Here is a 57671-nt window from a genome sequence, read left to right as displayed (position 1 = left end):
AGCGATTACGAAGCCCTCCTGGTTCAAAGTGGTAGTAGTGGTTCGGTCTACGATGATCGCGCTCAACCTAATTTGATTTTTGTCGCCCTTTCGCCCAATGAGCGTAGTGAAAATGCGCGGATTGAGTTTGAGAAGATGCGTTTGCCTCACACCGAGATCCAATGGATTTATAACACATCCATTGATGTTCAGACTCAAGGCGCAAGTGCTCGTTATATTCGTAATTTTCACAGCCATAAGGTGGTTTCATGAGTTTACTCATTACAGACGCTGGCCTTGCCGCGTCCATTCGAGCGCAAGAGCTCGATGTACATTTTAAAATTACCCATGTTGCTATTGGGGCCTCGGGGTATACGCCTACGGCCAGTCAAACCGAATTACATTATGAATTGGTACGTAAGCCTGTGACTATCGGCTCGGTTCTGTCTCCAGGACGACTGCATTTTGAAGTGGCGTTTGATGATGATAGTGAATATGAAGCACGAGAGATTGGGTATTACCTAGAGGATGGCACCTTGTTCGCCGTTGATAGTCGCGATGGTGATGTGATCTCGATTAAGCGCAAAGATTCGATTGTTACTGAGATTTTTGAGCTGAATTTAGCAGGCTCTGAGATAACCCATATTACCGTTGATGTCATGGGGTTCATTTCCGCTACCGACAGAGATATTGATAATGAAACAACGGCCAAACGTGTTATTGAACTTCCTCAGTTATGGCGGGCATTCACTCGTAAAGTTCGGCCTGCCACGACGACAATTGCAGGCTTCGTCAAGCTTAACAACTCGGTGACCTCTAACTCAATCAGCGAAGCGTTAACGGCCAACATGGGGCGCTATCTTCATGAGAAGGTGAATACGGCTCTGAATGCGGCGAACGAAAAGTGGACGTATGTAACGGCCACCACCTCTCGTTCTGGCGCAGTAATGCTAAATGACACCGTGACATCAACATCTAAACTGCAAGCCTTAACCGCGAATATGGGTCGTTATCTTCATGAGAAAGTTAAGACCGCTCAAGATACGGCGAATGCAAAGTGGACGTATGTGACCGCCACCACTTCTCGCTATGGCGCGGTACTGCTTTCTAATTTATACAACGGTACCAGCCAAACGAAAGTGACCACGGAAAAAGCATTAAGTGACGGACTCAGAACGAAATCTAACGCCGTTCACCATCACTCGGCCAGTGATATTGTGTCGGGAACGTTCGCCAAAGAGCGCTTACCCAATGCGAGTACAGCGGCAAAAGGGGCATCACAACTTAATGATACGGTGACATCGACCTCTAAAACTCAATCGTTAACCGCGAACATGGGCCGTTATATTTGGGCGAAAGCCGTTGATGCGAAAACCTCTGCGGATGCAGCGATGACGGAAGCGCTAAAGGCAATAACAGAGTTAGAAGCAAATGCACTGTATTGGAAGCGTGGTGAAAAAGTGTCAAATGCGAGCCATTCGGATGATTCGCACACGTTGGACGGAAAAACGGTCGAAGAGATAATGGATACGATAAACGTCGGCTCTGGCGATGTTTTTGGTGTTGATTATATCCCTAAGCAATCTGGGTGTAATCACATCCTCGTCATGGGTAAGGATGGAAAACTGTACACATGGGGTTCTTATTCCTCCTCCAATATGCCATTAGGCGGTCAATCTCGGAATGTATCAAAACCACTTCAAGTGATGCTTGATTACAGTTCGGGCGTAAAAAAATTCACCACGACCCATTATGAAAATTATGTGTTGATGAATGATGGGCGGCTTTACCACTGGGGGCGAAATCAACATGGTCAGGCGGGCCTCGGTCATACTAATGAGGTGACAATACCCACAAAAATAAAAACAGGTGTCAGTGACTTCTCGGCGGTTGAGCAAAATCAATTCGATGCAAACAAGACGCCTTTTTATTATCAACGTGGCGGCGAGTGGTACGGGCAAGGGGGAAACACTGAAGGGCGCATGGGTGATGGCTCTACCGACAGTAAACTTAGCCCTATACGCTTATCCATAAGTGGGGAAACCATCACTCACATTTGGGCATTTGGTGGGGGGTATGGATGTACTTTTGCCAAATGTGCGAGTGGGAGAATTTATGCGTGCGGCCATAACAGCAGAGGGCAGCTAGGTGTCGGTAATAAATCCACGTGTCGATCGTGGAAGCTCGTTGTGGGTACGGGTTCGAGTTTAACGTTTACTCAAATGACGGGGGCGTGTGGCGGTAATGGTGGCAGTGGGAATAGCGGCGGAACCGTTGCAGGGCTAACGTCGGGCGGTAAGGTTTACGTGTGGGGTGAGAACGCCTTTGGGGGGTTGGGGCTTAATCTAGCTGATAAAGGTTTTGACCAAATAACACCGACTCCTGTCAGTATTAATTTTACCGTGACGGATTTTATTTTGTGTGGCGGTGGGGATTACCCAACATTTTTCGGTTGGAATTCAGCCTTAAATAAGGTGGTTAAATGGGGATGTAATAATTATGGTCAGTTATCGCAAGGAAACACCGAAGAAAGCATCAAGCCCATTTATGAATCCAGAACGGTGAGAGATATTATCACCAACAATGGGGGGCAAGTGAACTCACCGAATTGCCACGTTTCATTATTATCAGGAAATGGTGATATTTATTCGGCTGCGTCTAACTCCCAAGGTGCTGTAGGGAGTGGTGATACGGAAGAAAAGACGCGATGGACTAAAATGCATTTTTATGAAGGAAACGAAATAAAGCAGGTTTTCATTGCCCACGGCACAAGCGGAAATTCTGTAACGTTAATTGTGATGAATGACGGGCGATTATTTGGGTGTGGATACAATGGGAATCGAATTCTTGATGGTCTTTATCATGAATATTTTAGATATGCGAACACTGAGCCAGTAAGAATCAATTAAATCAACAAACCACCTTAAACCCAGTGAGCTCGCTGGGTTTTCTTTTGCTTAACCTCTATATCTCTTCACTAGAAAGCCAACCGCTACTCTTTAAAACTCAACGCTTTAAACTTGTCAATGGGGGCATTAATCACAAGCGACGAGAGAAAATTCATGAACGACACTGGAGTGAGAGCACTCGTATTATCACTGTTAGATGCCACCGGGCTTAAGAAAGCCATTACATCAATCATATCCACTATGCTGAGCTTTGGCGTAGATGACATTGCACAATTAGTCGCGGCGGCGGTTGGTATTGTTACGGGCATTATGGCCATTAAGCACTACGCCGTATCCATTCAACTGAACAAAGCGAAACTTGCTAAGTTGAATGAACAGGACGATGCCGCATGAGCCTAAAAACCAAAGCGATAAAAGGTGTCGTGTGCTCTATCGCCTCCGTTCTGGCCATCGTCTTCAATATTGACTCTGAACTAAGGACAAGTGAAAACGGTCTTCGTCATGTTGCTGGTGAAGAGGGTTGCCGTCTTAAACCCTATCAATGTAGTGCTGACGTTTGGACGGCTGGTCTTGGGCATACTCAAGGTGTAACCCCTGGCGTAAGACTGACCGAACGGCAAGTCGCGGAATATTTCGTTGAAGATATCGCCGCTGCTGAGCGTGTTGTGAGTAAATATATCACTCAAACGCCAAGCCAAGGCGAGTTCGACATGATGGTGAGCTTTGTCTATAACCTTGGCGCGGGTAACTTTGCAGCTTCCACGCTACTTAAAAAATTTAACCAGGGCGATGGTGAAGGCGCATGTAATGAGTATCGCCGATGGGTATTTGTGAACGGTAAAGATTGCCGATTAAAACAGAGTCATTGCGCCGGTATTCCTAAGCGCCGAGCTAAAGAACAAAGCGTCTGTTTGAGCGGTTGGTAAACAAAGGAGGGTCACGGTGATCACCAATTATCTCACGTTATTTAAAACTCTTGGTATGGTCGCTGCTTTTGGTGGGGTGGCCTATTACTCTTACGACTACGGTGTTACCTCAACTCAAGTCAAAGCCTTAAAATCACAAGATGCCCTGTTTGAAAAAATAGAGAAGAAACAAGATGAGGCGTTTCAGTTAGCGGTGAAACTTGCCAACCAAAAGCCAGATATACGCATTCAATATCGAGAGATTGAAAAAGAGGTAATTAAGTATGCTCAAAAGAACCATGATAAGCAGTGCGTTGCTAATGATGCTGAGTGGCTGCACATCCGCGCCGAATCAGTGCGAGCGCATAATCGAGCAATCGGTATTCAGCAACCCGCCACCCTCGTTAATGGTACCGCCTCAACCCCTGCATATAAGCGAAATGCCGAAGTCTTAGCGGAAGATGTGGCCAACCTACAAACTTGTGCTGAAAATGCTCAACAGCTATTAGCCTTACAAACTTGGATAAGATCACAACTACCACTTTGATCACATACCACTTTGATCACATACCACTTTGATCACAACCAAAGTCGCCTCTGGACAGAATTGCTTTAGAGTAATCAATCTAAAATGCTTTTATCCCTTCACGATCTAGAAAACTAAGTCACAAACATTCCCATTTATTAGCTTTATAAATTCACAATAATATTGATACGTATCAATATGTATTTATATATACATACATACATAACGCCAAAGCATCTATATTTAGTCTGGGAAAATAACTATCTAAGGAGTAATGCTATGAGTGCTGTAAATGGTGGTATTGCAGAAACAACGACCATGAATAATGGAGATGGTACGTCCACCCACATTGAGACGTTTAACGATGGTTCATCTACAGTTAGCCATACTGATAACAATACTGGTGAAGAACTAAGTGGTGGGAATAGTACATTCTCAGGCTCTGAAATCACACACGAAGATCTAGTAAATGAAAATGACCCTGACGGAATCAAGCAAAAAAGCAATAAAAAACACTAGTTAATGCTTCAATGTTGAGAGCCTCAGGTATAATTCTGTAGCTGTTTACAAAGCCATAGGCATTGCCTGTGGCTTTGTCGTGTCTAGGACTAAAAAACTGGTGCAGCAGTCTTACACACAAGTTAATCTATTGATAATTTCTTATGCTCTAAAAACGTTTAGGGGCAGAACCTTCTTAGCCGATCTTCTGACACAACTCGTCTTTGGACAAAAACGATTTAGACCTATAGCTCTAAATCGTTTATACAAGATTAGAAAAAGTATCTTGAAACCTTAAATACTTGTTAGCCCATGTCCCATTGTTTGCGACAAAACCTTTTTTTGCAACAGCCTCATAAAAAGCGCCTTTTGTTAAAGGTTTTTATTTTTAAGATGTCGTTCCCAAAAGCGGTGATCAGCAGTTAACTTTGATGCAAACTCTCTATCTTGTGCAGCTTTTTCAAAATGATTATTCATCATACTACTTTGAGTTTTCATGATATCAGATAAGTCAGAAGTGTTATCAGCTATACGAGATAACTTTGATTCTAGTTGAGACATTGCAGAGTCAAACCGCTTGACAAAATCCTTAAATTCGTTACTTTCCAAGTAACGAAGAGCCGCATCAGTGCTATTGAACTCTCTCTTTAACAAATCATTCATACGGTTAACAACAAGAATGTACCCAGCTTGCCCATCTCGATCAAGCCTAGTGGCTGATTGCTCAAGTATTTTTGATTGTACCAATAAACGTCGAGCTTCTTTTTCTTCATTGAGGAAATTTAACAGCCCTACATATTCGTCCTTTTCCAGTTCATATGCTATCGATGTAGCCTCTTTAACTTGCTTTGCTATTGGAAAGGCTATAATAAAATCATTATAAGCCTCAATGGTGTTGTAACTACTGGCAATATCAAAAGCTAAGGCATGTAGATTATCTACTGCTAACTTGGCGATTTTATAGCCTCCGTAGTTGTCAATGAACCAAGAGTATGCTGCTAAGTTGTTTTCCTCTTTTATTAGATTAAATATGTCATCAACTGCATCAGTAGCATTTTTGTGTGAAGGAAATTCCGATACAAACCATTTGAGTTTTCCTAGCTGAATTTCTGGGTCGCTATTTATTATCAACTTGTAAATGTTTGACTTTGCATCACTTATTTGGGGTGCCTGTGGATACTCTTCGATAAATTGTTCAAACATATCGATATTACTTTTTTCTATTGCAATTTGATACGCTAATTCGTAAATTTTGCTAGTAGCTGTTTCAACTAAAGAAGAACTATTAAACTCTTGAATAAACCGATTAAGTTTATCTATTTTACCGCTTAATAGAGCTTTTTCATATGCAATTAAAGCATCTCTCTTATATGCAATGCTTTTATCATTTTCAACAATCAATAATTTTTCATCTAAGTATTTATTTATTTCCTTTTTATTGCTCCATTCCCCTGAAGAAAAGTCGTTTTTTAAATTTCTTAAATCGATAATAAGCTTGTTAAATTCCAATGTTGAGTTGAGACTTTTTGCAGATAAGTACTTATTTTCAACGAGCTCTTTAAACATTTCTTTTGTATAGAAACTAGATGAAGAAAACACTAAATCCAAGTCGTTTAATGAAATGTACAGTGGAGTGTTGATTTTTTTTAGTTCATCTTTTTCTAATTTAAAATCAAATCTAGAGTATTCAACATGTCCTATATAGGTATTATCTAAAGGTTCAAACCTGACATATTTTTTGTTTTTAACTTCCTTGCCAACTATTTTTATTTGTGTTCCTTCTGATAAAGCATACCCATTACGGTTACCAGGTTTTCTACCTACCTTTAAGTCTTCATAATAAACATTACTCCCATCATCTTTTGTTATCCATGCTCCATATCTCTTTGAAACATTAGCTAAAACAGAAGCCTCTGCCGTTAGCACGAAGCCAAGAGCTAAAAAAATGATTATTGATCTAATGTGCATAAATAATTCCCTATATGGTATATAATATTTTATAACTATTGAGTATTAACCAAATTTTTCCCCAGTCAGACTGGGCACCACACTAAGTGGCATATTGTTTATTATCTAGTGCATTTTGAGTATTTTGCTCAACAATTCCATCCCAAATGCGCATTTAGACTCATAATCCACCATTAGGAAAAGTAGATCAAGAAATAATCAGATAAAATCGTCAATACTCTTTTTCTAGTTTGGTAAGGGGCAAAAACGATTTAAAGTCACCGTTCTAAATCGTGTAGTCTGTCAGTTCTGATCACATCACATCACATCACATCGTGGTTTGGGATCTGACAGATTGATTAATTCAAAATCAAGCCACATCTAGGCTCTTATATTCATTAGGGGCAATGACCTGTTGTCCCACAAACTCATTCAATTCCTGCAATCCATCAATCAGCGGCAACAGCTCATTTTTGTGAAATAGCCAATCCACTTTATTAAGATCCAGTGAAGTAATACTTTCACGACGAATACTCATCAACTCAATCGGCACTCGATGCAAAGCAAGCACATCATTCATGGTCTGGTTTTTTACATCTCTAAACGAGTCTTTTGCTTCAACTTGGCCGATGGGCTTAAGTTCTGGCGCTTTGGTGTCTTTGCCTTTGGCGTTCACAAACAAGTTCTTAAATGCCATGCCCTCTTTCGCTGAGAGTTTAGCTCGAATATCCTTTTCAGTATCTGCGGTCATGCTTGGCTCATTCATATACAGTAAGTAACCTGCATGTGAACCATTGCGATAATATTGGCGACGAAACAACGTCGCGTCCTCATTGAGCCAGATAGACGTGAGGCCACTCACATGAGAAGGCAGACCGTAAATCTCTTGAGCAATATCGTATTCAGCCAAATGGAATATTTGACCTCGTTTAAAGTCGATGCGTCCGTCATCGTCATACGCTTTAGGTTTGTAGGTGTAGTCTAGGTTTTCACGCCTGCGCATATACAGAGCAGGAATGTGTTTGATTTTAATTACAGGGCCAAGTCCACCCATGCTGCGAATGACTTGAAAATAGGCATTCCCAAAGGTGAGGTAATCTTGAATAAAGCGCTTTAAGTCTCTGCGAGATAAAATGCCTGCAACCGTTACAGCGTAAGCCAGCGTATTACGTTTAAATTCAATCGCACTGGCATGCATAGGGTTAACGCGCAAGGCTTTCGCCAGTGTGTCGAGCGCCACTGGCGGCTCATACAATCCATCAATCAACGCCACTTCTAAATAACTCAGAATGTCGCTGTTCATCACGCTTACTGGATTTGAAAATTCAATCTCAATCATTATTTTGACTCTCTCATTCTGTCGGTATTAGAAGAACGCGACTTGTGTGTCGGTTTCATTGTGAATATCAATCGGTTCCCAATGCATTACGTGCATCGCAGCCCAGGCTAAATCGGCATGTGAACCAATCTTGCTGCGGTTTGACATAAAGGTGACTTGGTTACTCGCCTTGGTCGTTTGCTGTCTTATCATCAAAAATGAATGAACCAAATCATCCCATTCACCATCAAATTGAAGTCGCCCATCGTTAATAATCTCTCGTGACTTGTAGACCATCATTCGCTTCACTTCCGGTGAGTAGTCTAGCTCGATAAGGGACGGATAAAATTTACGAACCAGTTCTGCGACGGCTGAACCTACACCACCCACATCCATGGCCATATAAACCACATTGTATTTTTCAGTAATGCCGCGAATGGCTTGCGCTTGCTGCTCATAACTCGAACCTTTCAGCCTGACCCGTTCAATTAAGCGAAAGACGCCACCTTTTCTTTTCGGTTTGAGCGCGACCACTAAACCAGCATCATCAGATCCTTCACCTGTGCCGCCTCCTCTTGGGTCATAACCCACTAACACTTCAGCATGACCAACCGGACGAGCTTTATCGTGATCGACGTCTTTCCAGTTTTCGATGTCAGATTTACAGGCCATCAATGCTTTGAGTGAGAAAATAGAGAACGAATCATCCAAGAACACACAGCGAAGCAAGTTATCGAAGACTTCTTTAACCGGATATTTGCGATGAAGCTTATCCATATTGAAGAAGGTCGCGCCTTTGGCTATCGCATCATCAACGGTGATCATTTGGCGGAATATGCCATCGTCACCGAGTGAGCCGTTCTTCAAGGTTGAATGGCTGATATCAATCTTGAACTCTTTCTTACCTTGCCATTTTGGATACGCTTCATGGGCGGTGGTTGATGGGGTCGATAAGTAAGTCGTTCGATAGTGAGATTGAATCGACATCCCACCTGCATAATCGTCTAGTTCTTGGAACTTAGGGATCCAAAACACTTCATCAAAGTAAACGTGGCCGTTAAAGCCTTGGCTAGTCGCAGCGTTGGTGGACATAAAGCCAAAGTTCGCGCCATTACTTAACTGAATATCGTCTTTGCCTTTCAGCTCTACATCACCAAGCTCTAAGGCAAAACGTCGAATGTAGTTTTTGAATATTTCAGATTGCTTGCGCGAAGCGGATAAGAAGATTTGGTTTTCACCGTTGAGCACCGCATCTTCAAAAGCTTCCCAGGCGAAGTAATACGTTAAGCCAATTTGACGAGATTTAAGGTAAAAACGGAATTCGTTGATCTCATCGTTGCACTTGTGAGAGTGGATCTCTTTTTGATACTCAAAGAACGTTTTCTCACGAAATTCAGCCAGCATTTCAGCGGTGATATGCGAAACATCATTTTTAACTTTGTTGGTTTTTCTGCCTCGTTTCTCACCGCCATCATGATGGCTGACTCGATGACGCTTGTTATCGGCATCATCTCGCTTGCGCTTTTGCTCAAGCAATACCTCTAACTCTCTGAGTTGAGAGTCGTGCTTCACATCAATCCACATTAAATATGCGATTCTTTGACGCAATAGCAATTCTACGGGTGCATCGTCCCGCATCTGTTTCCAACCAAATTTTGAGATCCATTGCTGAATCGTTCGGGTGGCTACCCCCACTTTCTCGGCAACCTCAGCAGGTTTTAACTGACGTAAGTACAGCCCAAACGCTTGGGTTTGGTCAGACGTGTAAAGCGGTTCATTCGTGGTATTCGTTTCCATATTTGCATAGTGCTACAAGCACCGTGATTACTCAGCTTTCAGGGTTTCTATATCCAATATCTAGAAACAGCATAAGTACAAAAAGAGAGGGGGATTGGTTAGATTGAAATCAGAGAATTTAGGAGAGAAAGTTCATGTTTAAGTCTGAGCCGATTTGTATTTTAAAGGCAGGTACAACAGTCGATGGTCGAGTCATTGAGCAAAAAATCATTGATGAGATAGCCGAGACTTATAGCCCTGAAACGTATACCGCTCGAATTAATGAAGAGCATTATAACTGGAGCTATAAATACGGTTCAGTACTGTCGGTTGAAAAGCGCGACGATAAGTTATTTGCCGTGATCAAACCCAATTCAATATTGCTTCGTGCGGTAGAGCAAGGGCAGTTACTGCATACGTCATGCGAATACTATGAGAAGTTTTCAGACACGGAAAAGGCTTATTTAACAGGCTTAGCGTTAACAGATAACCCTGCCTCGTTAGGAACCACTCAAATCCATCTTTCAAGCAAAGACGATGGCAAAGTACATGTCCATTCCAACTTCACTATCAATTCTGAACACTTTTCTTTAGATGGCGCTGACGACGAAGCGTCATTGTTTAAAAAATTCACATGCTGGCTCAAAGGTGCAAAACCAACTGAGCAGCTCTCGCAACCACAGGAAGAAGACGAAATGAGTAAAGAACTTGAAGAGCTACTCAAGCAAAGCATTGAGCAAGGCAAACAAAACCAACAGCAACTAAGCCAGTTAAATGAAAAAATTGAAAAGCTGAATGTAAATGGCGAAGAAGCAACCCCGCCAGAAGAAGGCGAAAACAAAGAAGTCACCGAGCTTAAAGGCCAAGTGGAAACACTATCCTCAACCGTTGGCGTACTCACTGACAAGCTAGAAAAACTGAGCAAGCTCACCGATGAAGATGAGCGCCAATTAGCAGGCCAAGACAGCGAAGAAGAACCGTATTTATAAGTTCTTGCTCAACCAATAACGAATTGAATTAGGTAATAACATGCAAAAACAGACCAAGAATAAATTGAATGCGTACGTGAAAGCCGTCGCAGCTCAAAACGATGTGGACGATGCAACAGAGAAGTTCAACGTGAGCCCAAACGGTACTCAACGCATCATCGCTGCTATCCGTGAAAGTAACTGGTTCCTTAAAAAAGTGAACATCATTTCTGTTAAAAACCAAAAAGGTGAGTCTATTGGCCTTGGTGTGACGGGGATGATTGCTAGCCGAACAGATACATCAGGTAATGGTAAGCGTACGCCTAAGGACCACTCAAGCATGGGGGCGATGCCTTACATGTGTGAGCAAACCAACTTTGACACGGCATTACGCTATGCCAAGTTAGATGCATGGTCGCACCATAAAAACTTCAACTCGCTTATTAGTAAAAGTAACCGTGAACAAATCGACGCTAATAAAATTACCATTGGTTGGTATGGCGAAAGTGTTGCGAAAAATACGGATGCTGTGGCCAACCCGAACGGTGAAGACGTCAATAAAGGCTGGTTCCAAGCCATGCGTGAGCATAATGTTGATCGCTTAATCACCGAAGGTAAAACGGCTGGTGAAGTTCGCATTGGTGAAGGTGGCGACTTTATCAACCTTGACCTAGCCGTTCTGAACACCAAAAACCTACTGCATGATGCGTGTGAAAACGATTCAAACCTTGTGGCGATTATTGGGTCTGATCTGCTTGCTTATGATAAAGCGAAGTTCTATGAAGCGCACGGCAATACGCCAAGTGAGAAAGGCAAAATTCAAGAGCTGCAAGTGATCGGTACTTATGGCGGTCTGCCTGCTGTGAAAGTACCAGGCTTCCCATCTACGGGCATCATGGTCACCAGTTACGACAACTTATCTATCTACATTCAAGAAGGTTCCGTTCGTCGTTCAACAGGCAAAAAGAACGATGAAAAAGACCAAATCGAAAACTTTGAATCCATGAACATGGCTTACGTGATTGAAGAAGTGGGCAAAGCTGCAGCCATTGAATTCAAGAACGTAAAAATTTTGATTGATGGTGCTTGGGTATAGTCCCAAACCTGTAAAACAAACACCCCCTCAATGCGGGCTCTCACACTCTAGCTGTCTGGTTTACTCCATAACATAAGCAGTATTCAGTGTTTGTCTGCCCGCATTACCTAACATTACGAATTGGTGTGATCGCAATGGAATTTGTTGGTGATAAAAATGAAGTGTTTGAATCGGAGTTGCCTGCTACCAGCAAGCACCCTGCGCTCAAGCTCTCAGAGTTTCAGTCTCTGTTTAATTTCCTGAGTAATGAAACAGAGCCAGGCATTCTGCAACAGGCCAAAGTATCTCGAATTAAAGTGCACCAAGAGCTTAAGGACACCCTTAAGCCTTACGCCCATTTAAACGAACTATCTCAAGATAAGTTTGGAGAGGATGAGGCAGGTGAAACGCTCTACAAACAAGCCGTTTTTTCACTGACGGCCAGTGAACTGATCGGTATTCAAATGAGCAGTGATGCCACGGCAGAAGCGGCTGATAGGCAAGCCGCGTTAAGCGAGAAAAAACAGCATTGTGAAGTGCAATATCGCCAGGCGGTGGACTTGCTTATCAATGGCAAAGAAACCTACTGCTTTGAGGTGGTGTAATGAAATCACTTCAAAGTTTAACGGATTTGTTTACCACCCATATTACCGATTCAAACAAGCTCGAAGTATGGGCTGAAGACGGTGGGCTGTTTTGTAGCCAAAGCAGTGAGGTCGATGGGTTTGATATCGAATATACCGCCATTGTGTTTATTCAAAACGCCACGCTTCAGCCTGAAATTTTGATGTTGCACTTAGTGAATTGGTTAAACAAATACGACCCCAACAGGCAAGAGAAAGGGTTAGCGATGCCAACCTTTGCTTTGGAAAATTTAGGCGGTGGTAAGTTCGACATAAAAATAAAACTCGACCTGCAAGAAGAGTTTTCAATGCAAGCAAATGACAACGGACGATGGCTGCAAGGTGGTGTGCGTTGTGAGTGTGTCAGTGAATTTGAAGCGGCGGTTGAGTATGACGATTTAGGCGAACTTAAATATGTCGCGGGTCATTTGGATGACTTGCCATGCAGCTAACTAGTCCTGAACAACTGACTCAAGTGGTGGAAAGTTTAATGATGACCACCTCTGAAAAATTCGATTTAAACAAGCGAATGGCAAACCGAGCACGGCAGTTCTTTAGGCAACAAATCAGAGCTCAAAGGGATATTGATAACAACCCGTATCAAGGCCGAACTCGAAGAAAGAGAACGGACTTAAAGAATAACGGTGTTGCTGAACACTCAATCAATAACAAAAACATGCTGCTTGGGTTCTCCAAAGCTATACGAACGCAAGTGACTGAAGGTGGTTTTTCGGTGGGGATAAAAGGTATCGCAGGAAAGATAGGCAGAGAACATAACGAAGGCTCACAACTCTCTTTTACTACCCGTATGAATGGACATTACAACAGTAAGACAGGGCAATGGGAAGGCGGGCTCTTGACCAAGCGTAACTACGAAATGCCACAACGTACCTTCATTGGTTGGACGCCTGAACTTGAACGTGAACTCATGGCAATGGCGGCAGAACATTTTGCACTAGAGGATGCAGCGTAATGCAAACATTTAAGATAAAACCCAAAACGAAAGGCTTACTCGTTAAAGATCCTGAAACCTTTAAACCCTTAAAGGCTACAGGTGAAGAAAAGCCACGAAACGCGTATTGGCTACGTCGCCTGAGTGCCGGTGATGTGGTTGAGATTAAACCCAACACCACACCAAAAAAGGAAACTAAATAATGAGTGTTAGTTTTGCTGAAGTTCCCAATAATGCCCGTATTCCAGGCATGTATGTCGAAATTGATAACAGCCTGGCAAACAGTGCGGAAGACCAACAACTGTGTTTAGTGATTGGTAATGCGGTCGCGGATTCAACCGTAGGCCCAAACATTGTCAAACTGTGCATGGATGACGCAGAAGCGACTAAGCATTTTGCAACCTCTGAAATTGCTCAAATGGTTAAGTTCTTCCGTAAGCAAGATGAGACGATGCCTGTTTATGCCATCAGCGTTGATAGTGGTGATATTGCTCCTGCATTGGCTGCGCTTGGTGATAAGCAATACCACCATATTATTTGCTCTCTTAATGATGACACCAGTATTCGAGAGTTAGGCGAGTTTTTAAATACTCGTTATGACGCGCTCAATCAGATCCCTGGCTTGGCTTACATTCCCAAAAAAGGGACCCACGCAGAGCTGGTGACCTTTGGAGCAAAAAGTAATTGTCCACTCATTAGCTTTATGTCGATTGATAGCTTGGGTGACTCTGCAGATAAGGCTCTCACCGATGCCGAAGCCGTTGCAGCATGGGCAGGACAAATCGCGCCATCACTTGCGAACGATCCATGTCGCCCACTGCAAACCTTAAAACTTAATGGCGTTTATTCAACGTCTGTCAGCGAGTTTGATTGGGCTGAGCGTAATTTATTGCTGCATGAAGGCATGGGCACCTACACGGTCACTGCCGCGAAAGAAGTGCTCGTTGAAAGGCCTGTCACCGCATACACCAAAAACGGTGCAAACATTGCGGATAACAGCTATTTAGACATCATGACGCCAGCCACCGCCATGTATTTCCGTCAGAAACAGCGTACCCGTATTTTAAGTAAGTATGCGCGTTATAAAGTTGCCAAAGACGGGACGAAATTCGCTGCAGGACAAGTCATCGTCACGCCAAGCATGTTTAAAACCGAGCTGCTCACACTTTATCGTGAGCTTGAACTTCAAGGCATCGTGCAAGATTTTGACGGCTATAAAAAGTCGCTGATTGTCGAGCTCGATAAAAACAATAAACAACGTATCAATTATCAAGATTCACCGCAGTTCGTGAACGGTTTGATCATCGTTGCAGGCAAAATTCAATTTAGGAAGTAAGCCATGGGCACAAAAATAACGAGTAGAGCGGTATTAAATGCAGGCTCTTTGGGGCGTTTGCCGATTAAGGAAGGCGCAGAGCTTAAATTTGGCAATCTCAAACGTGAACCTATCATGGGTGATGATGGCGTTTTGGGTTACAGCGAAACCTTTGATGAAGCGCCATCTATTAAATGCACCATCATCCATGCTCAAACGACCGATGAAGATGCGATTAAAGTTTTTACCGATGAAAACCTGACACTGGAAACCAACAGCGGCAAGACCTACACGCTGATGGATGCATGGGCAGGCGACCCACTGACATTAACCGTGAAAGACGGCCAGATGGAAGTCATGTTTTACGGGCATGAAATGATCCCACAATAGAAGGTAATGCCATGTTATCCATATTGATGAAGCGTAAAGCACAGGCAACCGTACAAACCGAGCCTGAAAGGGTGAGTGATGAACCAGGAGGCGTATTAAACACCCTTGTCCACTCAACGTTTATTGATAGATCGTGGGAAGACACGCAGGCCATGCTTAAGCAAGACTTAGCGCGAGTACGCACGCTTTCTGGCTCCAAAGAGAAAGACCCGTATAAGGAGTCTCTCATTGATAAGTACCGTCCTTTGGTCGAGCAATTACGCGACACCCATAAAGGGGATTACGGCAACCTTGATGTGATGTGGTGGTTCTATCTTTGGCATGTTGATCTCAATAAGTTTGAAGACATCCACGATGATTTTCGTGCTGCCATTGATGCAGGGCTAGAAACGCCGACTAATTGGAAGATGAACGGGCAAAGCGCTTATTGTGGCTACGTCTTTAAGTACGCCCATGACGCTCACACCAAGAAGGTCGCGTTTAAACCTGACTACTTATTGGCTGCGGTTCGTGACTTGTTGAAAGGCGACCTTGCCACCAATGCACCGCTTAAAGTGAAAATGTTCCGCTTGGTTGGGGATTGGCATTTTGAAGCGGGTGAAAAAGAACAAGCGCACAACCTGTTTGAACTGGTGATGAAACTCGACCCAGACAAAGGTGGGCGCAAAACCAAACTTAAAGACTTAAAAGAGGCACTTGGCTATGAGTAACCCTGTTCAAGACCAAAGTAAAATCAAACTAGCAAAGCTTGCGAACCCAATTGAAAAAGAGGGTAAAACGCTGACTGAAATTGAAATTAGCAAACCCAATTCAGGTCATTTGCGCGGTTTAAATTTAGTCGACGTATGTGAAATGGATTTTGGTGCGGGTGAAAAAATATTGCCACGTATTTCATGTCTTAATGAGCGTGATTTACTGAATTTAGATCCGGCTAATTGGGCTCCATTGCTTGTTACGGTGGCCTCTTTTTTCGTCAATACGGAAGCGTAATACAAAGCATTAAACGCGTTGAACCTTTATACGCTGATTTGGCCATTGTGTTTCACTGGCAGCCAAGCGAAATAGACCAGTTAACGTTTGATGAGCTATTAAACTTTCGTGCATTGGCGATAGAGCGGCATCAACAAGAAGAAAGCAAAGGGAGCTAAATTTAGCTCCCTTTGTTGTATCTGAAAAAGGATAGCAATATGAAAATGAATCTCTCTGTCGTGATGGGGATGAAAGATAAAACGGCCGCTCCACTTAAGAGCATGGCGAGTGGGGCCGATCATTACGCTAAAGCCATAAAAAAGATTCAGAAAGCTCAAGCAGATGACTCATCAGCACTTGGGATGATTGATGTATTCAAGAAAACAAAATCAACCATGGATAAAAATACCCTATCCATTGCCGCTGCAGGTGAAAAGTTAAAACAGCTTGAAGCGAAAGCAAAAGCCGCGCGCTCACCAAGTGCCGCTTTAACGGAACAAATTGCCAAACAGAAAAGCAAACTGACGGCTTTAAATCATACTCAAGATACAACCAAAGAACGCCTGGTCAAACTTGGCTCTCAATTGAAAAAAACAGGCGTGAGAATGTATGACTTAGACGGTGAAAGTGATCGGCTAAATCGACGTTATCAAAAACATGGTAAAGAAATTGGCAAGCTAAGTAAGAAGTACGCCATTTTAAGAACGGCCATGAAACCTATCCAGAAACTCAATGGCGCAATCTCATTACCAAAAGTCGGCACAGCTGCGGTTGGGAAAGGAGCGGCTTTACTGGGTGGGATCAGCTTAGCAGGGCTTTTTGCCGAGGTGAATGGCACTGCAGGGGAAATGGATAAATTGGCGAAAGCCTCTGCCACTTTAGAACTCCCAATTGGTGAGCTACAAGCCATGCAGTCCCAAGCCGAACATGCGGGTGTCGATGCCGATGCGCTCACCTCATCCATGACTCGTTTCACTAAGCGATTAGGCGTGCTGCAAAAAACAGGCAAAGGCGCGATGGGTTCATTCTTAGAGAAGAGTGGTAACCCGTTGTATGAAGAACTGAAAGGAGCAACTGATACTCAAGATGCTTATAAAAAGCTGCTTGAGTCCTTTTCAACCTTAAAAACCGCTCAAGAACAAATGGCGTTTGCTGATGCAGCCTTCGGTCAAGATGGTCGCAAAATGTTGATCATGTTACGTGAAGGAACGGAAGGGTTAGGCGCTGCCAGAAAAGAGTTGAATGCATTAGGCGGTGGAGCGAAAGCCGAAGATGCCGCAAAAGCAGAAGCCTATAATGATGCTTTGCAAAAAATCCAAGAAAGCGTCCGCTCTATGAAGTTTGCTGCTCTTGCTCCAATTATGGAAAAAGTGACCAAAGCGTTCACCGCATTCTCAGAGAAGTTCAAAAATGCCGATTGGAGAACCGACTTCATAGAAAAAATTATTCATGCCGTTGATGGTCTGTATCAGGGGTTAGCGTTTTTAGGAAAAGGGATCGTTTGGGTATCACAAAACTTCAAAGGCATTATTGCTGCTATCGCTATTTTTAAAGTGGCTCTGATTGGTTTAAACGCTGTGATAATGGTGAATCCTATTGGGATGATTGTTGCGGCTGTTGGCGCTGCGATTATTGCCATTACTTACTTAGTCGATAAGTTCATTGGCTTAGATAATGTCATTAAATGGATTAAAGACGGCATTAGCCAGCTATGGGAAAAGTTTAAAGTTTTAATTAATAAACTCCCCGATGTATTGATCCCTGACGGATGGAAAGTCGGTACTGAAGAAGCAGGTAAAGAGGTCGATAAACTCACCACCAAGCTCAATAATGTAAAAGACAAAAACGCTAAGTTAGGCATTACCACCAATGAAATTCAAAACCGAACTGAGCGAGTTTATACCGAACAACACAAAGACAAAAAACAAGCTCTAGGCTTGCCTCAATATGGTGCTTATAACCCATCCTTGGCGCGTAAGAATGTTCCGCTGTGGTCTGATGATGAACAATCAGACAAAATGAAAGAGCAATCGAAAGCCAGTAAAGAACTGCAAAGCAAAAACATCGAGCTAGGCATCACAACCAATGAAACCAACAACCGCACCGAGCGCGTCCATACCGAGCAAAGCTATGGTGAATATCAAGAGTATGAAACTGAGCAGCCTGCTATCTATAACCAGTATCAGTTGCACAATAATTATGATGAATCGCCACGCAACCAGTTTAATGAACAACAATCACAGCCAGGAACACCACCTAATCAACCGAACCAGTTTGATGATGGAAGACTAAAAGCAAACCCAAACGACAAGCCTTATGTCCCAATAACCAATCAAACCATTAATAGTAAGTCTGAAGTGTCATTGACCATCAAATCAGATAAACCCGTTGCCATTGACAAAGTGAAGAGTGAAAAGGGAACTGAGTTGAATCTAGATGTGGGCAATATGATGATGAGCTATTAGTGCCTGTTGGTAATTTAGGTCGAGTTCCCCCCGAACTCGACCTATTCCAACACACAAGCGAGGTGTTTAATCTTTTATACCTAATGGGACATTCTTATTGAAGGGATAAATAACTCAAGTTGTAGAACATGTGATGCTGTTGGCTCATTTTTGTAATTGATATCAATGTTAGTTTTGATACGTTAGCACGAGTGTTCGTCGCCACTTTTTACCTGTCGCCATTTTATCGCCAATTACATTTTAATACTCTTGTAAGGTATTGATTTTATGTAACTAGACTTTTAGCTAAAGATTATAGGTTAGATTGTTATTTCACATCTCTTCGTCTTTTGGATGTTAAAGGTAAAATACTACGCTCTTTTTGACTATTATTTTCTAAGGTAATCCTTCGAATACGATACAATTTATTTCATCAAAATAGCCTGATAGATAACCGATATCAAAACATTAAAAATAGAGAGTTTAAAAAGTGATTTGAGCTCTAATAGTACCTGACACAGCGCTGACAAAGTGGTGATTGCTGACTCTGAGGTTTAGTGATTTACTTGCACTTCCTAAGTAACAGAGGTACAAAAATTAATGGACGACCCCTTTAGTCGACTGAAAATTTCGCAATGCTTCCACTCCTCGGAGGCATCACTATGATTGAACTATTTCTACAGCCAGAGACATGGGCAATATTCGCAACCTTATTCGCACTTGAAGTCATTCTTGGTGTCGATAATGTCGTATTTATTTCGATACTCTGCGAACGATTACCCCAGCAGCAGCGCAAGTTAGCACGAAATTTGGGTATTGGTTTAGCCGTAATGGCTCGAATTGTACTCGTGTTTTCGATTTCTTGGTTAATGTCTCTCACCCAACCATTATTAAGTGTTTTAAGTATGTCGTTTACAGGCCGAGATCTAATTATGATTTTTGGTGGCGTATTCTTACTAGGCAAAAGCTTAAAAGAGTTATGGGGGTGGCTAATGCATACCGACGTCGGGCATTCGACCCGTGTCAGAACTGGGCTTGCTGTCGTTCTACTTCAAATCGTTGCGGTCGATGCTGTGTTTTCGATGGATTCAGTGATCACTGCGGTCGGTTTAACTAATGATATTCCCATCATGGTTGCCGCTATTATTTCATCGGCGATCGTAATGGTGTTAACGGCAGAGAAGATCAACAATATGGTGACAAGATACCCAGGCTTTAAAACCTTGGCACTATTGTTCTTAATCTTGCTGGGTGGATTGTTAATGGCAGAAGGCTTCGCAATTCATGTGAATAAAGGTTACATCTACTTTGCGATGGCATTTGGATTGGCTTTAGAACTTTGTCATATACAGCTGAAGAAAAAGCAGCGAATCAACATCGTTAGGATTCGTCCACTAGAAGTGTAATTCGTACTAAGAAAACAAAGAAGGAGACGAGTTCTCCTTCTTTGTTTGTTGTCTGGCATCCTATAGTTTGCCGCATAATTACTTTTTGAGTAAAAAGTAGTCAGTTGTATGCAATACTATTGTTAGTTGACTTAATTGCTGGCTGTTTTGTGATCGTCGGCGATAGTTGTATCAGCTATATTAGGTAAGGTGTCGGTAAGGAAGTACGCCGTTAGTCATGGTGTTTTTTTCATGTATATGGAGATATAAATGCATATTAAGAATTTGAGCGTCGTAAAAAAGATTTGGTTAAGCTATTTAGCGGTATTTTTAGTGTTCTCTGCGGTTGCGATTGTTATGATGTCGAGCCTTTCGTCACTTAATCGTAATACAGCAACGTTAACAGATAAGAGTTTGCCATCGGTTGCGATCCTTAAAGGGATTCAAGTCGATATAACGAAAGTACGTAAAGATGAATTCTCGCTGTTACCAAATGCTAACCACCCTAAGATTGCTGAGTGGCTAGAAGGACTTGAACAGTGGAGAAAAGATGTTCAGCAAGGGATAATATCCTATCAAGCATTGCCTCTTAGTGAGCAAGAGAAACGCTCTTTCAATGTTTTCAAAGATACATGGAATAGTTATATCTTTGAGACTAAGCAATACAACGCCTTGTTGGCTCAAGGTGATGCTGAAAAAGCCAATGAGGTAGTTTTATCGAGTTTTGCTACTTATGCAAAAGCGCTTGCCAGCTTAGATGATACATTGAGTTTAAATGATGAGCTTATCAATCGAATAAAAGCAGACGTTCTGAGTGAATCGCAGGCGACTCAATTTAGTGCTGGTGTGGGTTCGTTGGTTATTATTGCGATGATCATTGTCTCATCTATGTTGTTATCTCGAGCGATCTGTAAACCTGTGAATCGAGCGCTATGGTTTGCTTCTCAGATAGCAAAAGGTCAGTTGAACAATACCATCAATGAGAATGAACTAACCAAAGATGAGCTCGGTACTTTACTCAAAGAATTGGTGTTAATGCAGAACAATTTGCACTCTCTAGTTTCGGAGGTCAGCGATTCAACCATCCAACTGACTGCGGCCGTTGAAGAGGTGAGTGCTATTTCATCTCAAACCGCATCCGGGATGCAAAATCAGCAACTAGAATTAAGTTCTGTTGCCTCCGCGATGACAGAAATGCAAGCGGCGGTGAACGAAGTCGCTCAAAATACTGAAAGTGGCGCTACATCAGCAAACTCTGCAACAGAAGTGGCAAAACACGGTACTGAGATTCTCAACAAGACCATTCAAGAGATTGAGAAAGTCTCGCTAACCATTCAGAACACAGATGAACTCGCGACTGACTTAGAAAATAGTTCAAGCAGTATTAATGTCGTGGTTGATGTTATTCGTGCTATTGCTGAACAAACCAATCTATTGGCGCTGAATGCTGCAATTGAAGCGGCAAGAGCGGGTGAACAAGGACGAGGCTTTGCTGTGGTGGCTGATGAAGTGCGTTCTTTGGCGCAGCGCACACAAGAGTCTACAACCCAGATCGTCGATATAGTTGAAGATTTGCAGGAAAAAACAATCAAAATGGGAGAGGCCAGTCGTGAGTGCCAAACTGGAATCGCGACATGTGTCAATCAGGTCAACGATGCGGGAGAGCAAATAGATATAATTGAGCACTCGGTGGATAATATTGCTCAGATGAGTACACAGATTGCGACGGCATGCAGTGAGCAAAACTCGGTGTCTGAAGAGTTAAACCGAAGTGTGGAGCACATCAATTCCGCATCGTCAGAAATGGCGGAAGGCACTTCTCAAACCGCGATAGCTTGTCAAGAAATAAGTAGTTTGGCTCATAACCTTCAAGCCAGAATGGGAGCGTTTAAGCTATAGCCATCACCCTTAGCACTTAACTGTTATTTTGGTTTTATAAATACGCTAGCATTACCGATGATTTTTATGGGAGCAGTGAAATGAAGCAAGTATTCGTTAACGATAAAATGCAATCGAACTATTCCTATTTCTTGTCTGAAGGTATTGGTGAAAATTTTCAGTTTGATTTCTCTCCAGAACTCACCCCCAAAGAGATGCTCGAACTCGGAGTCTTTGGGGGGAAGTATATGACAGATTGCCAAGATGAGTTCCCTGAGGATTGGTTTATCAATGCCAAAATCAGTCCTGAATTTAAAGATATTTCATTGAACTATTTCTCTGTGGATGCCTCTCAACCTTTAGCTGAGTGGAATCGAAAGGGGTGGATCTATTCTGAAGATCCAAGAGGTTGGTTTCAATGGTATTGTCGCTACTTCATGGGACGTCGCATAGAGAGTGAAGATGAGCGCCAAATTAAAAGGTGGCGTGCATTTAGACGACATATGGGGGCGATTAAGAAAAATTGCGAACCTTTTGATCATGGTTGCCGTCGGAAGCAGAGGCAAGCTCTGCTGCACTGGGCATATGATTCAAGACGGTTTTAGTTTTAATGGTTTGTCGTAAAGTTTAAACATTGACGGATAAGAAGTGAAATGAGCGAATTAGAGAAGATGATAGCGGGTGAGATGTATGACCCAAGTGATGAAACACTGTCACAGATGCGCGCTCATGCAAGAAAAGTGATTGGCGAATATAATGCGACCAATCAAGACCAAAAAGCAGAAAGAGAGGCACTGCTTAAAACGCTATTTGGAAATACGGGTAGTGAGATTAATATTGAACCACATTTCAATTGTGACTATGGAAAAAACATCCATGTCGGCGAAAACTTTTATGTGAACTTTGGCTGCGTGATCCTTGATTGTGCGGAAGTTAACATTGGTGACAACTGCATGATTGGTCCTCAGGTTGGTATTTATACGGCTTGCCATCCAATTGATCCGCTAGAGCGAATAAGCGGTAAAGAGTTTGCAAAGCCAATCACCATTGGACACAACTGCTGGATCGGTGGCCATGCGACGATTAACCCGGGCGTCACATTAGGGGATAATGTTGTCGTTGCTTCAGGTGCTGTAGTGACAAAAAGCTTTGCAAGTAATGTCGTTATTGGTGGGAACCCTGCGCGAGTATTGAAAGATATCAAATTGAAGAAATGATCCCACGTTGTTCACTTGTCATGTATCCATAAATAGAGGTTTGCAATGATAGTCGTTGCACGTTTTTCATTTCCCCATGAGGCTCAAATCGCAAGAGCCAGCCTCGAAGCTTCAGGTATTGAGAGTTACATAGCCGATGAGCACACTGTCAATACGCAGTGGTTGTATTCAAATGCTATTGGTGGTGTTCGATTGTTGGTGGATGAAAAGAGTGTTGATGAAGCGAGGAGCATTTTAAATACCGATTTCTCTGACGCCGTCGATAACTCATCTGAAGTCGAAAGAAGTGCGGACGCTTGTACACAGTGTGGCAGCCATGACTTAGTTCCATATACCAAAGGTAAAAGACCCGCTTTTTTGGTCTTTATTTTGTTAGGTTTCCCACTGTTCTTCTATAAGCATGGCTATCGATGTCAAAACTGTGGTGAGTTCATAGAAAAGTTATAACTAAAGGTTAAAATATGTGTTTGAGCCGTCTCAATAAAAAGGAATAGATATGACTCCAGCACCAATCAAAGAACTGATTACATTTGATGATTTCGCGAAATTGGATATTAGAGTAGGAACCATTACTCAAGTATCTGAGGTGGAAAAATCAGACAAACTAATGAAGCTTACCGTTGATTTCGGCGATCACACGCGTTCTATACTTTCTGGTATTAAACAGGAAAGAGAAAACCCTCAAGAGATTGAAGGTAAACAGGCTCTGTTCGTTGTTAACCTTCCTGAACGGAAAATGGCGGGAGAGCTATCACAGGGCATGCTATTTGATATCGGTTATGAAGATAAAATTAACCCTTGTTTGGCCATGCCTGAGCGTGAAGTGCCCAATGGTAGCCGTGCTGGTTAGGCATCGTTCGTTTAACGCTATAATTTAAAGCTTCTCAGTGTGAATTATTCACGTATCCAAACCGTGATTGACACTTATCTTAGCTCAAAAAGACATGACAGTTAATTACGTAAAATCAAGGATAAACTTATGAAACAAGCCATTGTACATATTGCTCTGGTGGTTAACGATTACGATGAAGCGATCGACTTTTACGTGAACAAACTCAAGTTCGAGCTGATTGAAGATACCTATCAACCTGAACAAGATAAGCGTTGGGTTGTCGTTTCTCCTCCTGGTTCAAATGGCGTTACATTATTGCTAGCAAAAGCGTCAAAGCCTGAACAGCACGATTTTATTGGTAATCAATCTGGCGGGCGAGTTTTCCTCTTTCTAAGCACAGATGATTTTTGGCGTGATTATAAAAGAATGGTGGAAGATGGCATTGAATTTGTTCGTCCGCCAGTTGAGCAAGATTACGGCACCGTTGCAGTTTTTAAAGATCTTTATGGAAACCAATGGGATCTACTGCAACTCAGTGATTCTCATCCAATGTCAAAAAGAATGGGTTAACGAATTCAATTGAAGTAACCATTTTTCCTGTATTTGTCCCTATCCAGTTTAGCTAACATTGGATAGGGATCTTATCTCCGTTTTAAAGCACGTTTATAGAGATTTAGATTGCCATAAAACGACTTTACCGCTGCTTAACTCAGCTCTAATTGAGAACGGTCGGACTCGCGTATCCTTATCTCCAAAAATGTCGCTTGAGAAGTTAGCGATTATTGTACTTCCATCATCGAACGTGGTTTGTTGGACTGTACCGCTCTTATTAAGCCAAGTGAAACCGATGAGTTTGTTATCCCAAAGGTGTTCATGAATCGGTTTAAACCCATCTTGATAATGCTTTAGCGCGACGATTCTAGGGCTTAAGCTTGAAACTGCTTCATCTCTAGTAAGATGCACCATAGCTGGCGTGTTATAAAGCATTGCAGTTAAGTCCCGGTACGCTTTTACATCCGTAAATTTTAAGCTATCTGAGTGCCAATGGTGGCTATTCACAACTTCATCATGAAAAACCGTTTGATACAGAGGAATCCTGAATTGAGGTGTAAACAGAAGCGACTTGTATGGCTCTTTCACCTTGGCTGGTTTAAAGAAAAATTCGGGTTTATGGTCGGGATACCAGCGTCCTAAAAAATAGGGGGATTGACGGTTTTTCTTCATATCATTATCCATCCACCCAAAACCGACAGATTCAAGTCCATGCGCAAAGGCGATGCCACTGGTTGTTAGGCTGTTGCCATCTTCGGATCCTAAAACGATTTGATCTTGGTTTGATATCCAATCCATTCTTTTGTTGAACGCAGTAAGCATGTCCGATTCACTGCTATTATTGCTGTAATCTTCCCTTGCCATTGCGGTGGCATCTACATCAATAAATAGACTGTTGAAATGTCCGTATTTTACGATATCGAGCACACGCTGCTTTACGTAGTTCAAGTGACAGTTTGGATTCAGGTAATAGCCATTGCCTCTAAATCCCTTTTTCTTTCTGCCGTCTGCTAATTCAATCGCGCATGCTTTTCTCATCGGCTCTGGCAATCTGGCCGTTAACCAACCGTCATTAAGGCCGCTTGGTATTGCTGTATTGTATGAATCGTAAGTCGCGACCAAATAGCCGAAGCGTTTTGCAGCATCAATAACATTAGGTTGGTAAAAAGCGGGCATCCAATTATCAAACCCTAACCAGAGCTTTTCTAAACCGGCTTTCTTAAAGTTATTAAGCATATTAGCCGAGAGAGCTTGTCCCCAAGTCTTGGGTTGCATTAGAAATTCAGAGGCGTTGCTCTTAAGCCAATCCACTCTTTGCTGCGCAGCGTTGTATTGAGCGGCAATGGTGTTATCTGCAAGTGTTGGGTTCGGCACATTAAATTTATTGCGTAACGATGTGCTAATTGAATCAATCAGTAACTGTTTGTGATATTGACTAAACCAGTCTTTATTTTTGGATAGTGTGCTGAGTTCTACTTGATCTTCATTGGAGATCTTGAGAGTTGAGCGCTGGAAATACCAATCTTTTAATCCCCACCAGTCTGTGACATCCAAAGTGCTTAGCGGATGTACTCCAAATAGGTAAACCTGACTTGCTCCAATGAGTTTTTCGACATTAGCATTACGCTGGATTTTTTGAACCAGAGGATCCGCAAGATCATGATCAATTCGCCACTGACGATAACTTTTCGCACCATCAAGCCAGTTATCTCCAAGGGTGATACGCAAAGTAAAAGAACGCGATTGATTCAACGCAGTGAAACTGTGGGTCGCAGTCATATCAATGCGGTTTTTTGTACTTGAGAAATCGAGTTGATTATTGGTGGCTTCAACCAGTTGATAGCTTATGTAAGTATCTTTTTGCTGAACTGTCCAAAATGGCATTTTAAGTTCTTGGGTCGTATTAGAACCGGAGTAATTATTCTGTAAATAGGTTGCCCAAACTTTGCTGTTAATAGGAATGCGCATGCCTTCACTGAATGGTAGGAATAAAGTGTTGCTTTGTGATTCGGCAAGATCAAACCACTTAAGTATCAGAGGTGAATTCCGTTCAATTGTTGGATGAGAAGGGGTGATGAAATTAACGATGAGTGCATCATTCTTAAGTTGAGCTTTTACTTGAATACGGCTTGGAAGCAGTGTCCAACTCGCGCTATTGGCAGACTTAGACTGGATATCGGTCACTTTTTGAGGCAGATCGTTAACTTTCAGTACCGATGTATTAACAATGGAATCATTCCATTTAATCGAAAAATTTTGTGGGTCAATGTTGATTTGATTGCTTTGAGACTGCAATGTCACACCCGCTGCATTTGCCCCTACGGAAAATAAGAGCAAGGCTAAAGTGAGGATATGGTTTCTATTTTTGAATAACATATTTAGGCTCTGTTAAAAAAGGTAGAGCCTATTACAGCGAACTTCGATTAATGCTTTGTCACCCATTTGTCTCTATCAAGCTGATGCATCTAGTTTGATGTCGGTTTCGCCAGATTAGTCTTAAACGGAAGTGCAACTCTCTGGATATATGAGATTTGTAATCGACCTTGATATTCGATGAGCTCCACTGCGGCACTTAAATGATGAGCTTGAGATGGAAAGGGGCTTATTGTTGGTAGTTCTGCATTATTACTGCTGATCGGGATTTTGTTTCCAAGCATGTTGTACTGCCTGTCAAACCATTGCCAATTTGCGTTTGTTCTCGGGCAGCCCGCTATATTCTCAGGAGAGGATAAAGAGAGTGTCTGTTTTCCGAGTGCATTTTCGACTTTAAGCCAACGAGTATTGCGACCAAGGGAAGCGACGATAGGATAAGTGTCTTGGTCTACCTTTAGGATATAGACACCAGATGATGGTGTTACCAGTATCTCCTTTGTTTCGAACTCTTGATACTCTGTTAGATCTGAAAAATGCCCGCTAATTAAGGTTTGTCCAGTAGGAGATAGTAGGGAAACGTTTTGTTCTCCGTGACTTTTTTCTGTCGATATATTGATCTGATAGCCTTGTGAAGCCAAACCAAAGCGGCGGATGAAACTGATTTTAAGGTTTGAAATTAGTAAGCGAGTATCATCCAAACCTTTACCGCACTCAGTTTGAGCGATAATCTCATTTTTTACTGGTAACCAATATTGGCTGCTGAGTGAATGTTGGCTAACGGCTATTTTTAACTCTTCCCATGCCAGTTTAGGCTGTCCATCAATCATCGCTTGGTAAGTATGCTGTAATGGGGTATCACTGAACCACGCCGCTTGAGACGAGAAGGGAAGTGTTAACCCGAAAATAAAACAGCCTAGTGGTTTGATTCTCATTTTTCTACCTCAAGTAAGCGGTAACCCACACCACGATGAGTCTCAATGTTTAATGTTGGTAGTTTTTGGCGCAGTCGAAGAATATGGTTATCAACCGTTCGAGTACTTGGGAACGCTTGGTAGCCCCAAATTTTATTTAACAGTTCATCGCGGTGAAAAACACGTCCTTGATTTTGAATGAAGAGAACAAGTAATTGAAACTCTTTCGGTTTCAGTGTCACTGGTGTTTCATTATAGAGCGCAATACGCTCAGCGAGTTGCAGTTCGATATTCGAGTAATAAAGCTGACAAGTGCCAAGTGGGCGGAGTTGAGAAATGACTCTTGCCATTAACTCTTCGTTTGAGAAAGGTTTCGTCATGTAATCTTTCGCGCCTGCCATTAGCCCTTCTACTCGTTGTTCGACATCCACTTTTGCGGTCAAAATAATCACCGGTAACGCTTTAAGTAATAGCCAATTTGAGAGATGTTGCAGGCTATCACCATCACTTAATTGTCGATCAAGAATGATGAGATCGGCGCGAAACCATAAAGCCTCTACGCCACTCGATTGTTTAGCCCAGAGACAACCATACCCATTGGATTTGAATAAGTTGACCAGACCTTGCCCTAGGAGTTCATCATCTTCAATCAGTAGAATGGTATTCATACGGTATCTCCAATATACAGCGGGTAGGGTGACGTAGAATCGTGAGCTTACCGTCTACTTTTTTGATCAAGTGCTCCACAATATTGAGCCCAATTTTCATGTTTTTGTCATTGTGTTTTGGCTTCAAGCGAGACAAAAATAAGTGAATAGGTGAGGGGAACTCACCTTGGTCTTGTACTTCGATGATTAACGTATCGGCTATCTCTACTGAGACCAAAACTTTTCCTTTGCCGTGTTGTTTGGCATTTTTAATCAAGTTTTCTAGACAGATGGATAGCCAATAGTAGGGAAGAACTAATTCAATATCTTGGTTAAGCTCAAATGAAATATCATGTTTGTCGCATACATGGTGAAGCCATTCTTCAACGGATGCATTTTGCTTTAATAGCTGTTGTGACTTATCTCCACCTAGATAAACATTACTGTTCTCGGTGAGTTGAGACAGCCTCTGATAATCGGACATGAGTCGCCATACCGCACCTTGGCTCGATTCAGTAAGGTTATCGAAATCGTTACGAAACATCTCAACGGTTAACCCCAAGCTAGTAATGGGAGTTCGTAATTCATGAGTCAGCAGTTGTAAAATGAAACGTTTTTCTTTGCGCTGCCTGTGCTTTAAATAGCTGCTGCGGATAACGATGAGCACGATGAATATGATCAGTACTGATGATAAAATAACTAGCGATGATTGAGAGTACGAGCGTTCATTTATACATAAATTGCTATAGCGGATCGTACAGCTATCGCCTTTTAGGGTGATCTTCATTTTATCAGCGATAGACTGCCAATGATGGTATGTCACTTGCTTCCATCCTTGCTCCCCATTTAGCCATAAAGTGTCGCCTTCAAGCCATGCTCGATAACCGTTGAGTAGAGCTTCTCGTCCTTGTGGCGATAGCGCTTGTAAGGTTTCATGGCGAGGGTGTTGCGGATTGACAATACTGAGGTAATTTCTGATCGTTTTGTCTACGATCGGTTTGTGTTGATTCGTCGCTTTATTTTTATTTGTCGTTTTATTATTGCCGATATGCTGAAGATAACGATCGGCAAAGCTTTGTCCCGCAGGGTGTAAAACAGTGTGGGTGGAGAACCAATCAGAGTGTAGTGTTCGCCCTTCACACAGTGCTAATTCAAATTCAACCGCATCCGCTAAGCGTTTATTGGCATATTCCTTGGTTGAACAATCGGTTTTGATAGATGCCAGTAGCTCGATATCTTGCCAGCTGAAGGATTCAAAGTTGGGATAGCGTGATTGATCAACCAGCAGATCGGGAGAGTATTGGCTTAACTGCTGTTGAGATATGGCCAAAGGAGAAGATTGCCAGTTCTGCTGATAAAATTTTTGCCACTTTTCCTGCACAGTTTGAGCGTAAACCGTCATAGGGAATAAAAGTGTAAAACCAAGGGCGAAAATGCTCCAGCGCATGAGTCTCTCTTATTGACGGTTATCTAGAGGATTGATTACTTACTAAAAGTCATAACAGGCTTAAGGCAATTAGGGATTCAAGAATTACGAATTTTAAACGCTTTTTGACTAGGTTTGTAACCTCTTTGTCAACAAATCATAGATTCACGGCTTGTGATGAACAACTGATTATTGATGAGACGATAATCAGTCGATAACGTGTTACTTAAATGATTTATTCCAACCATACTTATTTGCTAATCGGTTAAGTCTGTTTAGCTCTTCTTCAGTTTCCGCTTTAATCCATTCCACCAGATCATCAACAATCGAAGATTGAGATCGGGAATAACAAAAGTATTGCCAAGCACTGTGTTGTACTTGAACGTGCTCAGGGCAAATCAAATATTCGCGCTCTAATTCAGGCAGGACGAGTAGCAAATCTGTAACGGTAACACCTTGCCCTGATAAACATGCACTCAACGCAAGATCAAGCGTAAAGAAAGTGGTATTTCGAACTTTACGAGTATCGTTATGCCCAGACTTTTTTAGCCATGATTTCCAATCTTGATGGTCCAGGGTCGGGTGCAGTCTAGGCATTGTTGTGATGGCATTAATGTCATTTTGCGTTGTGGTGAGGTTCTGAGCGCAAACGGGAGCCATATACTCTTCTCGCAGATACTGAATATCGACACGGTTCTTATATCGATTTCCTACGCGAGTATTGAATATGAGGAGATCATAGTCGGTGGACTCAAGGCTCTCATCTTCTTCCATTGAAGGAATAATGACGATTTCATGGTCTGGGTACTTTTCATTGAGTCGCTGAATTTTAGGGATCAGTGAGCGAGTGGCATAACTTAAAGCCGCTTTAATGACGATTTTCTTCTGCTTGTTATGTTGCCATGAAGCAATCAAGGACTCTAAAGATTGGTAGTGCTTTTCAAGTAAAACCTGTAACTCACGCCCTTGTAGCGTCAACTCAATCGATCGATGACGACGAACAATCAGAGAAACTTTTGCTTCATCTTCTAACAATTTTATCTGCCGACTCACAGCACTTTGCGTGACATGAAGCTCTTTTGCCGCCAACGTGAAACTGGTCAGTCTTGCAACCGCTTCAAAGACTTTGAGGCTTTTATGTGAATAGGGCAGGTTGGGATATGGCGTCATAATTTCTCGCATGAGTTTAATGAATGCCAGAATCGCATAAATGTAAATTGAACACCAGACGCTAACTCGATATTTTGGCAACAATTATCAGAGGCATTTATGAAAAAAATCTTATCTTTAGCTCTTCCTTTAATTTTCTCTCAGCTCATCGGTATGGCGTTAGTGTTAACCGACGTATGGATGATGTCTAGATTGAGCGTCGCTGATCTTGCTGCTGGTGGCTTAGGTGCATCGGTGTACTCGTTTGTGTTTATCATTGCAGGGTGTATTGTTGGTTGTGTCGCAAATCTAATTGCTATCGCTTACGGTCAAAGTGTCGCTCGACCTGAATTTGGATTTCAGCAGATACGCTACGCAATCAAAGGTGCGGTGATGTTATCGGTGCTGCTGACATTAGTTCTCAATGCCAGTTTCGTATTTGTACCAGATTTACTACGCCAAGCAAGTCAAACTCAAGATGTGATTAGTATTGCTATGGTCTATTTAGGAACGCTGAAGTGGGCAATGCTACCAACCTTGTTACTTCTTGTATTAAGGGGGTTAACCAGTACGTTTGGTGATGCTCGCTCAGTATTAGTGATGTCCATTGTCACCGTATTGTTGAATGTGCCATTGAGCTATTTATTGGCTTTCAAATTGGATTGGGGGATTTCAGGGCTTGGTGCAGGCACTTCGTTATCGGCTCTGTTTGTGTTAATCGGTTACTCTTTCTGGGTATTTAGACGCTCAACTTACTATCGTTTTGCGCCTTGGCTCAATTTAGATGAGTACTCGCTTAAGCTGATGAATCCACTTTTGGTGATGGGGATGCCTATCGCTATTGCAGGTTTGCTAGAACACGGATTAATTTATGGTGGCACCTTAATGGCGGGCGTCATTAGTGTTGCATCGTTGGCATTACATCAAATCCTTTTACAATGCTTAAGTTTTACATGGAGTATTAACTTTGGTTTCTCGCAAGCGGCCTCCATTCTTGTTGGAAAGGACTTTGGTGCGGGGAATCATCAAGGTATAAAAGAAACGGTTAAAAAAAGTTTCGTGATTGTGTCGGTACTGAGCGCAATTATAGCGGCAGTGTTTATGGCCTGGCCTGGCGTGATTGCTGGGTTCTTCCAATTGAATGATCCAACTGTTAGTGGCGACTCTGATTTAACCTTGATGTTGTCGTCGCTTCTCTGGGTTGTCGCGTTATGTTTTGTTGCGGATGCATGGCAGTTATTAGCGATTAATTTATTGCGTGGGATGAAGATCGTATTAATGCCGACGGCGTTAACCGCTGTGGGTTATTGGGTGTTTGGTCTTCCTGCTGCATGGTTACTCATGCGCGATTATGGCTTGGCTGGCATTTGGGGTGGCATTGGAATTGGTCTTGCGGCAACAGGCGTGCTTTTACTGTTCCAGTTAATGATGATCTTAAAATCAAAAGGGGATGAGTCTGATCTAGGTATGGCCACAAGTTAAATGCACTTATTCATATGAATGTATATCTGAGGCGGTTGATCGGAGGTTGAGAACTAGTTCTAAAGGATGAATTTGATCATTCAAATCTATTGATGAAATAAATCTCCTATCAGCTTGTCATTTCTTTGCCATACTAAAGAAATGGCGAGCAAGGTAGGGGCAAACATGAAATTCAAAATAGTACTGCTGATGTTTTGCGCCTTATTTTCAAATGTTAGTTCTGGTGTAAGTGTGACGCTTGAACGATTTGAAAATATGAGATGGATAGAGCCGAGTTCGAATATCTCTTCAGTATTGGAGTTTCCTGAACTCGTAGATGATATCTACCGACAAAATAATGATATGTTGGTTTGGTATAATGAAGAGACAGTCAGCCAATTTGAATTTCAATTGGATTTGATTGATCGCGCCAAAATCAGTTCTCTTTTTTCTCATCAATTGCGTTATTTACGATATTACAAAAGCCAAGGCCGTTGGTTTGAATATGATTTATTAGCCACAGATACCTTGATTCTCTATCTTAGCTATAGTCAAAATGCGCGAGAAAACGGAAAGCTATGGTTTTTTGATTCGAAAGTCTCCTCTTCTTTACTCCCGCCCTCCACAGATAGTATGTCTTCGCTGATTCATGCGGTAAAGTCGGTACAATTGCCTGAATTTATAGCGAATTTAGCGCCGCCTATTGAAGAATATTCGCTTTTTTTATCCTCTTATCAGCATTTAGAAAGCCAATTGGGCAATGATGTGCCGAGTTATTACCAAATAGGCTTGAAGCGAGAAGGTGATATTCTGGTTGATCGCAGCATTTTACTCGACCGCTTAGCCATTGTTGGACTCGACTTGACGATGGTGGATGAATCGACAAATCAATTTGATCGGTCCTTAGTTAAGGTGGTTAAGCTTTTCCAACACATGCATGGTTTAAAGGCGGATGGGATTATTGGCTCTAAGACTTTGAAATGGCTTAATTTAAGCCCCAAAGAGCGAATTCAGTTATTGGCCATTAATGCTGAGAGATCTCGGATGTGGCCTAAAAACCGAGAGTCGATCATTATGGTGAATGTCCCAGATTTTAATATGAGCTACTGGTATCAAGGGCAAGAAGTTTTTGAATCCAAAGTTGTGGTTGGAAGAAAGTCGCGTAAAACACCATTAATGGAAGCAAAGCTTGATTCCGTCATAATGAACCCCACTTGGAATGTGCCATGGAAAATCATGGTGAAAGACATTATTCCTAAAGTGAAAAGAGACCCAGAATATTTAGTGCGAAACAATTTTCAGATCATCGAAGGTTGGAATTCGCACGTTGAGATTGATCCTGCGGTGATAGATTGGGCGACGGTTAACCCAAATGCATTTCCATACAGAATGAGGCAACTATCGGGTGATCGTAATGCCTTAGGCTTATACAAGTTTAATACGCCAAATAAGCGAGCGATTTATCTTCACGATACTCCCAGTAAAAATCTGTTTAACAGTGAAGTAAGAGCATTCAGTTCAGGTTGTATCAGGGTGGAGCATGCCGATAAGTTTGCCTCCCTCTTATTAGAAACCCAAGGTGTGCCGAGTCAAGAATTATTGGTGAGCACTGAAGAACCTGCCAATACCTCCATTCGGTTAAAACGTCGCATTCCAGTGCATATCATCTATCAAACGGTGTGGTTCGAGGGCGGCCAGACTCATTACCGTGATGACATCTATCACTATGATGAGGTTGCAGCGACAAAAGGGTGATGATTGACTAAAAAATGACAATTGCAGTAAGCAATGAATTTTGCCATTCTGTTCAATAATTAAGCGTTAAAAACCGTTGAAACTTGGCTGAATCGGTCATTTTTTACGTTTGACGCTAAAAATTCCTTTCTGTAATGTCCGTGTTTCCATTAATACGCGGTACAAATTTCAGTATGTCTCAATCTTTATTTTCTCGTCGAGAGTTTATTCGCTTAGCGGGTAGCGGGCTCGTTGTTGCCTCTTTAGCACCACGATTAGCTCAGGCTTCTTATCCTGATAAACCACGAACTATAGCTATGAATAACCTACATACTGGTGAGTCATTAGAATCATGTTACTTCAATGGTCAAGATTATGTGGCTTCGGAGCTCGGTCGTTTGAATCATATTTGTCGTGATTTCCGTAGGAATGAAGTTTTTGCGATGGATAAGAATCTTTTCGAACAGATCAATCAAATTCAAACGTTACTGGGTACACAAGCTGAGGTGCAGATCATCTCTGGCTACCGTTCGCCAGCCACAAATGAAGCATTGCGTTCAAAATCAAGCGGAGTGGCTAAGAAAAGTTTCCATATGTTAGGTCAGGCGTTAGATTTCCGTTTGGATGGTGTGAAACTGAGCCACGTTAGAGAAGCGGCAATGACACTGAAAGCGGGTGGCGTTGGCTATTACCCAAAGAGTAATTTTGTTCATATTGATACAGGGCCTTCACGGGCGTGGTAACCCTTGTCAAAGTAAAATTCTAATGTCATAGTTCCCGCAGTATCGTGTATTGGAAAGGTTTTATATGTCGTTAAAGTACCAAGTTGTTCCTGTAACTTCGTTTTCTCAAAATTGTTCTATTGTTTGGTGTGATGAAACAATGGAAGGTATTGTTGTCGATCCCGGTGGTGATGTTAAGCAGCTCGCGGTTTTGATTGAAGAGTTAGGCGTTAAAGTCGTCAATATTGTACTTACGCACGGTCATCTAGATCATGTCGGCGGAACTGAGCCACTTGCAGATATTTTAAAAGTGGAGATCATCGGCCCACATAAAGCGGATGATTTTTGGCTGCAAGGCTTAGAAAATCAGAGTCAAATGTTTGGTTTCCCGTTAACAGAAGCGTTTGAACCACATCACTGGCTAAATGATGGTGATGTAGTGAAGTTTGGTAATGAAAGCATTGATATTTTGCACACACCGGGTCATACCCCAGGTCATGTCGTGCTATTCAGTGATTCTGCAAAAACGGCTTTTGTTGGAGACGTTCTATTTAATGGCAGTATTGGTCGTACCGATTTCCCACAAGGCGATCACGCAACCTTGATTAATTCGATCAAGACAAAATTGTGGCCGCTAGGTAATGAGGTGAAATTTGTTCCGGGACATGGACCGGAATCCACATTTGGTCGTGAACGAGTGTCAAATCCATATGTGGCAGATGAGATGCCTATTTATTAATCAGGGTAAATATTTAGAAAGGAGGCCATTGAGTCTCCTTTTTTATTCGGTTTCTAAATGGCTATTAAAAACGGTGGGATCTTCTTCAGCGCTTGCTGCAGCCAAATATCGACGAGCCAAGCCTACAAACTCATCTGCATCTCTATCTAAATCCGCAACCGCAATGAAAACATCGTAATCATAGTAGTTACGTTGGTATTTCATCCTATTCGCCAACATTCCGAGTAACCCCGAATAAACCTCACCGTGGCTATTTTTGTAGGGGCTGGAATCTAACACGATATCTTCAAATTCAATGAACTTACGTTTCGCCTCCTTTCTAGAGTTTGACTTTAATTGACTATTTTGACGTGCCATGCGGTTTTGTTGATCCCTTAGGTTTTGGCGAGCGCCCAAGTAGAGAAGCGCACGTTGAGTGAGCAGAATGTCACTTGCCACTCGAGGGCAGATACTATTGAGGTAGGGGGAGTAGTGTTTCAGTTTTATCCCAACCCAAGGAAGAGGTTGGTGCCAGCCATCAACATGATGAGTACATACACCGATTTTTTCGATATTAGTCCATTTTACCACCCAGCCCCCTTTGTAAAGGTGTTGCTGGAAGTGAGTGGAGGTAAGGGTATAGGCGACTCTGCTTTTCGCGATCACTAGGTAACTGAAGCCTAAAATACCCAACATAACGGCGAGGGTTAACAGTGTTTGTTGCCAGCCTGTCGATAATCCGATTAAAAAGAAAACGATGACAAAGATAATCCCTCCAATAAGTTTAGCCATGGAAGATTCAAGATTAAAATTATGATTACTTAATTGTAGAGTTTGCATCATTCACCCTATGTCATATTTATACGGCTTACAAATAAGGCATGTTTTTACATCCAGTATGCATTGCTGATAACGGTGGCCTTGTAGTATAAATAATAGACGCTTCTGCGCAAAGTACGCATTTTTCGTCGTCTTTCGTTGCTTGACCCTACAAATCGTTTCCAAATTTTGGTATAAATCGCGCTTCAAATTTTCACCACTGCGTTATGGCAGTGAACTGGAGAAACATTCAATGAGACTTGCTCATAAGCGTAAAGTGCAGGCTAAACTGCAAAAACGCATTAAAGCGTCAGTGGCAAACTTAGCAACTGCGCCTAAAACAGCAAAGCCTGTAGCGGTAAAGCCAGCAGTAGAGAAAAAAGTAGCAGCAGTAGTAACTAAAAAAGTTGACGTTGCACTAACTCCTAAGCAGCAACAAGTTCTAGATATTGTTGTAAGCAATGCTGATGGTATCAACCCTAAAAGTATCGGCCTAGCGGCTGGCCAAGAAGAAGCAAAAGCGGGTTCTTGGGCAACAGGTGCATTGAAAAAACTTCTAGAAGAAAACTTAGTCGCTAAAGAGCAACTTGCAGGTAACAAAGTTATCTACAAAGCAGTTTAATTTTACTCTCTGCTCTGCATAAGTTTTAAACCCCGTCTATCGGGGTTTTTTTATGCAACATATTTACCTCCCTTCCAAATTACGGCTATAAAATTACCTCTGTCACAACTTAGTAAAATAACCTCAACAATTGAATGTAAGTAAATACTTAAGTGCTATTTACATCGAGCTGTATATTTGGATTTTCTAACTCAATGATATTTTAGACTTATATTTCAGATTTTGATTTTGTCCTACGTATTTATACTTAATACTATTGTCTAATACCTAGATGTAAGCTGGTTTTACTGCGTGGTCTCGCTGATTTTTTATTTTGATTTTCTATTCCATTGTAAAGGTGCACGAAGACACTCTGAGGTATGAGTGTAAGAAACCTAACCAAGGACGTAAGAATGAGTTTGATAAAGAAATCTATTAAGCGAGCCATTACCAGTGGTGTTGTTATTGCTGCTACATGTGCTGCGTTAGTCTCAACGACAGCCTCTGCTGCTGATAAAGTTTATCGTTTGAAACTTGCAGAAACATGGGGACCGAACTTTCCAATTTTTGGCGATGCCACAAAAAACATGGCTAAAATGGCTGAAGAGATGTCGAATGGTCGTTTACAGATCCGCATCGATTCATCAAACAAACATAAAGCACCTCTTGGTGTGTTCGATATGGTGAAATCTGGTCAATACGACATGGGGCATTCCGCGTCTTACTACTGGAAAGGGAAGGTGCCTAATACGCTGTACTTTACTTCGATGCCTTTTGGTATGTTACCGACAGAGCAGTACGCATGGTTCTACTACGGTGGTGGCATGGAGTTGATGGAGAAAGTGTATTCAAAACACAAACTGCTTTCATTCCCAGGTGGTAATACAGATACCCAAATGGGCGGCTGGTTTCAAAAAGAGATCAACAGTGTTGATGATTTGAAAGGTCTTAAAATGCGCATCCCTGGGTTTGCTGGTGAAATCCTTGCCGAGTTAGGGGCTAAGCCTACGAATATTGCCCCTGGAGAGTTATATACCTCTCTAGAGCGTCGTACGATTGATGCATTAGAGTGGGTGGGGCCATCTCTGGACTTACGAATGGGCTTTCACAAAATTGCTCCTTACTACTACACAGGTTGGCATGAGCCGGGAACTGAGTTGCAGTTCTTAGTCAATGAACGCACATGGAAAAAGCTTCCGGATGATTTGAAAGCTATATTGAAAATAGCAATGAAGACCGCCGCTTACGATATGTACACTCAGTCTAAACACGAAAGTGGTAAAAACTGGGCGTCGATTCAATCTGAATATCCAAACGTTCAGGTTAAAAACTTCCCAGATGAGGTAATGGCAGCTCTACGTGAGGCGAATGGACGCTTATTGGCAGAGCACGCAGCAAAAGATGCTTTAGCGAAAGAGATTCAAGCGTCTCAGGCTGATTACATCAACCAAGTTCGACCATGGTCAAACATATCTCATCGCGCATATTTAAACAGCCAAGCTCAACAATAAGAGCCCGCTGAATCATTTCTAAATCGTCGGTGTAGGGGTTTCCTACACCGCAAAAGCCCAAGAACCCTTTTACATTGGCGAATGCCGCTTGAACCGTGATCGCTTTTATATTGGTTTATATAGTCTCACTGGCGCGATGAATTTTGGCCAGTTTGCTCTGAGTATCAGTACTTGAATATAAGCACATAAATATAAGTTAGAGCCTAGTCATGCAGTTCCATGGAGTCGGATATGAGAAACCTGATTTATATTGAGAGATTGTTTAACCGGATCGGAGATTTCCTCGGATGGTTATCCAGCATTCTATTCATTTTACTACTTGCGAATGTCGTGTACGACGTCGTAATGCGCTACGTATTCAATGACGTGTCGATTGGATTTCAAGAGATGGAGTGGCATCTGTTTTCGGCTGTCTTCTTACTTGGGGTACCATACGCGATTAAATCTGGCGGCCATGTTCGCGTAGATGTCTTTTATGAGCGTTTGTCATTTAAAGCACAAGCGATCATCGATGTTTTAGGTACCATCATCTTCCTATTTCCGTTTTGCCTGCTGGTGGCTTGGTACGGTGTTGATTTTGCCAAAGAGAGCTACTCACTAGGAGAGACTTCAGGTGATCCTGGTGGGCTGCCATACCGCTGGATAATAAAAGCCATGATCCCATTGTCATTCTTCTTGATGGCGCTAAGTGGCATTGGACTGCTTCTGCATTCAATTAACAAGATCGTGAATCCGCACCTCATTCATGCTCAATCTGTTGACTCAAAGTAAAGGAATTACAAGATGATCGGTATCGTGATGTTTTTTGTAGCACTGTTCGCCTTGTTGTTGGGTTTTCCAGTAGCATTTACGTTTGGCGGCATTGCGCTTATTTTCGGTGTGTGGGCAGAAGGCATAGAAATGTTCGCTTTCATGCCATATCGAATTCAATCCATTATGGAAAACACCGTTCTAATGGCGGTTCCTCTGTTTGTTTTTATGGGCTTAGTCCTGCAAAAAACACGTTTAGCAGAGCAGTTGCTTGAATCAATGGGACGTTTATTTGGTGGCGTTCGCGGTGGTATTGCGATCTCCACAGTATTGGTTGGCGCGTTACTTGCCGCGTCTACAGGTGTCGTTGGGGCATCAGTGGTTGCGATGGGCTTGATATCATTACCTGTGATGCTCAAATATAATTACGACAAAGGCCTCGCTTGCGGCACCATCTGTGCGTCGGGCACGTTAGGACAAATCATTCCACCGTCGATTGTATTGATTCTGCTCGGTGATGTATTGGGCGTACCTGTGGGGGATCTTTTCCAAGCGGCAATTTGGCCGGGCGTGATGCTGGTTGGGGCGTACATCGTTTATATTCTTATCTATGCAAAGATGAACCCAGAAGCAGCACAGTGCATTGAGCGTGATGAGTCAATTAGTCGAAAAGAAGAGGTGTTCAAAGCGTTAAAAGCGGTGATTCCACCACTCGCGTTGATTATTGTCGTGCTGGGTTCGATCTTCGCTGGTGTGGCGACGCCAACAGAATCTGCGGCTTTAGGTGGCGCCGGGGCAATCGTACTTTCGTTACTGTATCGACAGTTCAGCCTTCAAATGGTGTATGACGCGGCAAAAGAGACCGTAAAAGTGACGGCAATGGTATTTGCTATTTTGCTCGGTGCAACGGCCTTTTCCATGGCGTTTACATACACTGGAGGGGATTACCTTGTAGAAGAGTGGATGCTTGCCATCCCTGGTGACAAATGGGGCTTCCTGATAATCACCATGATCGTTATTTTGATTCTGGGATTCTTTATCGATTTCGTTGAAATTTGTTTCATTATTGTTCCAATCTTAGCTCCGGTGGCAGAATTGATGGGCATTAACATGGTGTGGTTTGCGATTTTGGTGGCGATGAATTTACAGACCTCATTCTTAACCCCTCCATTTGGTTTCAGTCTGTTCTACCTTAAAGGTGTTGCTCCAAAAGGGATCACAACGCGAGATATCTACCGTGGCGTAATGCCCTTCATTGGTATTCAAATACTCGTATTAGCTTCATTACTTATTTTTCCTGGTTTCTATGGAATGTGATCGCAATAGAGGTTACATGAGTTTATTTTCATAGATTGAAAATAAATTGTTACATTAGAACTGCTTACTACTATCAAGGTAGTAAGCAGTTTTCTTTTATCTGACAAAGAAAATCACCAGTGAGGAAAGGAATGCCTCTAAAAGCTAAATTGATTTTACTAACATTACTTCCGTTGATATTGGTCACCGCCAGTATTAGTTGGATCACCCTGCATCAAGCAAAAACACTCGGTGAGAATGAGATCAAAATCTTCCGCGAGAGTTTGATCCAATCGCGAGAAACCGCACTGAAAGATAGTGTCGATATTGCCTCTGACGCCATTTCACACATCTACCATAATTCAGCACCTGATGATGCCGAAGCTAAGCAACGGGTTCGGGATATATTATCGCGCTTGCGTTATGGTTCGGATGGTTACTTTTTTGCCTACGATGAGTTTGGTACTAATTTAGTGCACCCAATTCAGCCAGAATTGGTGGGGCAAAACTTACTGCATATTCAAGATCTCAATGGTGACTTTCTGATTGCAGAATTGTTGCATCAAGCTAAGAATGGCGGCGGGTTTCATCAATATTTATGGCAGAAACCGTCAACGGGTGAAACCGTCCCCAAACTCAGTTATGCAGCATGGTTAAGTAAGTGGGATTGGATGATTGGTACGGGGCTCTATATTGAAGATATCAGCCTCGAAGTTGCGAATATGCAGGCTGCGATCAATAAAAATATCGAAACGACCTTCTTCTCTATTGTGTCGATTCTTGGGGTGACCGTCGCGGTGATCATTGTTTTAACCTTAGCGATCAATTTACATGAACATCGCTTAGCGGATAAGAATTTAAAAGAGTTGGCACATAAAACGGTCATGTTCCAAGAGGATGAAAAGAAGCACTTAGCCAGAGAGTTGCATGACGGCATAAACCAACTGCTTGTCTCCAGTAAATGTCATTTAGAGCTGTTAGCGCATAAATTGAATGATAAAAAGCTGGCACTGCATATTGAGAAGTCACAACACTCATTGATGACGGCAATTTCCGAAGTTCGACGTATTTCGCATAACTTAAGGCCAAGTGCACTAGACGATATTGGCTTAGAAGCGGCGTTGAATACTCTATTACAAGACTACAAAGCTCACTCAAATATTGAAACGGAAATTCACTTTGAAACTCAGACAGGAAAGCTCAAATCAGAAGTCGCGACTACACTTTATCGAGTGGTTCAGGAATCACTGAATAATATCGAGAAGCATGCTCATGCAAAGAAGGTGACGGTAATACTGCAGCAATTTGGAAACCAGTTGCAGTTGATTGTTAGAGATGATGGGCAAGGGTTTAACCTAAATGTAGCCACTCACCGAAAAGGAATCGGCCTTAGAAATATGCGTGAGCGGGTAGAGTTCATGGGCGGTGAATTTGAGCTTATGAGCGAACAAGGGTTTGGAACAGAAATAACGGTGCTATTTAACTTAGATGGATTGGTGTAATCAATGGATGATAAAGAAATATCAGTAGTGATCGTTGATGATCATCAGGTTGTACTTGATGGTTTTATGGCTCGGCTAGAGTTAGAAACGGGTATTGAAGTGATTGGAACGGCAAGTAATGGGTTAGAGGCCGTTGATGTTGTCCGACAGTGCAAGCCTGATGTGGTATTGATGGATATCAGCATGCCAATTATGAATGGAATTGACGCCACGAGATTAATTCACGAAGAATCGCCAGACGCAAAAATATTGATGCTAACGATGCATGATAATCGGGAATACATCATGAAAGTGATGCAGACTGGGGCGGTTGGCTACATGCTCAAAGAGATTTCAGCCGAAAAAATGGTTCAAGCGATCAAAACTGTGAATCAAGGTTCTACCTATTTTTGCGAGTCGGTCACTCAAACACTGTTTACTCAACAGATCGAAACCAGTGCTCAGAAACCCAACCCTTTGAGTCGGCGTGAAGAGGCCGTGCTGAAATTGGTCGCTCAAGGTGCGAGTAGTAAGAAAATTGCAACGCTTTTAGGTATCAGTTATCGAACCGTTGAGACTCACAGGCAAAACATCAAACACAAACTTGATATTCACTCCACCGCGGAACTAGCTAAGTATGCTTTGGAAAAAGGGTTATCCAATTAAATAAAAAGGTCAGTGTATACACTGACCTTGAAAATGGTTTTTTGAAATGGTTTATTCTGGCTTAGTAATGCTGCCAATTTCAAGAATAGGGGCGACGTTATACCCTTCGGCATTCATCATTGATGAGATACGCTGAACAGAAGAAAGTAGCAAACTCTGTTCCCACTCTTCAAGCTGTTGAAAACGATTAATGAAATGTTCCTGTAATGGAAGAGGCGCACTTTGTAGTAAAGATGTACCTGATTCAGTTAATTTGGCATGAACTTTACGTTTATCTTCGAGGCTACGTACACGCTCGATATAACCATTTCTCTCTAGGCGATCTAAAATAGTAGTAGCTGTCGCTTGACTCATATTGGTGTGATTAGATAACTGCTTAATTGTCACATTACCTAGCTCTTTGATAGCTCGAAGTAAAACTAACTGCGGCCCTGTTAAACCTGATTCTTTGCTTAGTTTTTTGGAGTGGAGATCAATTGCTCGAATGATTTGGCGGATTGATACCAAGACTTCTTCATGCTTATCCAATGTCTGAATTCCAATGTATGAGTGAGTGACATCAGGGAAATTACATCAATTCGATTTACATGAAAAGAGGTGAAATGATCAGTTTTCATTAATGAGGTGTACGACATAAGTGTATTGAGTGAATAAAGTTTAGAGTTCGAATAATTAAAGTAACGAAATATCGATCAATACCGTAATTAAATTTCCGATTATTGGTCGATAATTGAGCGGAAAATGGCGATATCTGACTGTTTTGTGTTGTTTATTAGGTTTTTAATGGCAGTAATGGTAACCTAGTGGACGTTTTTGAAATGTAAATATATTAGTGATCTAAGTAAATTTCAGTGTGTGCGAGTTATTTTATTAAATGCCTCGTTGTACTAAAAATTATTTGATTGCTGAAGTGAGGAAGAATGCAAAAAGGGATAGATAAGTACAGTATTGACAGTACTGACTATACAGTAGGTCAAGATAATGTGCAGAAATGGGGTTTTGATGTTCATAACCCTGTATTCGGCGTGAGTGCGGGTTTCATTGCGCTATTTTTGATTGCTGCACTAGTTTTAGATGCAGAAACAGCAAAAGCGGCACTTGATGGAATTAAGTGGCAAATCATTGGTTCTTTCGACTGGCTATTCATCTGGTCAGGTAATATCTTTGTTATTTTCTGCTTGGCTCTCATTGTTTCACCATTTGGTAAAATTCGTTTAGGTGGTACGGACGCGGTCGCTGATTATTCATGGCTTTCATGGCTAGCGATGTTATTCGCAGCAGGTATGGGTATCGGCCTGATGTTCTGGAGTGTTGCAGAACCTGCAGCGTACTATACCGGTTGGTATGAAACGCCACTCGGGGTAGAAGCAAATACTCCGGAAGCCGCTAAACTGGCACTAGGTGCGACTATGTACCACTGGGGTCTTCACCCTTGGGCTATTTACGGTGTCGTTGCGCTTTCACTTGCTTTCTTTACTTATAATAAAGGCTTACCGCTATCAATTCGCTCAATCTTCTATCCTATTTTAGGTGACCGAGCTTGGGGTTGGGCTGGACATATTGTTGATATTCTTGCGGTGCTAGCAACTCTATTTGGTTTAGCGACTTCGCTTGGCCTTGGTGCACAGCAAGCGGCAAGTGGTATTCACCATGTTTTCGGTATTGAAGCCGGCATGGGATTACAAATTGCAGTCATTACCGTTGTGACGCTTCTTGCGGTTGTCTCTGTTATCCGTGGTATTGATGGTGGTGTAAAAGTTATCAGTAATATCAACATGATTATCGCATTTGTATTACTGGCTCTTGTTGCTCTCATTGGCTACGCAGTGACACTCGGTTCAATCCCAACAACAGTGATGGCTTACGTGGAAAATATCATTCCATTAAGTAACCCACATGGTCGTAGTGATGAAGCTTGGTTCCAAGGTTGGACTGTATTCTACTGGGCTTGGTGGATTTCATGGTCCCCATTCGTAGGTATGTTCATTGCTCGTGTCTCTAAAGGTCGTACGGTTCGTGAATTCATCACGGCAGTGCTGATTGTTCCAACAACTGTAACCATTCTTTGGATGTCAGTGTTCGGTGGCATGGCGATTGATCAAATACAAAATGGTGTTGGTGATCTAGGTACGAAAGGTCTTACAGATGTTCCACTAGCTATGTTCCAAATGTTTGATGTTCTACCGTACGGTACTTTGTTATCTGTGGTTGCTGTTGTACTGGTATTGGTGTTCTTCATTACATCATCAGATTCTGGTTCATTAGTTATCGATAGTATTACTGCTGGTGGTAAAGTTGATGCACCAGTTCTTCAACGTGTGTTCTGGGCATTCATGGAAGGTGCAATTGCGGTTGCTCTACTGTGGGTTGGCGGAACAAAAGCAATTGAAGCTCTTCAAGCGGGTGCAATTTCAACAGCCTTGCCATTCACATTTATATTGTTATTAATGTGCGTGAGCTTGTTGATGGGTATGCGTACCGAAAAGCGATAAAAAGCACATAATTGTGTAATAAATAGATGAAGGGATGAACGATATGTTCATCCCTTTTTTTATTTTGATGGCTTTTTTGTAACGCTTTTTTTTGACAGTCGACGCAGAATTGACGTTATTTGATGGTTTTATCAAAGGATAAATAAAAGCTTAAAATTAAATGAGAATTCACTCGCAGAGCGTGAAAAAAATAGCTACTATCGCCAACTATTTTTGGCTACATGAGCTGATCTCGAATTATGAAAATTACTCTTAAACAGAAGTTGATAGGCGCAAGCTTATCGGCAGTTGTGTTGATGGCAACTGCATTGACTTGGATGTCCGCTGATAAATTATTTGAACAAACTCGAACTGGCATCTATTCAAGAGCACAAAGCCTTTCGTTTGCAGCTTCTGAAGGTATAGAAAGCTGGATTACTATTCGTAAAGATATCGCTTCAGCATTTAACGACTTTAGTGAAGAATCTGACGTTGTCCCATTTCTTCAACAAGCCCGTAAAGCGGGTAACTTTGACGATATTTTCCTAGGTACTCCAGAAGGTGGCATGTTCCGTTCACACCCTGAACGTAATCGTGCTGGTTATGATCCTCGTCAACGTCCGTGGTACAAAGATGCAAACTCTGCAGGTCAACAAATCATAACGACGGCTTACCAAGATGCGATCACCAATGCGTTACTTGTGACCATTGCTGAACCGGTAAATCAAAATGGCAAATTTGTTGGTGTTGTTGGGGCAGATGTACTGATTGACCAATTGATTAATGACGTCATCAGTTTAGAAGTTGGTGAAAATGCTTACGCAATGCTGATCGATACAAACGACGGCACCTTCCTAGCACACCCAGATAAAAGCTTACTGCTTAAACCGGTAAGCCAGCTTTCGAATGAGCTTAGCATGAACAGCATTGAGCAAGCAGTTCAAAGTAAGAGCATCGAAATCATCGAGAACAAGGGTAAGCAGAAGCTTCTATATTTTGTGAACGTTCCTAATACTAAGTGGATTTTTGGTATTGAGATGGACCGTGCAACAGAAGAAGCTGGGCACTCATCTCTACTGATGCAGCTGATTACAACGGCTGTAGTGATCACCATACTCGTTATTCTGTTAGTTTCTTGGTTAGTGAGCTTCTTATTCCGAGATCTTGGCCGTGTGTCTAAAGCACTTGAAGAAATCGCATCAGGCGAAGGTGATTTAACTCAGCGTTTAACACCACGTAGTGATGATGAAGTAGGCCAGCTTGCTACGAACTTCAATAAGTTTGTGGGTAACATGCACTTAATGGTTACCAAGTTAAGTGAAGTATCAGCATCTCTTTCAGAGCAAGCGAAGTTAACCGCTTCTCAAGCTGAAGAACGTAGTGCTCGTATTCAACTACAACAAGACGAGATCAATATGGTCGCGACTGCTGTAAATGAAATGGCTGCGGCGACTCAAGAAATTGCAGGAAATGCTGATAATACGGCTCAAAACTCTTCTGAAGCGGTAGGTGCGTGTGAACATGGTTCTAACCAAGTGACACAAACACAAAGCTCAATCCAAAACTTAGCTCAAGAAGTGCAAGTGGCGACGAATGTTATTCAAGAGCTTGAAGCGCACGGAAACAGCATCAATACGATTCTGTCTACCATTCAAGGTATTGCAGAGCAAACGAACTTGCTAGCACTGAATGCTGCGATTGAAGCAGCTCGTGCAGGCGAACAAGGTCGTGGTTTTGCTGTTGTTGCGGATGAGGTTCGTGTTTTAAGCCAGCGTACTCATGCGTCAACGCAAGAGATTCAGCAGACGATTGAGATGCTTCAAAGCACTACAACGAAAGCGGTTTCAATTATGGATGACAGCCGTATGCTTGCTGATACAAGTGTTGATGATGCAAACTCTGCCGCAGTCAGTTTGACTCAAATTCACACAGCAGTTGAGCGTATTAGTGATATGGCTACGCAGATCGCTTCTGCCGCTGAAGAGCAAGCCTCAGTGACATCTGAGATCACTCGTAATACTCAAGGTATTCGTGATGTATCAAATGAGCTAGCGACTGAAGCACAAGATGCAGCAACGCAAGCTGCTAAACTCTCTGATTTGTCATTTGAACTAGAGACAGAGATCAGCCAGTTTAAGCTATAAAGCTATAAAGCTATAAAGCTATAAAGCTATAAAGCTATAAAGTGAAAGTAAGAGTAAAAAGGAGCTTAAAATTAAGCTCCTTTTTTTGATCTTGATGTTAGCGAAAGAGTTGTCTCAACTATTGGCAATCAAGCTAAACCGCAGCTGACCATTAAATTCAGGAAAGGGAGTTAAAGCCAAAAGTCTCGTATTGGTTGGTTAGGATCAAAATGATGGGCAATTTGAGCCTGTAGCAGCTCAGCGGTAGCGATAGCATCCGTCAGAGCATGGTGCGGCGTATAAACAGGTAGCCCATAGCGAGTTCGGCTTTTCCCCAAACGCACAGAGCCAGGTTTCTTACCTTTTAACTTATTCCATAAGCCGCCAGAAATTTTATTCTGTAGATCGGATTCTATTTGTAGAGTATCGAGCACAGGGAAAATGATACCTTCATTGATACGAGCCTTTAAAGCCTGATCTAAAAACTCACGCTCAATGCGTCGATAATGCACGACCATTATTTTTCCTGAAAGTGCATCAAGCACTTCGTCAATCACTTCAGAAAAATCAGGTGCACCCAAAATATCATTATGCGTGATGCCATGGATCACAACTGACTCTTCTTCTAGCTTCTGCTTAGGTCGAACCGTCCAATGCTTCGCTCGGCTTAAACAGATACGATTGAGAGTAAATGGCACGACTCCAATCGTTATAATGCCATCTTTTTTAGGATCTAATCCGGTTGTTTCAAAATCCACAGCCAAGAATTCAATTTCAGAGATTGGCGTATCCGGGCTTGGTAGTATCTTGCTATAAAAAGATTGAAGTCGGTGATCTCTGGCTTGTATCAGTTTCTTTGAAAACTTCATTTGCCAGTCGATGCTTGGTTGTTGTAGTGCTTTAATAATCATAACGACCTACTTGAAACTGTTGCTTGCTTGGTAGCGGAATTTCAAGAAATTCTGTGCATTACTCAAAATTTGGAAAGCATCCTTTAGATTACGGCGCTCAAAGTCAGATAGGTTTTCAGGTTCGATATTGTTATCGGGCTCAATTTTGTTCTCAACGTCCAACGCTTGATGTCGAATCCTTACCATGTAGATGAACTCCATTGCATCTTTCAAATCTTGAGCGCGTCCTTTCGGAAGGATGCCAGCATCAATAATGTCATCCAATCGCTCGAATGAGTTTTGGGAACGGGAGCCAACCGCAAGAGCATGAACACGAACAAGATCGGCAAGTGGTGCAGTACCACGGCGTTTTAAGTTGATCGAGTTATTATGTCTGCCATCTTTTTCCATTACGAAGTCTTTGAAAAAGCCCAAAGGAGGCGTGCGGTTGAGAGCATTACGCGCAAGACATGCTAAGAAACGGTTGTTTTTTCTTGCTCTACGAACAATAAAACTATTGAGTTGTTCCGCCCACTTTAAGCGCCCATAGATACCATCTAGATCGAAAAAGATAGAGGCATTGAGCAGAGCTTTAGGGTTTGGATCATCAATCCAATCGGCAAAACATGCTTCCCACTCAGAACGAGTCATGCGCCACATTTTGTTGGTCGCCATGATATCGCCCGTGCAATAGCTATACCCACATTTATCTAGACCATCACAGATGAATTTAGAGAACGCCTCAAAGTAGGCATTATGTTTTTCATCGTCATAGCTTTCATCAAGGATAATCGCGTTATCTTGATCGGTAACAATAAGCTGTTCATCTCGGCCCATAGAGCCAAGAGCAAGAAAGCAGTAGGGAATTGGAGCGCTGCCAAGAGTTTCTTCTGCCAGTTCGATAATGCGCTGTTTGAAGCTGCGGCCAATGACTGACATCGCCGTCCCAACCATGTGAGAGTTCGCATCCTCATTCACTAAACGGACAAAGCTGTCTTTCACTTGCTCTGAGAGTGATACTAACTCTTCAACACTTTGTTGCTGGAAAATACTGCTTACGAGTAACAGAGAGTTTTGGGATTCATAACGGACAATATCAGTCGCTTCTATGATACCAATAGGCTTCTTGTCTTTTAAAACCGGTAAGTGGTGCACGTTATAACGAAGCATGGTGAGCATTGCCTCGTATACATAGGCATTATGATCCAGAGATATAACTTCGGTGGTCATCACTGTGGACACATCATCACTTGGATCTAAACCTTCAGCAAGCACTCGAGTGCAGAGATCTCGGTCGGTGATAATACCAATAACCGGTGAGTTATCATCTTCGTCGTCTTGAATGATTTCGGGGTCGATAATCAGTAGCGACGATATGTTCTCTTCTGCCATCATTATTGCGGCTTGTTGTATGGTTTGATGCTTTTGAATTGTTGGGGCTTCACGGCTCAACAAGGTTCGCACTTTAGACGTTGTCAGATCATTGGCATCATTACTTTCTGAGTTAGCCTGTCTCAAACGCGCGTTATCTTCTACTTCGACAAAGTCTGCAAAGGAATCGTGGTTTTCATACAGTTCTTGGAATATCTCTTCAGAGAGGCAGTATACTAGGGTGTCTTCAATCGCTTTTACTGGGAAACGGACTTTATTGTTGGTAAGTAGACCCATTTGCCCAAACAAGTCGCCTTGATCTAAGCGGTTATAAAGCTCTCCTTTACGTCGATATACTTCCACGACCCCGCTGCGAACGATATAGAGGTCATTAATATGATCGCCTAAATGTATGATAGGCGTATCTTGGCGATAATAGGATATTTCAACGTTTTGGGTAACTTTAGTGAGGACGTCTTCTGGGAGTTCGTTGAATGGGGGATATTGTGCCAGAAAATTTTGTATTTCGAGTAATTCAGCTTCCATATTTAAACACGTCCAAATAGATATACATAAGAAGAATAGACCATGTTACAGCATTTAAACTATTTGTCAGACAGTTTTCCAAATCGTGATTTGCTTCTTCTCATAATTTGATTTAATAGACTAGTATTCAATGAGATATCGAGTCAAACAATGTCAATTGGTGTTTAAAAGAGGGGTTTTATATGTTTAGAAGAGTGCTATTAATCGGCCTTGTCGTTTCCTCATTCTTTAGCCATGCACAAGAGCGTGATTCAATTTATGATACGCCGACAAGATACGATTACCTCTACGCAACAGTGAGTTCAGGTAGCTTTGATAGCGACATTGGGGGGAACTCTAATGTAACAACATGGAACTTAGGTGGGAACGGACTTGTGACAGAGCATTGGCTTGTCGCGGTCGATTATTCGGCTCGATTTGTTAATCTTAAAAGTACGGATTTAAGAATTGATACTTTGCTTGCGGGCGGTGGTTATCGATTCAAATTGAGAGAAGATTTAGACCTTGTCACCGTAGCTCAGGTTGGGGCAATAAAAGCAAAAGAGACCTTGGAATCGATAGATAAGACGCTCTATTCTGAATCTGAATTTGTGTATGCCGGCTCACTCTATTTGAACTATGCGTTTACTGAAAAAACAGAAGGTAGACTGGCTGCCGAATTCAACCGTAGCGATTGGATTGACGAAAATATCACTCGGTTAGAAGTGAATCACTATATAACATCAGCCATTGCGCTTGGGGGATTTTATACATACCGCAAAGCGAATAGTCACTACAGCAATGAAGCGGGTGTTTCATTTAGAGTGCTGTATTAAACGCCACAAATTAAACGTCCAATTTTTATCTTAATCGCAATAAAAAAGACCAGATCGAGATCTGGTCTTTTTAAGATGTTAATCAAAACAGCTGTTAATCAAAACAATTAAAGTACGGCAGCAATACCTTTACATAGTGGACCCATGTTTGATTTTGTCATGCCTGCAACACTGATACGGCCAGAGCCAACAATGTAAATAGCGAACTCATCTTTTAAACGCGTTACTTGTGCTTTTGTCAGCCCTGAAAAAGAGAACATGCCGTTTTGACGTTCAATAAAACTGAAATCGGCATCGACACCTTCTGCTTTAAGTGTCGAAACAAAGAGCTCTCGCATCTCTTGAATACGATCTCGCATCTCTGTTACTTCCGATTCCCACTCTGCGCGAAGATCTTGGTCACCAAGAATATGAGTCACGACAGCGCTACCGTGAGCGGGTGGGTTTGAGTAAATTGAGCGGATGATGCTTTTTACTTGAGAGAATGCAGTCGTAGCAACATCCGATGATTTTGCGACTAAAGTGAATGCGCCAACGCGTTCATTGTATAAGCCGAAGTTCTTTGAGAATGAGCTTGCGACAAGGATTTCGTCATTGTATTTTGCGAATGTACGTAAACCTGCAGCATCCTCTTCGACGCCTTTTGAAAAGCCTTGGTATGCGAAATCAAATAGTGGAAGTAGCTCTTTTTCAGCAACCAGTTTTGCAAGGACCTCCCACTCATCAGCGGTAGGGTCAATACCTGTAGGGTTATGACAGCAACCGTGAAGTAATACAATGTCGCCTTTTGATGCTTGCTCAAGGTCAGCAACCATCGCAGAAAAATCTTTGTTTTTGGATTCAGCATCATAGTACGAGTATTGCGCAGTTTGAATGCCTGCAGCGCTAAATACACCATTGTGGTTCGCCCATGTTGGGTTACTGATCCAGATCTTAACGTCGCTACCCAATTGGCGCTTAATGAACTCACCAGCAACGCGTAGAGCACCAGTACCACCAGGGGCTTGCGCTGTTTTTGCGCGTTTCTCGCTCACAATAGATGCATCATCGCCAAAAAGAAGTTTTTGTACAGCAAGTCCGTATTCTGCTGTCCCTTCAATGGTGAGGTATGACTTAGTCTTCTCTTTTTCTAGCAGTGCTGCTTCTGCTTTTTTTACCGTTTTTAAAACAGGCGTCTCACCACTTTCATTTTTGTAAATCCCAACGCCTAGGTTAATTTTTTCAGGGCGAGTATCCTTTTTAAACTCTTCAGTAAGTCCAAGAATAGGGTCTGCGGGAGCTGCTGCAACTTTTTCAAACATAATCGTCATCCATGTAATTGAAGGGAGAATATTAATCACTCCAGTATTTATACCTGTAAGGATTTTACCTGACAATAACAATAGAAAAGAAAAAGTAAAAAAAATCAGTTTTGACGTGAAAAATGGCAGGAGAGGGTGTTTTCATAAAAAAACACTCTAGTTTTTGTTCACTAGAGTGTTGATTAATTGTTGTTGTGTGTAACATTTAACCCGTGATGGTTAGCGAAGCTGCTAAGTTGTTATCAGGCTTGGCTTATCTAGTTTAGTATCCGTCATCGGTTGTTCGTCGGTTGGGGTATCCGCTGAATCTGTGTACTGAGCAGCAATGCTGATAAACCGAGCCTCAATCGCTAGAAATGCTTCAACAACATCAGGATCAAAATGAGTATTAGAGCCCTCTAGAATAATGGCTTTGGCTTTATCGTGGCTAAATGCGGGCTTGTAGACTCGCTTGGAGATTAAAGCGTCATAAACATCAGCAAGCGCCATTAGACGGCCTGAAAGTGGGATATCTTCGCCACCTAACTGGTTTGGATAACCACTTCCGTCCCATTTTTCGTGGTGAGTGAGCGAAATCTCTTTTGCCACTCGTAAAAATGAGCTGGTGCCAAGTTGCTTCTCTGCAATAGAAAGCGCATCCGCTCCGATCTGTGGGTGTCCTTTCATTATCTCGAACTCATCAAATGTTAATTTACCCGGTTTGAGTAGAACATTATCTGGGATCCCCACTTTACCCACGTCATGTAGTGGCGCTGACTTGTACAGTAGCTCGATATAATTCGGCGTAAGTAGTGTCGCGTGCTGAGGAGAAAGACTCAGTTGTTCAGCCAGAGCTTTAACATACTCTTGTGTGCGGAGTATGTGCGCCCCTGTTTCATTATCTCGTGACTCTGCAAGTGCGGAAAGGCTGACGATTGCGACGTCTCTGGTTGTTTTTACTTCATTTTGGCTAAGTTGAAGTGTGTCTAACATGGTATTAGTTAGTGACGCCATTGAGCCTAGTTCATCATGAGCAAATACGGGTAAGCGCGTGTTTATTTTACCTTGGGTGACTTGCAGTAAAGAGCACTCTTGGCTTAAAAGTACTTTTTTCATCAACTTGGTCCACAGCATCATGATGGCAACGGCGTAACCACCAAGTATTGCCGAAATATAGATAAACTCTTTGATCACGCTGATCTGACCTGAACCATCCAAAACCCGTGCAGGGTTGTGTTCAAGCCAGAAAATATCCTTAACCGCAACCATAGTGAGCATAGCCGTTAGGGTGACTAACAGTAATACGACTAAAGTAATCATTTGGCGAATGATGGACTGACGCTCTCCCTGTAATTGGAACTGGTTCGGTTGGTGTTCATCAGTTTTATCTAGCTGATCTATTTTTGCGACCAGTTGCAGTATTGTTCCGGTGAAGAATCCAAACAGTGTCATGCCAAATAGCACTTTTAAATTGCTGTCTAATGGGAAGTCATTATTGAGATTATAAAACGCAGCAAAGGGTAGGCTTGCGAAGAAAAATAGTGTGGTATCCAGTTGGCCAAACTTCATCTCTTTTACTAATGAATGATTGTTCAGTAGAAAGTGACGAATTAAAAAAGTAATCGTGAAAACGGTGCTTGTATGAATCATTACTTCTGTGGCGCTTAATGTTTCCAGCATAGGACAAACGCGTCCGCCATAGATCCCAAACAAAAAAGCGGCAACAACATATAGTTTTAATGTTAAAGACGCATTGTAGACAGATTGTTTCATGATAAGCCCTTTGAACATAACTGCTAAAATTTATTGTTCATTGCGTAATGTAATCAATGAGAAAAAAGTGATTACTATTGCGAAATGTCAACCGACAAATAATAAAGACCGTCTATTTTATCTATAGATTTCAATTAATGATACAAATTATAAATACACAATTTTAACATGTGTACTCGGGACATTATTTTTTAATGGTGTCTGATGGTGTTATGGACGACGTAATCAGTGTGTCGCTTGTTGGGGGAGTGTTCTCTGAGGAAATGCACATAAAATTAACCCCAACATCTGTGCTGTTGGGGCTTTATGGCTATTTTTTAAGGTTTAGCTGAGATTCAATCGCTTGAGCCTCTACATCAGGGTTCTTAGACAGTTTGTCTGCCGCCCATGTGTTCATATGTTTTAGAATCGCTGAAATAGCGTGCTTCTTAGTTGGTGTCTCTTCTTTCTCGCATTCAATTGGCTGTTTAGGGTGAGAGCCTGTTGCATCTTCAGCAATGTTTAACCAATCTGGGTGCCAGTAATATGGTTGACCTGTCGATGATAACCAGCTATGAACACCGTTTGTCTCACCTTTATATTCCAAATTTTCTGTGTCTAATTTTTTCATGTTCTTCTCGAATTATTGTTATGGATAGATCGGTATTCCCGATGATCAAAGAGTTACATTAGTAATGTAGCAAAGAGTTGAAGAATAAAAGTGAGATCGATCTCAGTATCTGCCTATTTCGTGCAAACGTCACTGATGATTTTAAAATAAATGTGAAGTCTAACGTTTCAGGTATGAAAGTGACTTTGGCTAACTTTATGCAAAGATAGATTTTAAATTAAATCAGTTGAATAAAGGTGAAGCTAAATTCAGGACAAAAATGGAAGGGGAGATATTATTTATGATCGTTAAATATATTAAAAAAAGGTAATAAAAAGCCCACTCCCTAAGTGAGAGTAGGCTTAAATTTTTATGCACCGATGTGTTGGTTACATACTTATACTTATACTTTGCTAAAAGCTAAAAGCTAAAAGCTTAGAAGTTCGCAGAGCGTGGAGTACGTGGGAACGGAATAACGTCACGTACGTTACCCATACCTGTTACGTAAGACACTAGACGCTCAAAGCCAAGACCGAAGCCAGCATGAGGAACTGTGCCGTAACGACGTAAATCGCGGTACCAGCTCATGTGTTCAGGGTCGATACCCATTTCAATCATACGTGCATCAAGAATGTCTAGACGCTCTTCACGTTGAGAACCACCGATGATCTCACCAATACCTGGTGCAAGAACATCCATCGCAGCAACTGTTTTGCCATCGTCATTTTGACGCATGTAGAATGCTTTAATATCTTTCGGGTAGTTCTTAACGATAACTGGCGCTTTGAAGTGCTCTTCAGCTAGGTAACGTTCATGTTCAGAAGACATATCAATGCCCCACTCAACATCAAACTCAAACTTACGACCAGAATCTTTTAGGATTTGGATTGCGTCAGTGTAGTCTACTTGTGCGAAATCAGAACTTACAAACTGTTCTAGACGAGTGATCGCTTGCTTGTCGATGCGAGAAGCAAAGAACTCAAGATCATCACGACGCTCAGCAAGAACCGCTTCAAATACATACTTAAGCATGTCTTCTGCAAGTTTTGCTACATCATCAAGATCAGCAAAAGCAACTTCAGGTTCAACCATCCAGAATTCAGCTAGGTGGCGGCTTGTGTGAGAATTTTCAGCACGGAAAGTAGGACCGAATGTGTAAACTTTGCTTAGTGCACAAGCGTAAGTTTCAGCATTTAGTTGGCCAGATACTGTCAGGAATGTCTCTTTACCAAAGAAATCTTTGTCGTAATCAACATTGCCTTTGTCATCAAGTGGCAGGTTCGCGTGGTCTAGAGTAGAAACGCGGAACATCTCACCAGCACCTTCTGCGTCAGAAGATGTAATTAGTGGAGCAGACATCCAGAAGTAGCCTTGCTCGTGGTAAAAACGGTGAATTGCTTGAGATAGACAGTTACGAACACGTGCAACAGCACCGATCACGTTAGTACGTGGACGAAGGTGGGCAACTTCACGTAGGTACTCAATAGAATGGCGAGTTTTAGCCATTGGGTAAGTGTCAGCATCTTCAACCCAGCCTACAACTTTTACTTCAGTTGCTGCGAGTTCAAAATCTTGACCTTTTGCCGGAGACTCAACAATCTTACCTGTTACTTCAACAGAGCAGCCAGTAGTTAGCTTTAATACTTCGTCTTCGTAATTATTAAGATTATTTGGGACCACGGCCTGAATCGGGTCGAAACAAGAGCCGTCATAAATGGCGAGGAAAGAGATTCCAGCTTTGGAATCACGACGTGAGCGGATCCAGCCCTGAACAGTTACTTCACTGTCTACTGCTAGTTTTCCACCAAGTACGTCTGCTACAGGCGCGTTAGTCATGTTAGTTACATTCTCCATTGAGGTAAAAACTCAACCTAATGTTAAACTTATCTGTTTAAATACATTGATTTGTATAAAAAACAGACGAAACATTAGGTTGTAGATTACTTTTTTAATTCAATGGAACATATTACCTGTCAAATCTGTCTCTTCAACCTTTATTGTTATTTGAGCGACGAATTATTTGAAGAAAGCGTGAATTGGTTGAGCAATAGCTCAAGTCTATCCGATAGTTGCTCCAAACTAACGCTAATATCCCGAGTCTGAGTTGCTGATTGAGACGTTTCATCAGCGTGTCTGGTAATTATTTCTACTTTCGACTGAACATCATGATTCAGTTGAGTCGTTGTTTGAGTTTGTTGCTGAATATTTGTCGCATGCTGGAGAACTTGTTGCATTTCACCGACCACGTTAGTCATCGCAAGTGACAGTTCTTCAATATCAGAAGAGCGTTTATGTGCATGATCACACACATCATCAACCGATTGTAGAGACTCTTCGCTCCCTTTTTTGAACTCAGCAATAATCGTTTTAATATTCCCCGTCGCTTCAGAGGTTCTTGAGGCAAGTTGTCTTACTTCATCGGCCACTACCGCAAACCCGCGTCCTTGCTCTCCTGCTCGGGCGGCTTCAATGGCAGCATTTAAAGCCAATAGGTTGGTCTGCTCGGCAATGCCATTAATCACTTCGAGAATGGATGATACTTGAGTCGTCCGCTGGTTTAATTCCGAAATCTTGTTCTTCACATTTTCAATATCACCGACTAGGTGTTTAATCTCTTCGCTGGCCGAGTGAGCTTGATCTGCACTCGCTTGAGCGACAGATGTGGTATGAGTAATAAGAGTGGATGCATCAATCGTCGCTTGCTCAACATTGACCTGTTGATCTTGCATTGTGTGGATATTACTTTGAACTTCTGCGGTTTCATCTTGCTGATTATTTGCCGCCCTATCTGTAACTTGAGCCACTCCAGTCAGTTTGGTCGCAGAGTCGGAAAGGGTATGAGAAGTATCTTGGACCTTCATTAAACTTTCAGAAACCGTATCCATGAATGAATTGATAGACTGAGCCAGAGAACCAACCTCATCAGTTTGTTTGCTAGGAATACGTTGAGATAGATCTTTATTCTGACTCACGATTGTCATGAAACGGGATGTTTTCTGGATAGGACTCACGACTATTTTTCGGATTAATCCCATAGTGATTATGAATCCGATAAAAGCGATACCTGCCATAATAGCGATAGCGATCATG

The 57671-nt window shown here is 42.1% G+C and carries 55 protein-coding genes (2 of these 55 running past the window's edge); 38 read left to right on the top strand and 17 right to left on the bottom strand.

Translation table 11 applies throughout. The features are described from left to right. The 6 genes from L4C39_RS03635 to L4C39_RS03610 all read left to right on the top strand — a co-directional run. Positions 1-252, top strand: partial view of a hypothetical protein gene (locus L4C39_RS03635; RefSeq protein WP_429744496.1) — the 3' portion only. 216 nt of this gene lie to the left of the window's left edge; 252 of the gene's 468 nt are visible here — the last part of the coding sequence; the start codon falls outside the window, past its left edge; its stop codon occupies positions 250-252. After that, the gene (locus L4C39_RS03630) at positions 249-2888 is read left to right on the top strand and encodes a phage tail-collar fiber domain-containing protein (RefSeq protein ID WP_429744494.1); all 2640 of its coding nucleotides are present in this window, start codon (positions 249-251) and stop codon (positions 2886-2888) included. Before L4C39_RS03635 ends, L4C39_RS03630 begins: the two co-directional genes overlap by 4 nt. 153 nt (positions 2889-3041) lie before the next feature. Then, complete coding sequence (locus L4C39_RS03625; RefSeq protein ID WP_429744492.1) at positions 3042-3281, top strand: hypothetical protein; 240 nt, start codon at positions 3042-3044, stop codon at positions 3279-3281. Further along, positions 3278-3814 (top strand): lysozyme, encoded by a 537-nt coding sequence (locus tag L4C39_RS03620; protein WP_429744490.1) that lies wholly within the window; start codon positions 3278-3280, stop codon positions 3812-3814. The genes L4C39_RS03625 and L4C39_RS03620 overlap by 4 nt, the downstream gene beginning before the upstream one ends. 16 nt (positions 3815-3830) lie before the next feature. Further along, the gene (locus tag L4C39_RS03615; RefSeq protein ID WP_429744488.1) at positions 3831-4340 is read left to right on the top strand and encodes a hypothetical protein; all 510 of its coding nucleotides are present in this window, start codon (positions 3831-3833) and stop codon (positions 4338-4340) included. A gap of 258 nt (positions 4341-4598) precedes the next feature. Then, complete coding sequence (locus L4C39_RS03610; protein WP_429744486.1) at positions 4599-4838, top strand: hypothetical protein; 240 nt, start codon at positions 4599-4601, stop codon at positions 4836-4838. A 351-nt stretch (positions 4839-5189) separates the two neighbouring features. Here L4C39_RS03610 and L4C39_RS03605 read toward each other — a convergent pair whose 3' ends face one another. From L4C39_RS03605 to L4C39_RS03595, 3 genes are all read right to left on the bottom strand, one after another. After that, the gene (locus L4C39_RS03605) at positions 5190-6785 is read right to left on the bottom strand and encodes a hypothetical protein (RefSeq protein ID WP_429744484.1); all 1596 of its coding nucleotides are present in this window, start codon (positions 6783-6785) and stop codon (positions 5190-5192) included. Between the two features lie 349 nt (positions 6786-7134). Beyond that, complete coding sequence (locus L4C39_RS03600) at positions 7135-8103, bottom strand: phage portal protein (protein ID WP_429744482.1); 969 nt, start codon at positions 8101-8103, stop codon at positions 7135-7137. 27 nt (positions 8104-8130) lie between these two features. After that, entirely contained in the window at positions 8131-9879 is a 1749-nt protein-coding gene (locus tag L4C39_RS03595) for a terminase large subunit domain-containing protein (RefSeq protein WP_429744480.1), read from the bottom strand. 134 nt (positions 9880-10013) lie between these two features. On the opposite strand from L4C39_RS03595, the gene L4C39_RS03590 reads away from it, so the two are divergent. The 19 genes from L4C39_RS03590 (at position 10014) to L4C39_RS03500 (ending at position 24476) form a co-directional block, all read left to right on the top strand. Then, entirely contained in the window at positions 10014-10847 is an 834-nt protein-coding gene (locus L4C39_RS03590) for a GPO family capsid scaffolding protein (protein WP_429744478.1), read from the top strand. Positions 10848-10887: 40 nt separating this feature from the next. After that, a complete protein-coding gene (locus tag L4C39_RS03585; protein WP_429744476.1) occupies positions 10888-11922 on the top strand; it encodes a phage major capsid protein, P2 family in 1035 nt (344 codons plus the stop codon). A 134-nt stretch (positions 11923-12056) separates the two neighbouring features. Next, positions 12057-12506, top strand: coding sequence for a head completion/stabilization protein (locus tag L4C39_RS03580; protein WP_429744818.1), 450 nt, complete (start codon positions 12057-12059; stop codon positions 12504-12506). After that, positions 12506-12976 carry a phage tail protein gene (locus tag L4C39_RS03575; protein WP_429744474.1) on the top strand — a complete coding sequence of 157 codons (471 nt, stop codon included), beginning with the start codon at positions 12506-12508 and terminating at the stop codon, positions 12974-12976. The genes L4C39_RS03580 and L4C39_RS03575 overlap by 1 nt, the downstream gene beginning before the upstream one ends. Next, complete coding sequence (locus L4C39_RS03570; RefSeq protein ID WP_429744472.1) at positions 12967-13497, top strand: phage virion morphogenesis family protein; 531 nt, start codon at positions 12967-12969, stop codon at positions 13495-13497. Before L4C39_RS03575 ends, L4C39_RS03570 begins: the two co-directional genes overlap by 10 nt. Continuing rightward, complete coding sequence (locus L4C39_RS03565; RefSeq protein ID WP_429744470.1) at positions 13497-13679, top strand: DUF2635 domain-containing protein; 183 nt, start codon at positions 13497-13499, stop codon at positions 13677-13679. The genes L4C39_RS03570 and L4C39_RS03565 overlap by 1 nt, the downstream gene beginning before the upstream one ends. Next, the gene (locus tag L4C39_RS03560; RefSeq protein ID WP_429744468.1) at positions 13679-14812 is read left to right on the top strand and encodes a phage tail sheath subtilisin-like domain-containing protein; all 1134 of its coding nucleotides are present in this window, start codon (positions 13679-13681) and stop codon (positions 14810-14812) included. Before L4C39_RS03565 ends, L4C39_RS03560 begins: the two co-directional genes overlap by 1 nt. A 3-nt stretch (positions 14813-14815) precedes the next feature. Next, positions 14816-15181 (top strand): phage tail tube protein, encoded by a 366-nt coding sequence (locus L4C39_RS03555; RefSeq protein ID WP_429744466.1) that lies wholly within the window; start codon positions 14816-14818, stop codon positions 15179-15181. An 11-nt stretch (positions 15182-15192) separates the two neighbouring features. After that, the gene (gene gpM / locus L4C39_RS03550) at positions 15193-15891 is read left to right on the top strand and encodes a phage terminase small subunit (protein ID WP_429744465.1); all 699 of its coding nucleotides are present in this window, start codon (positions 15193-15195) and stop codon (positions 15889-15891) included. Beyond that, on the top strand, positions 15884-16171 hold the full coding sequence (locus tag L4C39_RS03545; RefSeq protein ID WP_429744463.1) for a phage tail assembly protein: 288 nt from the start codon (positions 15884-15886) through the stop codon (positions 16169-16171). Before gpM ends, L4C39_RS03545 begins: the two co-directional genes overlap by 8 nt. Continuing rightward, positions 16117-16329 carry a GpE family phage tail protein gene (locus tag L4C39_RS03540; protein WP_429744461.1) on the top strand — a complete coding sequence of 71 codons (213 nt, stop codon included), beginning with the start codon at positions 16117-16119 and terminating at the stop codon, positions 16327-16329. The genes L4C39_RS03545 and L4C39_RS03540 overlap by 55 nt, the downstream gene beginning before the upstream one ends. A 39-nt stretch (positions 16330-16368) precedes the next feature. Further along, the gene (locus tag L4C39_RS03535; protein ID WP_429744459.1) at positions 16369-18615 is read left to right on the top strand and encodes a phage tail tape measure protein; all 2247 of its coding nucleotides are present in this window, start codon (positions 16369-16371) and stop codon (positions 18613-18615) included. 641 nt (positions 18616-19256) lie between these two features. Further along, positions 19257-20000 carry a TerC family protein gene (locus L4C39_RS03530; protein ID WP_429744457.1) on the top strand — a complete coding sequence of 248 codons (744 nt, stop codon included), beginning with the start codon at positions 19257-19259 and terminating at the stop codon, positions 19998-20000. A gap of 249 nt (positions 20001-20249) precedes the next feature. Next, positions 20250-21878, top strand: a complete 1629-nt coding sequence (locus tag L4C39_RS03525; protein WP_136993811.1) for a methyl-accepting chemotaxis protein — start codon at positions 20250-20252, stop codon at positions 21876-21878. A gap of 80 nt (positions 21879-21958) precedes the next feature. After that, a complete protein-coding gene (locus L4C39_RS03520) occupies positions 21959-22462 on the top strand; it encodes a hypothetical protein (protein WP_429744454.1) in 504 nt (167 codons plus the stop codon). Positions 22463-22510: 48 nt separating this feature from the next. Then, positions 22511-23074 carry a sugar O-acetyltransferase gene (locus tag L4C39_RS03515; RefSeq protein ID WP_261888296.1) on the top strand — a complete coding sequence of 188 codons (564 nt, stop codon included), beginning with the start codon at positions 22511-22513 and terminating at the stop codon, positions 23072-23074. 45 nt (positions 23075-23119) lie between these two features. Beyond that, a complete protein-coding gene (locus L4C39_RS03510; RefSeq protein WP_113797294.1) occupies positions 23120-23521 on the top strand; it encodes a putative signal transducing protein in 402 nt (133 codons plus the stop codon). 49 nt (positions 23522-23570) lie between these two features. Beyond that, a complete protein-coding gene (locus L4C39_RS03505) occupies positions 23571-23924 on the top strand; it encodes a tRNA-binding protein (RefSeq protein ID WP_017051413.1) in 354 nt (117 codons plus the stop codon). A gap of 129 nt (positions 23925-24053) precedes the next feature. After that, on the top strand, positions 24054-24476 hold the full coding sequence (locus L4C39_RS03500; protein WP_017051414.1) for a VOC family protein: 423 nt from the start codon (positions 24054-24056) through the stop codon (positions 24474-24476). Between the two features lie 93 nt (positions 24477-24569). Here L4C39_RS03500 and L4C39_RS03495 read toward each other — a convergent pair whose 3' ends face one another. The 5 genes from L4C39_RS03495 to L4C39_RS03475 all read right to left on the bottom strand — a co-directional run bounded on the left by L4C39_RS03495 (position 24570) and on the right by L4C39_RS03475 (position 30985). Beyond that, positions 24570-26834 (bottom strand): glycoside hydrolase, encoded by a 2265-nt coding sequence (locus L4C39_RS03495; protein WP_429744451.1) that lies wholly within the window; start codon positions 26832-26834, stop codon positions 24570-24572. A gap of 89 nt (positions 26835-26923) precedes the next feature. After that, the gene (locus tag L4C39_RS03490) at positions 26924-27763 is read right to left on the bottom strand and encodes a DUF2861 family protein (protein ID WP_429744449.1); all 840 of its coding nucleotides are present in this window, start codon (positions 27761-27763) and stop codon (positions 26924-26926) included. Beyond that, a complete protein-coding gene (locus L4C39_RS03485) occupies positions 27760-28410 on the bottom strand; it encodes a response regulator transcription factor (protein ID WP_171756460.1) in 651 nt (216 codons plus the stop codon). Before L4C39_RS03485 ends, L4C39_RS03490 begins: the two co-directional genes overlap by 4 nt. Beyond that, the gene (locus L4C39_RS03480) at positions 28388-29836 is read right to left on the bottom strand and encodes an ATP-binding protein (RefSeq protein ID WP_429744447.1); all 1449 of its coding nucleotides are present in this window, start codon (positions 29834-29836) and stop codon (positions 28388-28390) included. The genes L4C39_RS03485 and L4C39_RS03480 overlap by 23 nt, the downstream gene beginning before the upstream one ends. A 201-nt stretch (positions 29837-30037) precedes the next feature. Next, positions 30038-30985 carry a LysR family transcriptional regulator gene (locus L4C39_RS03475; RefSeq protein ID WP_113797283.1) on the bottom strand — a complete coding sequence of 316 codons (948 nt, stop codon included), beginning with the start codon at positions 30983-30985 and terminating at the stop codon, positions 30038-30040. A 99-nt stretch (positions 30986-31084) separates the two neighbouring features. Here L4C39_RS03475 and L4C39_RS03470 point away from each other — a divergent pair, with 99 nt between their 5' ends. From L4C39_RS03470 to L4C39_RS03455, 4 genes are all read left to right on the top strand, one after another. Then, complete coding sequence (locus L4C39_RS03470; protein ID WP_429744444.1) at positions 31085-32446, top strand: MATE family efflux transporter; 1362 nt, start codon at positions 31085-31087, stop codon at positions 32444-32446. Between the two features lie 165 nt (positions 32447-32611). Next, positions 32612-34180, top strand: coding sequence for a L,D-transpeptidase family protein (locus tag L4C39_RS03465; protein ID WP_429744442.1), 1569 nt, complete (start codon positions 32612-32614; stop codon positions 34178-34180). Between the two features lie 173 nt (positions 34181-34353). Beyond that, the gene (gene mepK, locus L4C39_RS03460) at positions 34354-34902 is read left to right on the top strand and encodes a peptidoglycan L,D-endopeptidase MepK (RefSeq protein WP_017053957.1); all 549 of its coding nucleotides are present in this window, start codon (positions 34354-34356) and stop codon (positions 34900-34902) included. Positions 34903-34966: 64 nt separating this feature from the next. Further along, positions 34967-35620 (top strand): MBL fold metallo-hydrolase, encoded by a 654-nt coding sequence (locus L4C39_RS03455; protein ID WP_429744440.1) that lies wholly within the window; start codon positions 34967-34969, stop codon positions 35618-35620. A gap of 42 nt (positions 35621-35662) precedes the next feature. Here L4C39_RS03455 and L4C39_RS03450 read toward each other — a convergent pair whose 3' ends face one another. Then, positions 35663-36439 carry a DUF2982 domain-containing protein gene (locus tag L4C39_RS03450; protein ID WP_017053955.1) on the bottom strand — a complete coding sequence of 259 codons (777 nt, stop codon included), beginning with the start codon at positions 36437-36439 and terminating at the stop codon, positions 35663-35665. 232 nt (positions 36440-36671) lie between these two features. Between L4C39_RS03450 and L4C39_RS03445 the strand changes: the two genes are divergently transcribed. The 6 genes from L4C39_RS03445 to L4C39_RS03420 all read left to right on the top strand — a co-directional run bounded on the left by L4C39_RS03445 (position 36672) and on the right by L4C39_RS03420 (position 42723). Next, entirely contained in the window at positions 36672-37040 is a 369-nt protein-coding gene (locus L4C39_RS03445; RefSeq protein ID WP_171756465.1) for a MarR family transcriptional regulator, read from the top strand. 392 nt (positions 37041-37432) lie between these two features. Then, entirely contained in the window at positions 37433-38530 is a 1098-nt protein-coding gene (locus tag L4C39_RS03440) for a TRAP transporter substrate-binding protein (protein ID WP_017053953.1), read from the top strand. 219 nt (positions 38531-38749) lie between these two features. Then, positions 38750-39301, top strand: coding sequence for a TRAP transporter small permease subunit (locus tag L4C39_RS03435; RefSeq protein WP_261888290.1), 552 nt, complete (start codon positions 38750-38752; stop codon positions 39299-39301). Positions 39302-39313: 12 nt separating this feature from the next. Beyond that, positions 39314-40597, top strand: coding sequence for a TRAP transporter large permease (locus tag L4C39_RS03430; RefSeq protein ID WP_113797275.1), 1284 nt, complete (start codon positions 39314-39316; stop codon positions 40595-40597). A gap of 131 nt (positions 40598-40728) precedes the next feature. Beyond that, entirely contained in the window at positions 40729-42078 is a 1350-nt protein-coding gene (locus tag L4C39_RS03425) for a cache domain-containing protein (protein WP_171756467.1), read from the top strand. A 3-nt stretch (positions 42079-42081) separates the two neighbouring features. Then, positions 42082-42723: a response regulator gene (locus tag L4C39_RS03420; protein ID WP_017053949.1), complete on the top strand. Its 642-nt coding sequence runs from the start codon at positions 42082-42084 to the stop codon at positions 42721-42723. A gap of 51 nt (positions 42724-42774) precedes the next feature. On the opposite strand, the gene L4C39_RS03415 is transcribed toward L4C39_RS03420, so the two are convergent. Next, positions 42775-43251, bottom strand: a complete 477-nt coding sequence (locus L4C39_RS03415) for a MarR family winged helix-turn-helix transcriptional regulator (protein ID WP_017053948.1) — start codon at positions 43249-43251, stop codon at positions 42775-42777. Between the two features lie 392 nt (positions 43252-43643). Here L4C39_RS03415 and L4C39_RS03410 point away from each other — a divergent pair, with 392 nt between their 5' ends. After that, the gene (locus tag L4C39_RS03410; RefSeq protein ID WP_017053947.1) at positions 43644-45215 is read left to right on the top strand and encodes a BCCT family transporter; all 1572 of its coding nucleotides are present in this window, start codon (positions 43644-43646) and stop codon (positions 45213-45215) included. A 239-nt stretch (positions 45216-45454) separates the two neighbouring features. After that, the gene (locus L4C39_RS03405) at positions 45455-47338 is read left to right on the top strand and encodes a methyl-accepting chemotaxis protein (protein ID WP_261888289.1); all 1884 of its coding nucleotides are present in this window, start codon (positions 45455-45457) and stop codon (positions 47336-47338) included. Positions 47339-47508: 170 nt separating this feature from the next. On the opposite strand, the gene L4C39_RS03400 is transcribed toward L4C39_RS03405, so the two are convergent. Continuing rightward, positions 47509-48228, bottom strand: a complete 720-nt coding sequence (locus L4C39_RS03400; RefSeq protein WP_017053945.1) for a 3'-5' exonuclease — start codon at positions 48226-48228, stop codon at positions 47509-47511. Between the two features lie 6 nt (positions 48229-48234). Continuing rightward, positions 48235-50124, bottom strand: a complete 1890-nt coding sequence (locus L4C39_RS03395) for a putative nucleotidyltransferase substrate binding domain-containing protein (protein WP_017053944.1) — start codon at positions 50122-50124, stop codon at positions 48235-48237. Between the two features lie 182 nt (positions 50125-50306). Between L4C39_RS03395 and L4C39_RS03390 the strand changes: the two genes are divergently transcribed. After that, on the top strand, positions 50307-50939 hold the full coding sequence (locus tag L4C39_RS03390) for a porin family protein (protein WP_429744435.1): 633 nt from the start codon (positions 50307-50309) through the stop codon (positions 50937-50939). Between the two features lie 107 nt (positions 50940-51046). Here the strand turns inward: L4C39_RS03390 and L4C39_RS03385 are convergent, their stop codons facing one another. From L4C39_RS03385 to L4C39_RS03365, 5 genes are all read right to left on the bottom strand, one after another. Continuing rightward, positions 51047-52240, bottom strand: a complete 1194-nt coding sequence (locus tag L4C39_RS03385; RefSeq protein WP_113797266.1) for an amino acid aminotransferase — start codon at positions 52238-52240, stop codon at positions 51047-51049. Positions 52241-52471: 231 nt separating this feature from the next. Then, positions 52472-53992 (bottom strand): HD domain-containing phosphohydrolase, encoded by a 1521-nt coding sequence (locus L4C39_RS03380; protein ID WP_429744432.1) that lies wholly within the window; start codon positions 53990-53992, stop codon positions 52472-52474. Positions 53993-54302: 310 nt separating this feature from the next. Beyond that, the gene (locus L4C39_RS03375; RefSeq protein WP_017053940.1) at positions 54303-54602 is read right to left on the bottom strand and encodes a hypothetical protein; all 300 of its coding nucleotides are present in this window, start codon (positions 54600-54602) and stop codon (positions 54303-54305) included. Positions 54603-55016: 414 nt separating this feature from the next. Next, positions 55017-56417 (bottom strand): asparagine--tRNA ligase, encoded by a 1401-nt coding sequence (gene asnS / locus L4C39_RS03370; protein ID WP_261888285.1) that lies wholly within the window; start codon positions 56415-56417, stop codon positions 55017-55019. 164 nt (positions 56418-56581) lie between these two features. After that, positions 56582-57671, bottom strand: the 3' portion of a protein-coding gene (locus L4C39_RS03365) for a methyl-accepting chemotaxis protein (RefSeq protein ID WP_429744816.1). Its footprint extends 536 nt past the window's final position; 1090 of the gene's 1626 nt are visible here — the last part of the coding sequence; its start codon lies beyond the right edge, outside the window; its stop codon occupies positions 56582-56584.

The organism is Vibrio clamense, from assembly GCF_050337905.1.
Lineage (GTDB): Bacteria > Pseudomonadota > Gammaproteobacteria > Enterobacterales > Vibrionaceae > Vibrio > Vibrio cortegadensis.
Note: the sequence above shows the minus strand (reverse complement) of the source record. Positions and strands in the feature narration are given on the sequence as shown.

Coding starts and splice junctions, on each gene's coding strand:
- L4C39_RS03520 (WP_429744454.1), top strand. CDS start 21,959: ATGAAGCAAGTATTCGTTAACGATAAAATGCAATCGAACTATTCCTAT.
- L4C39_RS03385 (WP_113797266.1), bottom strand. CDS start 52,240: ATGTTTGAAAAAGTTGCAGCAGCTCCCGCAGACCCTATTCTTGGACTT.
- L4C39_RS03455 (WP_429744440.1), top strand. CDS start 34,967: ATGTCGTTAAAGTACCAAGTTGTTCCTGTAACTTCGTTTTCTCAAAAT.
- L4C39_RS03625 (WP_429744492.1), top strand. CDS start 3,042: ATGAACGACACTGGAGTGAGAGCACTCGTATTATCACTGTTAGATGCC.
- L4C39_RS03420 (WP_017053949.1), top strand. CDS start 42,082: ATGGATGATAAAGAAATATCAGTAGTGATCGTTGATGATCATCAGGTT.
- L4C39_RS03560 (WP_429744468.1), top strand. CDS start 13,679: ATGAGTGTTAGTTTTGCTGAAGTTCCCAATAATGCCCGTATTCCAGGC.
- L4C39_RS03620 (WP_429744490.1), top strand. CDS start 3,278: ATGAGCCTAAAAACCAAAGCGATAAAAGGTGTCGTGTGCTCTATCGCC.
- L4C39_RS03475 (WP_113797283.1), bottom strand. CDS start 30,985: ATGACGCCATATCCCAACCTGCCCTATTCACATAAAAGCCTCAAAGTC.
- L4C39_RS03380 (WP_429744432.1), bottom strand. CDS start 53,992: ATGAAACAATCTGTCTACAATGCGTCTTTAACATTAAAACTATATGTT.
- L4C39_RS03425 (WP_171756467.1), top strand. CDS start 40,729: ATGCCTCTAAAAGCTAAATTGATTTTACTAACATTACTTCCGTTGATA.
- L4C39_RS03530 (WP_429744457.1), top strand. CDS start 19,257: ATGATTGAACTATTTCTACAGCCAGAGACATGGGCAATATTCGCAACC.
- mepK (WP_017053957.1), top strand. CDS start 34,354: ATGTCTCAATCTTTATTTTCTCGTCGAGAGTTTATTCGCTTAGCGGGT.
- L4C39_RS03495 (WP_429744451.1), bottom strand. CDS start 26,834: ATGTTATTCAAAAATAGAAACCATATCCTCACTTTAGCCTTGCTCTTA.
- L4C39_RS03565 (WP_429744470.1), top strand. CDS start 13,497: ATGCAAACATTTAAGATAAAACCCAAAACGAAAGGCTTACTCGTTAAA.
- L4C39_RS03450 (WP_017053955.1), bottom strand. CDS start 36,439: ATGCAAACTCTACAATTAAGTAATCATAATTTTAATCTTGAATCTTCC.
- L4C39_RS03480 (WP_429744447.1), bottom strand. CDS start 29,836: ATGCGCTGGAGCATTTTCGCCCTTGGTTTTACACTTTTATTCCCTATG.
- L4C39_RS03595 (WP_429744480.1), bottom strand. CDS start 9,879: ATGGAAACGAATACCACGAATGAACCGCTTTACACGTCTGACCAAACC.
- L4C39_RS03500 (WP_017051414.1), top strand. CDS start 24,054: ATGAAACAAGCCATTGTACATATTGCTCTGGTGGTTAACGATTACGAT.
- L4C39_RS03440 (WP_017053953.1), top strand. CDS start 37,433: ATGAGTTTGATAAAGAAATCTATTAAGCGAGCCATTACCAGTGGTGTT.
- L4C39_RS03605 (WP_429744484.1), bottom strand. CDS start 6,785: ATGCACATTAGATCAATAATCATTTTTTTAGCTCTTGGCTTCGTGCTA.
- L4C39_RS03435 (WP_261888290.1), top strand. CDS start 38,750: ATGGAGTCGGATATGAGAAACCTGATTTATATTGAGAGATTGTTTAAC.
- L4C39_RS03580 (WP_429744818.1), top strand. CDS start 12,057: ATGGAATTTGTTGGTGATAAAAATGAAGTGTTTGAATCGGAGTTGCCT.
- L4C39_RS03585 (WP_429744476.1), top strand. CDS start 10,888: ATGCAAAAACAGACCAAGAATAAATTGAATGCGTACGTGAAAGCCGTC.
- L4C39_RS03390 (WP_429744435.1), top strand. CDS start 50,307: ATGTTTAGAAGAGTGCTATTAATCGGCCTTGTCGTTTCCTCATTCTTT.
- L4C39_RS03485 (WP_171756460.1), bottom strand. CDS start 28,410: ATGAATACCATTCTACTGATTGAAGATGATGAACTCCTAGGGCAAGGT.
- L4C39_RS03535 (WP_429744459.1), top strand. CDS start 16,369: ATGAAAATGAATCTCTCTGTCGTGATGGGGATGAAAGATAAAACGGCC.
- L4C39_RS03600 (WP_429744482.1), bottom strand. CDS start 8,103: ATGATTGAGATTGAATTTTCAAATCCAGTAAGCGTGATGAACAGCGAC.
- asnS (WP_261888285.1), bottom strand. CDS start 56,417: ATGACTAACGCGCCTGTAGCAGACGTACTTGGTGGAAAACTAGCAGTA.
- L4C39_RS03445 (WP_171756465.1), top strand. CDS start 36,672: ATGAGACTTGCTCATAAGCGTAAAGTGCAGGCTAAACTGCAAAAACGC.
- L4C39_RS03510 (WP_113797294.1), top strand. CDS start 23,120: ATGATAGTCGTTGCACGTTTTTCATTTCCCCATGAGGCTCAAATCGCA.
- L4C39_RS03525 (WP_136993811.1), top strand. CDS start 20,250: ATGCATATTAAGAATTTGAGCGTCGTAAAAAAGATTTGGTTAAGCTAT.
- L4C39_RS03590 (WP_429744478.1), top strand. CDS start 10,014: ATGTTTAAGTCTGAGCCGATTTGTATTTTAAAGGCAGGTACAACAGTC.
- L4C39_RS03545 (WP_429744463.1), top strand. CDS start 15,884: ATGAGTAACCCTGTTCAAGACCAAAGTAAAATCAAACTAGCAAAGCTT.
- L4C39_RS03575 (WP_429744474.1), top strand. CDS start 12,506: ATGAAATCACTTCAAAGTTTAACGGATTTGTTTACCACCCATATTACC.
- L4C39_RS03570 (WP_429744472.1), top strand. CDS start 12,967: ATGCAGCTAACTAGTCCTGAACAACTGACTCAAGTGGTGGAAAGTTTA.
- L4C39_RS03505 (WP_017051413.1), top strand. CDS start 23,571: ATGACTCCAGCACCAATCAAAGAACTGATTACATTTGATGATTTCGCG.
- L4C39_RS03395 (WP_017053944.1), bottom strand. CDS start 50,124: ATGGAAGCTGAATTACTCGAAATACAAAATTTTCTGGCACAATATCCC.
- L4C39_RS03410 (WP_017053947.1), top strand. CDS start 43,644: ATGCAAAAAGGGATAGATAAGTACAGTATTGACAGTACTGACTATACA.
- L4C39_RS03405 (WP_261888289.1), top strand. CDS start 45,455: ATGAAAATTACTCTTAAACAGAAGTTGATAGGCGCAAGCTTATCGGCA.
- L4C39_RS03470 (WP_429744444.1), top strand. CDS start 31,085: ATGAAAAAAATCTTATCTTTAGCTCTTCCTTTAATTTTCTCTCAGCTC.
- L4C39_RS03375 (WP_017053940.1), bottom strand. CDS start 54,602: ATGAAAAAATTAGACACAGAAAATTTGGAATATAAAGGTGAGACAAAC.
- L4C39_RS03490 (WP_429744449.1), bottom strand. CDS start 27,763: ATGAGAATCAAACCACTAGGCTGTTTTATTTTCGGGTTAACACTTCCC.
- L4C39_RS03610 (WP_429744486.1), top strand. CDS start 4,599: ATGAGTGCTGTAAATGGTGGTATTGCAGAAACAACGACCATGAATAAT.
- L4C39_RS03430 (WP_113797275.1), top strand. CDS start 39,314: ATGATCGGTATCGTGATGTTTTTTGTAGCACTGTTCGCCTTGTTGTTG.
- gpM (WP_429744465.1), top strand. CDS start 15,193: ATGTTATCCATATTGATGAAGCGTAAAGCACAGGCAACCGTACAAACC.
- L4C39_RS03465 (WP_429744442.1), top strand. CDS start 32,612: ATGAAATTCAAAATAGTACTGCTGATGTTTTGCGCCTTATTTTCAAAT.
- L4C39_RS03515 (WP_261888296.1), top strand. CDS start 22,511: ATGAGCGAATTAGAGAAGATGATAGCGGGTGAGATGTATGACCCAAGT.
- L4C39_RS03400 (WP_017053945.1), bottom strand. CDS start 48,228: ATGATTATTAAAGCACTACAACAACCAAGCATCGACTGGCAAATGAAG.
- L4C39_RS03630 (WP_429744494.1), top strand. CDS start 249: ATGAGTTTACTCATTACAGACGCTGGCCTTGCCGCGTCCATTCGAGCG.
- L4C39_RS03555 (WP_429744466.1), top strand. CDS start 14,816: ATGGGCACAAAAATAACGAGTAGAGCGGTATTAAATGCAGGCTCTTTG.